Source organism: Pseudomonas sp. 3JA (assembly GCF_036961705.1).
In the GTDB taxonomy this organism is placed as follows: Bacteria; Pseudomonadota; Gammaproteobacteria; order Pseudomonadales; family Pseudomonadaceae; genus Aquipseudomonas; species Aquipseudomonas fluorescens_Q.
Window position 1 is genome coordinate 229,082 of record NZ_JBAMDJ010000002.1, and the last position, 57,671, is coordinate 286,752.

The 57,671-nt window shown below is 62.5% G+C and carries 49 protein-coding genes and 2 riboswitches (2 of these 51 running past the window's edge); of the genes, 20 read left to right on the forward strand and 29 right to left on the reverse strand.

The features are described from left to right. The 4 genes from V7773_RS02625 to V7773_RS02640 all read left to right on the forward strand — a co-directional run. On the forward strand, window positions 1-346 hold the 3' portion of the coding sequence (locus V7773_RS02625; protein WP_336072226.1) for a sigma-54 interaction domain-containing protein. 1,070 nt of this gene lie to the left of the window's left edge; 346 of the gene's 1,416 nt are visible here — the last part of the coding sequence; its start codon lies beyond the left edge, outside the window; it ends in the stop codon at window positions 344-346. A gap of 301 nt (window positions 347-647) precedes the next feature. Beyond that, window positions 648-2,039 carry a GntP family permease gene (locus tag V7773_RS02630; protein WP_336072228.1) on the forward strand — a complete coding sequence of 464 codons (1,392 nt, stop codon included), beginning with the start codon at window positions 648-650 and terminating at the stop codon, window positions 2,037-2,039. 7 nt (window positions 2,040-2,046) lie between these two features. Continuing rightward, entirely contained in the window at window positions 2,047-2,823 is a 777-nt protein-coding gene (locus tag V7773_RS02635) for a 3-hydroxybutyrate dehydrogenase (protein ID WP_336072230.1), read from the forward strand. Between the two features lie 190 nt (window positions 2,824-3,013). Then, a complete protein-coding gene (locus V7773_RS02640; RefSeq protein WP_336072232.1) occupies window positions 3,014-4,969 on the forward strand; it encodes an acetoacetate--CoA ligase in 1,956 nt (651 codons plus the stop codon). 43 nt (window positions 4,970-5,012) lie between these two features. Here the strand turns inward: V7773_RS02640 and V7773_RS02645 are convergent, their stop codons facing one another. Then, window positions 5,013-6,128 (reverse strand): PilT/PilU family type 4a pilus ATPase, encoded by a 1,116-nt coding sequence (locus V7773_RS02645; RefSeq protein ID WP_336072234.1) that lies wholly within the window; start codon window positions 6,126-6,128, stop codon window positions 5,013-5,015. 132 nt (window positions 6,129-6,260) lie between these two features. On the opposite strand from V7773_RS02645, the gene V7773_RS02650 reads away from it, so the two are divergent. Both V7773_RS02650 and V7773_RS02655 read left to right on the forward strand, forming a co-directional pair. Beyond that, complete coding sequence (locus V7773_RS02650; protein ID WP_336072235.1) at window positions 6,261-8,798, forward strand: hybrid sensor histidine kinase/response regulator; 2,538 nt, start codon at window positions 6,261-6,263, stop codon at window positions 8,796-8,798. 48 nt (window positions 8,799-8,846) lie between these two features. Beyond that, a complete protein-coding gene (locus tag V7773_RS02655) occupies window positions 8,847-9,122 on the forward strand; it encodes a peptidylprolyl isomerase (protein WP_003182808.1) in 276 nt (91 codons plus the stop codon). 148 nt (window positions 9,123-9,270) lie between these two features. Here V7773_RS02655 and V7773_RS02660 read toward each other — a convergent pair whose 3' ends face one another. The 15 genes from V7773_RS02660 to cobW form a co-directional block, all read right to left on the reverse strand. Continuing rightward, entirely contained in the window at window positions 9,271-10,188 is a 918-nt protein-coding gene (locus V7773_RS02660; protein WP_336072238.1) for a sugar kinase, read from the reverse strand. A gap of 142 nt (window positions 10,189-10,330) precedes the next feature. Beyond that, a complete protein-coding gene (locus V7773_RS02665; RefSeq protein ID WP_336072240.1) occupies window positions 10,331-11,548 on the reverse strand; it encodes an amino acid deaminase in 1,218 nt (405 codons plus the stop codon). 41 nt (window positions 11,549-11,589) lie between these two features. Beyond that, the gene (locus V7773_RS02670; RefSeq protein WP_063321989.1) at window positions 11,590-12,354 is read right to left on the reverse strand and encodes an IclR family transcriptional regulator; all 765 of its coding nucleotides are present in this window, start codon (window positions 12,352-12,354) and stop codon (window positions 11,590-11,592) included. A 165-nt stretch (window positions 12,355-12,519) separates the two neighbouring features. Beyond that, complete coding sequence (locus V7773_RS02675) at window positions 12,520-12,909, reverse strand: RidA family protein (RefSeq protein ID WP_092145622.1); 390 nt, start codon at window positions 12,907-12,909, stop codon at window positions 12,520-12,522. A 25-nt stretch (window positions 12,910-12,934) separates the two neighbouring features. Further along, window positions 12,935-13,726 carry an amino acid ABC transporter ATP-binding protein gene (locus tag V7773_RS02680; protein WP_063321991.1) on the reverse strand — a complete coding sequence of 264 codons (792 nt, stop codon included), beginning with the start codon at window positions 13,724-13,726 and terminating at the stop codon, window positions 12,935-12,937. After that, window positions 13,723-14,385, reverse strand: coding sequence for an amino acid ABC transporter permease (locus V7773_RS02685; RefSeq protein WP_028236639.1), 663 nt, complete (start codon window positions 14,383-14,385; stop codon window positions 13,723-13,725). Before V7773_RS02685 ends, V7773_RS02680 begins: the two co-directional genes overlap by 4 nt. A gap of 9 nt (window positions 14,386-14,394) precedes the next feature. Next, a complete protein-coding gene (locus tag V7773_RS02690; RefSeq protein WP_018608019.1) occupies window positions 14,395-15,057 on the reverse strand; it encodes an amino acid ABC transporter permease in 663 nt (220 codons plus the stop codon). A gap of 54 nt (window positions 15,058-15,111) precedes the next feature. Continuing rightward, complete coding sequence (locus V7773_RS02695) at window positions 15,112-15,960, reverse strand: transporter substrate-binding domain-containing protein (protein ID WP_092223999.1); 849 nt, start codon at window positions 15,958-15,960, stop codon at window positions 15,112-15,114. A 321-nt stretch (window positions 15,961-16,281) separates the two neighbouring features. Then, window positions 16,282-16,623, reverse strand: a complete 342-nt coding sequence (locus V7773_RS02700; RefSeq protein ID WP_336072248.1) for a hypothetical protein — start codon at window positions 16,621-16,623, stop codon at window positions 16,282-16,284. Window positions 16,624-16,688: 65 nt separating this feature from the next. Beyond that, complete coding sequence (locus V7773_RS02705; RefSeq protein ID WP_336072250.1) at window positions 16,689-16,937, reverse strand: type II toxin-antitoxin system Phd/YefM family antitoxin; 249 nt, start codon at window positions 16,935-16,937, stop codon at window positions 16,689-16,691. Window positions 16,938-17,003: 66 nt separating this feature from the next. Beyond that, window positions 17,004-18,650 carry a phospholipase D-like domain-containing protein gene (locus tag V7773_RS02710; protein WP_336072252.1) on the reverse strand — a complete coding sequence of 549 codons (1,647 nt, stop codon included), beginning with the start codon at window positions 18,648-18,650 and terminating at the stop codon, window positions 17,004-17,006. Between the two features lie 53 nt (window positions 18,651-18,703). Then, window positions 18,704-19,315, reverse strand: coding sequence for a vWA domain-containing protein (locus V7773_RS02715; protein WP_336072254.1), 612 nt, complete (start codon window positions 19,313-19,315; stop codon window positions 18,704-18,706). Between the two features lie 53 nt (window positions 19,316-19,368). After that, window positions 19,369-20,376, reverse strand: a complete 1,008-nt coding sequence (locus tag V7773_RS02720; protein ID WP_336072256.1) for an ATP-binding protein — start codon at window positions 20,374-20,376, stop codon at window positions 19,369-19,371. A gap of 174 nt (window positions 20,377-20,550) precedes the next feature. Beyond that, window positions 20,551-24,324 carry a cobaltochelatase subunit CobN gene (cobN, locus tag V7773_RS02725; protein ID WP_336072258.1) on the reverse strand — a complete coding sequence of 1,258 codons (3,774 nt, stop codon included), beginning with the start codon at window positions 24,322-24,324 and terminating at the stop codon, window positions 20,551-20,553. Window positions 24,325-24,327: 3 nt separating this feature from the next. Next, window positions 24,328-25,392 carry a cobalamin biosynthesis protein CobW gene (gene cobW / locus V7773_RS02730; RefSeq protein WP_092145606.1) on the reverse strand — a complete coding sequence of 355 codons (1,065 nt, stop codon included), beginning with the start codon at window positions 25,390-25,392 and terminating at the stop codon, window positions 24,328-24,330. A 98-nt stretch (window positions 25,393-25,490) separates the two neighbouring features. Further along, window positions 25,491-25,705: riboswitch (cobalamin riboswitch) on the reverse strand. 198 nt (window positions 25,706-25,903) lie between these two features. Beyond that, a riboswitch (cobalamin riboswitch) is annotated at window positions 25,904-26,126 on the forward strand. A 100-nt stretch (window positions 26,127-26,226) separates the two neighbouring features. On the opposite strand from cobW, the gene V7773_RS02735 reads away from it, so the two are divergent. The 4 genes from V7773_RS02735 (at window position 26,227) to cobM (ending at window position 28,347) form a co-directional block, all read left to right on the forward strand. Further along, the gene (locus V7773_RS02735; protein WP_014338677.1) at window positions 26,227-26,415 is read left to right on the forward strand and encodes a CbtB domain-containing protein; all 189 of its coding nucleotides are present in this window, start codon (window positions 26,227-26,229) and stop codon (window positions 26,413-26,415) included. Between the two features lie 11 nt (window positions 26,416-26,426). Next, a complete protein-coding gene (locus tag V7773_RS02740) occupies window positions 26,427-27,122 on the forward strand; it encodes a CbtA family protein (protein WP_063322000.1) in 696 nt (231 codons plus the stop codon). Then, window positions 27,119-27,523, forward strand: a complete 405-nt coding sequence (locus V7773_RS02745) for a cobalamin biosynthesis protein (protein WP_336072262.1) — start codon at window positions 27,119-27,121, stop codon at window positions 27,521-27,523. Before V7773_RS02740 ends, V7773_RS02745 begins: the two co-directional genes overlap by 4 nt. Before the next feature lie 77 nt (window positions 27,524-27,600). Continuing rightward, window positions 27,601-28,347 carry a precorrin-4 C(11)-methyltransferase gene (gene cobM / locus V7773_RS02750; protein WP_336072263.1) on the forward strand — a complete coding sequence of 249 codons (747 nt, stop codon included), beginning with the start codon at window positions 27,601-27,603 and terminating at the stop codon, window positions 28,345-28,347. 192 nt (window positions 28,348-28,539) lie between these two features. Here cobM and nfuA read toward each other — a convergent pair whose 3' ends face one another. Together nfuA and V7773_RS02760 are read right to left on the reverse strand one after the other, a co-directional pair. Continuing rightward, window positions 28,540-29,124 carry a Fe-S biogenesis protein NfuA gene (gene nfuA / locus V7773_RS02755; RefSeq protein WP_003182850.1) on the reverse strand — a complete coding sequence of 195 codons (585 nt, stop codon included), beginning with the start codon at window positions 29,122-29,124 and terminating at the stop codon, window positions 28,540-28,542. A 115-nt stretch (window positions 29,125-29,239) separates the two neighbouring features. Further along, window positions 29,240-31,531 carry a fatty acid cis/trans isomerase gene (locus V7773_RS02760; RefSeq protein ID WP_336072266.1) on the reverse strand — a complete coding sequence of 764 codons (2,292 nt, stop codon included), beginning with the start codon at window positions 31,529-31,531 and terminating at the stop codon, window positions 29,240-29,242. Window positions 31,532-31,687: 156 nt separating this feature from the next. On the opposite strand from V7773_RS02760, the gene metH reads away from it, so the two are divergent. After that, the gene (metH, locus tag V7773_RS02765; RefSeq protein ID WP_336072268.1) at window positions 31,688-35,398 is read left to right on the forward strand and encodes a methionine synthase; all 3,711 of its coding nucleotides are present in this window, start codon (window positions 31,688-31,690) and stop codon (window positions 35,396-35,398) included. Window positions 35,399-35,565: 167 nt separating this feature from the next. Here metH and V7773_RS02770 read toward each other — a convergent pair whose 3' ends face one another. Continuing rightward, window positions 35,566-37,038 (reverse strand): reprolysin-like metallopeptidase, encoded by a 1,473-nt coding sequence (locus tag V7773_RS02770; protein WP_336072270.1) that lies wholly within the window; start codon window positions 37,036-37,038, stop codon window positions 35,566-35,568. Window positions 37,039-37,268: 230 nt separating this feature from the next. Here V7773_RS02770 and V7773_RS02775 point away from each other — a divergent pair, with 230 nt between their 5' ends. Continuing rightward, window positions 37,269-37,487 carry a DUF2970 domain-containing protein gene (locus V7773_RS02775; protein ID WP_072347696.1) on the forward strand — a complete coding sequence of 73 codons (219 nt, stop codon included), beginning with the start codon at window positions 37,269-37,271 and terminating at the stop codon, window positions 37,485-37,487. A gap of 54 nt (window positions 37,488-37,541) precedes the next feature. Here V7773_RS02775 and V7773_RS02780 read toward each other — a convergent pair whose 3' ends face one another. Continuing rightward, window positions 37,542-38,669: an ABC transporter substrate-binding protein gene (locus tag V7773_RS02780; protein ID WP_336072274.1), complete on the reverse strand. Its 1,128-nt coding sequence runs from the start codon at window positions 38,667-38,669 to the stop codon at window positions 37,542-37,544. Between the two features lie 503 nt (window positions 38,670-39,172). Here V7773_RS02780 and V7773_RS02785 point away from each other — a divergent pair. Together V7773_RS02785 and V7773_RS02790 are read left to right on the forward strand one after the other, a co-directional pair. After that, window positions 39,173-40,831, forward strand: coding sequence for a nitrite/sulfite reductase (locus V7773_RS02785; protein WP_092145591.1), 1,659 nt, complete (start codon window positions 39,173-39,175; stop codon window positions 40,829-40,831). Continuing rightward, window positions 40,815-41,309, forward strand: a complete 495-nt coding sequence (locus V7773_RS02790) for a DUF934 domain-containing protein (RefSeq protein ID WP_063322008.1) — start codon at window positions 40,815-40,817, stop codon at window positions 41,307-41,309. Before V7773_RS02785 ends, V7773_RS02790 begins: the two co-directional genes overlap by 17 nt. Window positions 41,310-41,432: 123 nt before the next feature. Here the strand turns inward: V7773_RS02790 and sohB are convergent, their stop codons facing one another. After that, a complete protein-coding gene (sohB, locus tag V7773_RS02795; protein ID WP_063322009.1) occupies window positions 41,433-42,464 on the reverse strand; it encodes a protease SohB in 1,032 nt (343 codons plus the stop codon). A gap of 226 nt (window positions 42,465-42,690) precedes the next feature. Here sohB and V7773_RS02800 point away from each other — a divergent pair, with 226 nt between their 5' ends. The 4 genes from V7773_RS02800 (at window position 42,691) to V7773_RS02815 (ending at window position 46,629) form a co-directional block, all read left to right on the forward strand. After that, entirely contained in the window at window positions 42,691-43,401 is a 711-nt protein-coding gene (locus V7773_RS02800; RefSeq protein ID WP_063322010.1) for a histidine phosphatase family protein, read from the forward strand. Between the two features lie 51 nt (window positions 43,402-43,452). Then, entirely contained in the window at window positions 43,453-43,767 is a 315-nt protein-coding gene (locus V7773_RS02805; RefSeq protein ID WP_336072280.1) for an SCP2 sterol-binding domain-containing protein, read from the forward strand. A gap of 216 nt (window positions 43,768-43,983) precedes the next feature. Beyond that, window positions 43,984-45,702: a hydrogenase maturation protein gene (locus V7773_RS02810; protein ID WP_336072282.1), complete on the forward strand. Its 1,719-nt coding sequence runs from the start codon at window positions 43,984-43,986 to the stop codon at window positions 45,700-45,702. A 63-nt stretch (window positions 45,703-45,765) separates the two neighbouring features. Further along, a complete protein-coding gene (locus tag V7773_RS02815; RefSeq protein ID WP_003200177.1) occupies window positions 45,766-46,629 on the forward strand; it encodes a LysR family transcriptional regulator in 864 nt (287 codons plus the stop codon). 185 nt (window positions 46,630-46,814) lie between these two features. Here V7773_RS02815 and V7773_RS02820 read toward each other — a convergent pair whose 3' ends face one another. Next, window positions 46,815-47,048, reverse strand: coding sequence for a DUF465 domain-containing protein (locus V7773_RS02820; RefSeq protein ID WP_336072285.1), 234 nt, complete (start codon window positions 47,046-47,048; stop codon window positions 46,815-46,817). Between the two features lie 217 nt (window positions 47,049-47,265). Between V7773_RS02820 and V7773_RS02825 the strand changes: the two genes are divergently transcribed. Both V7773_RS02825 and V7773_RS02830 read left to right on the forward strand, forming a co-directional pair. Continuing rightward, the gene (locus tag V7773_RS02825; RefSeq protein ID WP_336072287.1) at window positions 47,266-47,787 is read left to right on the forward strand and encodes a DUF4142 domain-containing protein; all 522 of its coding nucleotides are present in this window, start codon (window positions 47,266-47,268) and stop codon (window positions 47,785-47,787) included. A 217-nt stretch (window positions 47,788-48,004) separates the two neighbouring features. After that, window positions 48,005-48,658: a Pr6Pr family membrane protein gene (locus tag V7773_RS02830; protein WP_336072290.1), complete on the forward strand. Its 654-nt coding sequence runs from the start codon at window positions 48,005-48,007 to the stop codon at window positions 48,656-48,658. A 59-nt stretch (window positions 48,659-48,717) separates the two neighbouring features. Here the strand turns inward: V7773_RS02830 and V7773_RS02835 are convergent, their stop codons facing one another. The 7 genes from V7773_RS02835 to V7773_RS02865 form a co-directional block, all read right to left on the reverse strand. After that, entirely contained in the window at window positions 48,718-48,999 is a 282-nt protein-coding gene (locus V7773_RS02835; protein WP_170862004.1) for a hypothetical protein, read from the reverse strand. Window positions 49,000-49,095: 96 nt separating this feature from the next. Beyond that, window positions 49,096-51,207, reverse strand: coding sequence for an ATP-binding protein (locus V7773_RS02840; RefSeq protein ID WP_336072292.1), 2,112 nt, complete (start codon window positions 51,205-51,207; stop codon window positions 49,096-49,098). Window positions 51,208-51,483: 276 nt separating this feature from the next. Beyond that, the gene (locus tag V7773_RS02845) at window positions 51,484-54,582 is read right to left on the reverse strand and encodes an error-prone DNA polymerase (protein WP_336072294.1); all 3,099 of its coding nucleotides are present in this window, start codon (window positions 54,580-54,582) and stop codon (window positions 51,484-51,486) included. Next, window positions 54,558-55,979, reverse strand: a complete 1,422-nt coding sequence (locus V7773_RS02850; protein ID WP_336072296.1) for a Y-family DNA polymerase — start codon at window positions 55,977-55,979, stop codon at window positions 54,558-54,560. The genes V7773_RS02845 and V7773_RS02850 overlap by 25 nt, the downstream gene beginning before the upstream one ends. Window positions 55,980-55,986: 7 nt before the next feature. Then, window positions 55,987-56,619, reverse strand: a complete 633-nt coding sequence (gene imuA, locus V7773_RS02855; protein WP_336072299.1) for a translesion DNA synthesis-associated protein ImuA — start codon at window positions 56,617-56,619, stop codon at window positions 55,987-55,989. Further along, window positions 56,619-57,236 carry a transcriptional repressor LexA gene (gene lexA, locus V7773_RS02860; RefSeq protein ID WP_013692700.1) on the reverse strand — a complete coding sequence of 206 codons (618 nt, stop codon included), beginning with the start codon at window positions 57,234-57,236 and terminating at the stop codon, window positions 56,619-56,621. The genes imuA and lexA overlap by 1 nt, the downstream gene beginning before the upstream one ends. Before the next feature lie 79 nt (window positions 57,237-57,315). Continuing rightward, window positions 57,316-57,671 carry the 3' end of an AraC family transcriptional regulator gene (locus V7773_RS02865; protein WP_336072302.1) on the reverse strand. The gene runs 688 nt beyond the window's last position, so 356 of the gene's 1,044 nt are visible here — the last part of the coding sequence; its start codon lies off the right edge, out of view; the stop codon is at window positions 57,316-57,318.

Sequence of the window (57,671 nt, forward strand, 5' to 3'; positions counted from 1 at the left end):
CGCCCTCGCCCTGCTACGCCAACACGCCTGGCCGGGCAACATCCGCGAACTGCGCAACGTGCTGGAACGCGCCGCGTTGCTCAGCGACGACCTGATGCTCACGGCGGCGGACATCCGCACGGCCATCGGCACGTTCATACCGGTAACCCGCCCGGCGAGTCCGAGCCTGGAACCGTTGCCGCAAGAAACTTTCAGCCAGGCCCGGGCACGCTTCGACCGACAGTTGATCGAAACCACCCTCGCGCAATGCGGGGGCAAGGTGGTGGAAGCGGCCGAGCGGTTGGGGTTGGGGAGGTCGACGTTGTACAAGAAGATGGTGGCTCTGGGGATTGCAGAGTCTCAATAGAGAGACTTCATTCTCAAAATATAGACTTGTGGTTTTGGAGCGCTTTGCACTCATCGCGAGCAAGCTCGCTCCCACAGGGATAGGAGTTCTTCTGAAGCACGCGGTCAACTGTGGGAGCGAGCTTGCTCGCGATGAGGCCTGCACACTCCACAAAATTCTCAAAACAGAGACATACCTCTCATTCGCGCCCTACAACCTCAATTAATTTCCTTATATTTCAGTCAGTTACATACCTGGCACAAAACTCGCTAACGCCCTCCTCACGGCTTCATCACAACAATAACAATCCAGGAGACACACCATGAGTGTGATCATTGCCTTGGCAGCCCTCGCGCTGCTGATGGTCGCCGCCTACCGTGGCTACAGCGTTATCCTCTTTGCCCCCATCGCCGCCCTCGGTGCCGTCCTGCTCACCGACCCGTCTGCCGTCGCCCCCGCATTCACCGGGGTGTTCATGGAGAAAATGGTCGGCTTCATCAAACTGTATTTCCCGGTGTTCCTGCTCGGCGCGGTGTTTGGCAAGCTGATCGAGCTGTCGGGGTTCTCCCGCTCCATCGTCGCCGCGGCGATTCGTCTGCTGGGGACGCGCCAGGCCATGCTGGTGATCGTGCTGGTCTGCGCCTTGCTCACCTATGGCGGCGTGTCGCTGTTCGTGGTGGTGTTCGCGGTCTACCCGTTCGCCGCCGAGATGTTCCGCCAGAGCAATATTCCCAAGCGCTTGATCCCGGCCACCATCGCCCTCGGCGCGTTCTCGTTCACCATGGACGCCCTGCCCGGCACGCCGCAGATCCAGAACATCATCCCCAGCACGTTCTTCAACACCACCGCCTGGGCCGCACCTTGGCTGGGTGTGATCGGTACGCTCTTCGTATTCAGCCTCGGCATGCTGTTCCTGCAGCGCCAGCGCAACAAGGCCCAGCGTGTGGGCGAAGGTTACGGCACCGAACTGCGCAACGAACCGGAAACCGCCGAAGACATCAAGCTGCCCAACCCCTGGATCGCCGTTTCGCCACTGCTGGCGGTGGGCATCATGAACCTGCTGTTCACCCAATGGATCCCACAGTGGTACGGCAAGACCCACAGCCTGGCGCTGCCGGGCATGGCGACGCCAGTGACCAGCGACATCGCCAAGCTCACCGCGATCTGGGCAGTGCAGGCGGCGTTGCTGGTGGGCATCATCATGGTCCTGCTGTTCGGCTTCCGGGCCATTCGCAGCAAGCTGGCCGAAGGCAGCAAGAGCGCCGTGGGCGGTGCATTGCTGGCGGCAATGAACACCGCTTCGGAATACGGTTTCGGCGCGGTCATCGCCTCCTTGCCAGGCTTCCTGGTACTGGCCGACTGGCTCAAGAGCATTCCCAACCCACTGGTCAACGAAGCGGTGACGGTCACGCTGCTGGCGGGCATCACCGGTTCCGCCTCGGGCGGCATGAGCATCGCTTTGGCGGCGATGTCGGAAAGTTTCATCAGCGCCGCCCACGCCGCCAACATTCCCCTGGAAGTGCTGCACCGGGTGGCCGCCATGGCCAGCGGCGGCATGGACACCCTGCCCCACAACGGCGCGGTGATTACTCTGCTGGCGGTGACCGGGCTGACCCACCGCGAAGCCTACAAAGACATTTTCTGCATTACGCTGATCAAGACCCTCGCGGTGTTCTTCGTGATCGGTGTGTTCTACGCCACTGGCATTGTGTGAGGTTCGTATGACAACCACTCTTTCGGGCAAGACCGCCCTGGTCACCGGCTCTACCAGCGGCATCGGCCTGGGCATCGCCCTGAGCCTGGCCAAGGCCGGCGCCCACCTGATCCTCAACGGCTTTGGCGATGCTTCGGCGGTGATCGCCGAGGTGAAACAGTTCGGCGGCAAGGTCGGTCATCATCCGGCCGATGTCAGCGACCCGGCGCAGATCGCCGACATGCTCGCCTACGCCGAGCGCGAGTTCGGCGGCGTTGACATTCTGGTGAACAACGCCGGGATCCAGCACGTGGCCGCCGTGGAAGATTTCCCCGTGGAGCGCTGGGACTCGATCATCGCCATCAACCTGTCCTCGGTGTTCCACGCCACCCGCCTGAGCCTGCCGGGCATGCGCGCCAAAGGCTGGGGGCGGATCATCAACGTCGCCTCGGTGCATGGCCAGGTCGGCTCGGTGGGCAAGGCGGCGTATGTCGCGGCCAAGCATGGGGTGATTGGCCTGACCAAGGTGGTTGGCCTGGAAACCGCCACCAGCAACGTGACCTGCAACGCCATCTGCCCGGGCTGGGTGCTGACGCCACTGGTGCAAAAGCAAATCGATGATCGCATTGCCGCCGGCGTCGATCCGCAACAGGCCCAGCATGACCTGTTGGCCGAGAAACAGCCGTCCCTGGAATTCGTCACCCCGCCGCAACTGGGGGAACTGGTGTTGTTCCTGTGCAGCGAAGCCGGCAGCCAGGTACGCGGCGCGGCGTGGAATATTGATGGTGGGTGGCTGGCTCAATAACCCCACAATCCTCTGGCAAACGCGGTTTTGTGGCGAGGGAGCTTGCTCCCGCTGGACTGCGCAGCAGGCCCATTAGGCGGCCGCTACGCAACCGAGCGGGAGCAAGCTCCCTCGCCACAGAAGCGGTTCTCGCCATAAATAACGCCTTGTGCTGCAATGTTTATAAGCCCGAAAAAACAAGAGGCACCCCATGTCCGACATCCTCTGGCAACCCAGCCCCGAACGCATCGCCCAGTCGCGCATGAACGCCTTTCGCCAGTTCGTCAACGCGCGACATCACCAGCAACTGCACGACTACCCGGCCCTGCATGCCTGGAGCATCGACCAGCGCGAAGCCTTCTGGCAGGCCATTGTCGATTTTTTCGAGATTCGCTTTCACCAAGCGCCCGACGCGGTACTGGTGGAGGGTGCGCAAATGCCCAGCGCCCAGTGGTTCCCTGGCGCCACCCTGAACTTCGCCGAGCACCTGCTACGCCGCCGCGATGATGCCGTCGCGGTGGTGGCGCTCGACGAAAACGGCAGCCAGGAACGACTGACCTGGGCCGAACTCGCCGCCCATGTCGCTGGCCTGCAAAAAAGCCTGCAAGCCGCTGGCGTCAGCCAGGGCGACCGGGTGGCCGCGTGCATGCCCAACACCTGGCAGACCCTGGTCGGCATGCTCGCCACCACCAGCCTGGGGGCCATCTGGTCGTGCTCGTCACCGGACTTCGGCACCCAAGGGGTCATCGACCGGTTCGGCCAGATCGAACCCAAGGTGCTGATCACCTGCGCCGGTTATCGCTACGCGGGCAAGGTCATCGACCAGCGAACCAAGGTCAACGAAATCCTTGAACGTTTGCCGTCATTGCAGCAATTGATCGTACTGCCTTATGCCCTGCCTGACGCCCGCGTCGAGGACTTCAAGACCCCGGCCGCTGTCGCGTTGTGGAACGAGTTTTATCAAAGCGGTGGCGAACCGGCGTTCGTCAGCGTGCCCTTCGACCACCCGCTGTACATCCTGTATTCCAGCGGCACGACCGGCGTGCCGAAATGCATCGTCCATGGCACCGGGGGCGTGCTGCTGCAACACGTCAAGGAACATGGCCTGCACGTCGACCTCGGGCCCGAGGATCGGCTGTTCTACTACACCACCTGCGGCTGGATGATGTGGAACTGGCTGGTGTCGGCCCTCGCCGTGGGCAGCACGGTGGTGCTCTACGATGGTTCGCCGTTCCACCCCGGTCCCGAGCGCTTGCTGGACCTGATCGACCAACAGCACATCAGCGTATTCGGCACCAGCCCCAAGTTCCTAGCCGCCTTGGAAAGCGAGGGCCTCAAGCCCCGCCAGACGCACCGTTTGGACAGCCTGCAAACCCTGCTCTCCACCGGTTCGGCACTGGCGCCCCATAGCTACGATTATGTGTACCGCGACATCAAGGCCGATGTCTGCCTGGCCTCGATGTCCGGCGGCACCGACATTGTGTCCTGCTTCGTCAACGGCAACCCGCTGTCACCGGTGCGCCGGGGCGAAATGCAGGGCAAGAGCCTGGGCATGGCCGTGCAGGTCTGGAACGAGGCCGGCAATCCGGTCATCGGTGAAAAAGGTGAGTTGGTGTGCACCCGGCATTTCCCGGCGATGCCCATTGGTTTGTGGAACGACCCTCGGCAGGAAAAGCTTCGCGCCTCCTACTTCGCCCAGTTTCCCGGCGTGTGGGCCCAAGGCGACTACGCCGAAGAACTGCCCCAGGGCGGTTTCCTGATCCATGGCCGCTCCGATGCCGTGCTCAACCCAGGCGGCGTGCGCATCGGCACGGCGGAAATCTATCGGCAGGTGGAAAAAGTCGAGCAAGTGCTGGACTGCGTCGCCATCGGCCAGCGATGGCAGGGCGATGTCAGGGTGGTGCTGTTCGTGCGCCTGCGCGATGGCGTGACGCTGGATGAAGCCTTGGCGCAACAGATCCGCCAGGTCATCCGGGCCAACACCACACCGCGTCATGTGCCGGCGAAGATCCTCGCGGTCAGTGATATTCCACGAACCATCAGCGGCAAGGTGGTGGAGTTGGCGGTGCGCAACGTGGTGCATGGCGAGGCGGTGAAGAACACCGATGCCCTGGCCAACCCCGAGGCGTTGGAGCAGTTTCGGGATCGGCCGGAGCTTGCCGACTGAGCGCAACAGGCAGTTTTGTGGCAAGGGGCGGTCCCCGACACGATCAGTCCATAAGCCCCCACTCACCCGCCGCCGGATCGACCGGTGGCACCGTGCCCGACTCGGTATGCAATTTCAACCGCAACCGCAGGTTGTTCGCCGAGTCGGCATTTTTCAGCGCTTCTTCCTCATCGATGGCGCCTTCGACCACCAGGTTGAACAGCGCGTGATCAAAGGTTTGCATCCCCAGCTCCTCTGACTTCTCCATGATGCCCTTGAGCTCGCCGAGCTCGTTGCGCCGGATCAGGTCGGCCACCGTCGGCGAACCCAGCATGACCTCCACCGCCGCCCGCCGCTGGCCGGTGCGGGTGCGCACCAGGCGTTGGGAAACGAACGCCTTGAGGTTGTTACCCAGGTCGTTCAACAACTGCGGCCGGCGCTCTTCCGGGAAGAAATTGATCACCCGATCCAGGGCCTGGTTGGCGTTATGGGCATGCAAGGTGGAAATCACCAGGTGCCCGGTGTCGGCGAAGGCCAAGGCATGCTCCATGGTTTCCCGATCACGGATTTCGCCGATCAGCACCACGTCCGGCGCCTGACGCAGCGTGTTTTTCAGGGCCGCATGAAAACTGCGGGTGTCGACACCGACTTCCCGTTGATTGATGATGGATTTCTTGTGCCGATGGATATACTCCACCGGGTCCTCGATGGTGATGATGTGGCCGCTGCTGTTGCGATTGCGGTAATCGATCAGCGCCGCCAGGGAGGTCGACTTGCCCGAGCCTGTCGCACCGACGAACAGCATCAACCCCTGTTTCTGCATGATGGTGTCTAAAAGCACTCGAGGCAGTTTCAGGTCTTCGAAGCGCGGGATGTCCAGCTTGACGTTGCGAATCACCATGGACACGTCATTGCGCTGCTTGAAGATATTGACCCGGAACCGCCCGACGCCGGCCAGGGAGATCGCCAGATTCATTTCCAACTCCCGATCGAACTCAAGGCGCTGTTCGGCGTCCATCAGAGACCCGGCGAGCCTGGCAATGTCGCCGACCTTGAACGCCTCGTTACCCAAGGGTTTGAGCACCCCCTCGAAACGCGCGCACGGCGGCGCCCCCGTGGACATGTAAAGGTCGGAACCATTCTGGCTCGCCAGGATTCGCAACAACGGATCGATTTCCATGGACTGAAACTTCCGCGAGACACCAATGAAACAAGCTGAGCCGAACATGAACCTCTTCAGACCCACCTGCACTTACGTTCCTCAAAGGATAGTAGACGCCGTGGTACAGACACGACAGCCAGGGGTCGCCTGATGCACGCGACACCCGCCGGCAGCGATATACAGCGCCTGATCAGCCAGGTGGACTGGGCCCTGACCCCGCTGGGCGCTGCCCAGAACTGGCCCCAGAGCCTGCGCACCGCCGTGGACATCATGCTCCATTCGCCCATGGCGATGGCCCTGCTGTGGGGACCGCAGCTGTCCCATCTCTACAACGACGCCTTCGGCCGACTGGCCGGTGACAAGCACCCCCGGGCATTCGGCCAACCGACCCATACAGCATGGCCCGAACTCAAGAGCTCGACCGAAGGGATTTATCACCGGGTGTTGCAAGGCCAGACACACTCCTGCCGCGACCAGCAATGGCGCGTACCCTTCGCCGGCCGTCTCTGTGATGTCTGGCTGGACCTGACCTACAGCCCGGTGCGTGACGAAAGCAACAGCGTCGCCGGCATCCTGGTCACCGCCATCGAGACCAGCGAACGCCGCCGCCTGGCCATGGAGTTCGAACGCCGCTCCGAGGCCAGCCTCAAGGCCCAGCACGAAAGCGAAGAACGCCTGCAATTGGCCCTGGCCGCCGCCGATGCGCTGGGCACCTGGGATTGGGACATCAGCGAAGACCGCTTTATTGCCGATGCACACTTCGCCCTGTTGCATGGCGTCGACCCCAGCCTGTCACGCCAGTTGCCTATCAGTGCCTACCTCGAAGGCGTGCACCCCGAGGACCGGGCGATGGTTGCCCGCAGCATCAAGCACTGCATCACCCATGGCACCGAATACGCCGAGGAGTACCGACTGCTGCAGCCCGACGATGAGTTGCGCTGGGTGTACGTGCGTGGGCGTTGCTACAAGGATCGCCACGGCCGACCCAAGCGTTTTCTTGGCGCGGCGCTGGACCTGACCGAACGCAAGCGCACCGAACAAGCCCTGCGCCAGAGCCAGACCGAGCTGCAGCTGATCATCAACGCCATGCCGATCCTCATCAGTTACGTGGACCGCGAAGAGCGTTTCCGTCTGAACAATAGCGCTTACCTGGACTGGTACGGCCTGACCCCGCAGGAGCTCTACGGCAAGACCATCCGTGAAGTGCTCGGCGAAGAGGCCTATGCCGCCCGCGCCCAGCAGATCGCCGATGCCCTGGCCGGCAAGCCGTGCAGCTTCACCGTGCAGATGGACCATCGCGACGGGCGCCCGCGCCATTCGCTGATCAACTACCTGCCTCGCCATGGCGCGGACGGTGCGGTGAACGGTTTCTACATCTTCGTGATCGACGAAACCGAGAGCCGAAAAACCGAGGAGGCCCTGCGCAACCTCAACGAAACACTGGAAGAACGCGTCATCGCCCGTACCCAGCAACTAGCCGAAGCCAATCACCGTCTGCAAAGCGAGATGTTCGAACGCGAGCGCGCCGAAGAAGCCTTGCGCCATGCGCAGAAAATGGAAGCCGTCGGCCAGCTCACGGGCGGCATTGCCCATGACTTCAACAACATGCTCACCGGCATCCTCGGCAGCCTCGACCTGATGCAACGCTACATCGCCGCCGGCCGCGCCGCCGAGATCGGGCGCTTCACCGAAGCGGCGGTTTCCTCGGCCAACCGCGCGGCGGCCCTGACCCATCGGCTGCTGGCTTTTTCCCGGCGCCAGTCCCTGGACCGCAAACCGCTGGACGCCAATGACCTGGTGCATTCGCTCGAAGACCTGCTGAGCCGTACCACCGGCGATCACATCGTGCTGCGGCTGCAACTGGCCAGCGAGCTGTGGCTGGTCAACACCGACGCCAGCCAGTTGGAAAACGCCCTGCTCAACCTGGTGATCAACGCCCGCGATGCCATGCCCGAGGGCGGCGAATTGATCATCGAAACCGCTAATGTCTATCTCGACGGTACGGACATCAACACCCTGGAGCCGGTCAAGGCCGGGGATTACGTGATGATCGCCGTCAGTGACAACGGCAGCGGCATGACCCCCGCAGTGCTGGCCAAGGCTTTCGATCCGTTCTTCACCACCAAGCCTATCGGCCAAGGCACCGGCCTGGGCTTGTCGATGATCTACGGCTTTGCCCAGCAGTCGGGTGGACACCTCAACCTGGACAGTGTGCCGGGCCAAGGTACGCGGGTGCAGCTGTACCTGCCGCGCTTGCACGCTTCGTCGGCCCAACCACCCGAGACGCCAGAGACGGTCGTCGTACCGCCGGCCATCGCCGGGGAGACCGTGTTGCTGGTGGAGGATGAACCCGCCGTGCGCATGCTGGTGCTCGACCTGTTGCAAGCCTTGGGCTACACCGCCCTGGAAGCACGGGACGCCATGACGGCCCTGCCCATGCTGGAATCGGACCAGCGCATCGACCTGCTGGTGACCGACGTCGGGCTACCGGGCATGAATGGCCGGCAACTGGCGGAAATCGCCCGCCAGCACCGCCCGGGGCTGAAAGTGCTGTTCATGACCGGTTACGCGCAGAAAGCCGCCGAACGCCAGGGGTTCCTCGAACAAGGCATGGACATGGTCGCCAAGCCGTTCACCCTGGATCTGCTGGCCAACAAGATCCGGACGATGATCAACCATGGCAACTGACTTGAGGCATAATCGCCGCCCCGTCGCACCGTTCAGGTCACCGCAGCAATGAAAGCCCAAGCCCGCCATATCCTGGTGAAAACCGCCGAAGAAGCCGAACAGCTCAAGCAACGCATCGCCAAGGGCGAAGCCTTCGATGTGCTGGCCAAGAAATACTCCACCTGCCCTTCGGGCAAACGCGGCGGCGATTTGGGTGAGGTAAGGCCGGGGCAGATGGTCGGCGTGATCGATGCGGTGATTTTCAAGAAACCGCTGCGGGTGGTGCACGGGCCGATCAAGAGCAAGTTCGGGTATCACCTCGTGCAGGTGTTCTACCGGGATTGAAACGATGGTGTGTTGCCAACACCGTCCCTGTGGTGAGGGAGCTTGCTCCCGCCCGGCTGCGCAGTAGCCGCCAATCGCTTATTGGGCCTGCTTCGCAGGCCAGCGGGAGCAAGCTCCCTCGCCACAGGGAAAGCCAACCTTTGTGCCGTCAGTCCTTGGGCATCAACGCCCCCGGCACCTGGATCACCCGGCTCGCCAACAGGTGCCCTGCCTCGGCCGCCTCCACCGGGCTGCCGCCCAGCAAACGACTCGCCAGGTACGCAGCACTGAAGGAGTCCCCCGCCGCCGTGGTGTCCACAACGCGCTCGACCCGCAAGGCAGGAACTTCATAGGACTGGCCGTCGCAACGAATCAAGCAGGCCTCGGCACCGCGCTTGAGTACCACCTCGGGGGTACCAAGCTGCGCATAGGCGGCGAACACCGCTTCGCTGTCGGCATGACCGAACAATGCCTGCTCGTCCTCTACGGTCAGCAGCGCCAGTTCCACATAGGGCAAGACGCTGCGATACGCCACCCGCGCCGCTTCGATCGAGGCCCAGAGCCGGGGCCGGAAGTTATTGTCGAACACCACCAGCGCCCCGCGCCGACGCGCTTCGACCAGGGTTTCGATGAGTTTGCCACGCCCCTGCTCGCCGAGCACCGCCAGGGTGACGCCGCTGAAATACAGCACCTCGTAATCCAGCAACGCGGCCAGGATCGGCCCGGCGGCCGGGGTGGTAAAACAATCGCGCACCGCCGCCTCGTTGCGCCAGTACAGGAATCGCCGCTCCCCCGCCGCGTCAGTCTGGATGCAATACAAACCCGGCAGGCGTCCAGGCAAGCGCTGGACCCGTTGCAGCCCGATGTTCTCGGCGGCCCAGTTTTCACACATGGCATCGCTGAAACTGTCATCGCCCAGGGCCGTGACGTAATCCACCGTGCCCCTGTCGCCCAAGGCGCGGGCCAGGTACACCGCGGTGTTCAGGGTATCGCCGCCGAAGCTTTGCAGCAGGCTGCCATCGGCGCGTTGTTGCAGTTCGATCATGCATTCGCCGATCAGGGCGATGCGGGGTTTGGGGTTGCTCATGGATGATCCTGATCATTCAGCGGTGTCTGGCAGGCCGCTATCGCGAGCAAGCCCCCCCACAGGGAGATCACAGATTCTGTATTCACAATAATCCAGTGTGGGAGCGGGCTTGCTCGCGATAGCCGCGACTCGATCTCAAGCCTTAGAAACAAGTCTCCATGCTCTCGATCACCCGCAATTGCTCATCCACCAGGCATCCCACCCGCCACTTGTCGAACGTCAGGCACGGGTGTGAAGTGCCAAACGAAATGATGTCGCCCACACGCAGCTCAACCCCTGCCGCCACATTCATGAACGCATGCTGGTCCATCACCGCCGTCACCTTGCAACCGCTGACATCGTCACCCGTCACCGAATCCGATCCGGGCGTGTAGCGCTTGAGCGGCACCGGTAATCCGGCGTCGTAGGCCACGTCGCGCTTGCCCAGAGCGATCACCGCGAAGCCCGGCTCCGGCAGCGATTGCACATGGGCCCAGACTTCCAGCGCCGGGCGCAGGCCTTCGTGCAAATCGCTGCGCCGCTCCAGCACGCAGCACTGGGCTTCTTTGTAGATGCCGTGGTCATGGGCCACGTAACTGCCGGGACGCAGCACGCTGAGGAAACGCCCATGGGCATTCTGGGCCTCGAAGGATTCGGCGATCAGGTCATACCAGGCCGACCCCGAGGCGGTGATGATCGGTTTGTCGATGGCGAACGCGCCGTTGTCCTGCAACTGCACCGCCAACCGCACCAGGGACGCTGCGAACGCACGAATGCCACTGATGGAGTGGTCACCGTGGATCACCCCTTCGTAGCCTTCGATGCCGGTCAACGCCAACGCCGGTTGACTGCCAATCGCCTCGGCCAGGGCCAACACCTCGGCTTCGGTCCGGCAGCCACAACGACCGCCGACCACGCCGTACTCGATCATCACGTTCAGCTTCATACCGCGCGAGGCGAAGAACGCCCCCAGGTCCGCGACGTTGTCCGGATGATCAACCATGCAATGGAATTCGAACGCCGGGTCAGCCAGCAAATCGGCAATCAGCGCCATGTTTGGCGTGCCCACCAATTGGTTGGCCATCAACACCCGGCGCACGCCATGGGCGTAAGCGGCTCGGGTCTGCACGGCGGTGGCGAGGGTCAGGCCCCAGGCACCGGCATCGAGCTGGCGTCGAAACAGCGCCGGGGTCATGCTGGTCTTGCCGTGGGGGGCCAGTTCGGCGCCGCTGTCGGTGACGAACGCTTGCATCCAGCGAATGTTGTGCTCCAGCGCCGCGCGGTGCAACACCAGTGCCGGCAGGCTGACGTCCTTGAGCAAATGAGCGCCGACGGTGGCCGCACCCTTCTCTACGCCAGCATTGGGAATGACAGAAGACATGTTGGTACTCCTCGCACGCGACCGCTCGCAGCCGCGGTTATCTATTCATTGATGCGCCGGGCCAGGTTGTTGGCGCTTTCGATCAGCACCCGGCGGTAGTCGGCGTAATTGTTCTTGGCGTCGGCCCGTGGGGCGACGATGCACAGGGTAGCGATGGCCACGCCGTCGGGGTTTTTGACCGGTGCGGCAAAGCAGTGGGTGAAGGTGTCGGCGACACTGTCGAAGGAGAAAAACCCATCGATGCCGGCCTGGCGGATTTCCTTGAGGAATTGCTCCAGGGGCAGGCGATCGCCGTCCGGCAAAATGAAATCGTCAGGGTCGATCAGGTCGACGATCTGCTGGTCACTCAAATGCGCCAGCAGCAGACGCCCGGACGCCGTCCACGGGATTGGCGCGTTTTCCCCGATGTCCGATGAAATGCGAAAATGCCGCTCGCCTTCCTTCATCAGCGCGACGGTGTATTTGCGCCCGTTGAGCAGGCACATCTGCGCCGTTTCCCGGGTCTGGCGCACGATCTCCTGCAAGGCCTGGTCAGCCTCGCGGCTCAGGTCGAAATGGCGCAGGTGTGCCTGCCCGAGAAAGTACAACTGGCGGCCCAGGTAGACATGGCCGTCCTTGCCCACCGGCTCGAGGATGCGGCGTTCCAGCAGCGACGCCACCAGTTCATAGACCGTGGACTTGGGGCTGCCAATGCCGCTGGCAATATCGTTCGGGCGCAGCGGCTGGCCGATTTCCTTGAGGAAATCGAGGATATCGAACGCCCTATCCAATCCCCGGGCCCGGCGTTTGATGGTGTCTTCGGTCATGTCTTCGGTTCCTGAAGTTTCACTCATAGTCGCATGTATCTTTATTGTGGCGAGGGAGCTTGCTCCCGCTGGCCTGCGCAGCAGGCCCAATTTCTTGCGACTGCTGCGCAGCCGAGCGGGAGCAAGCTCCTTCGCCACAAAAGCGAATTCGCCAGAATATCCTGTTCACCCTTTTTTCTTGTAGGCCACACAATCGATCTCGACCTTGCAATCGACCATCATGCTCGCCTGCACACAAGCCCGGGCCGGGGCGTGTTCCGGGCTGAAGTACTCGCTGAACACCTTGTTGAAACTCCAGAAATCCCGCGGGTCATCCAACCACACGCCGCAGCGCACCACGTCCTTGAGGTCGTAACCGGCCTCTTGGAGAATCGCGATCAGGTTCTTCATGGTCTGGTGGGTCTGCTCGACGATCCCGCCGACAATGATCTCGCCGTTCACCGCCGGCACCTGGCCGGACACGTGCAGCCAGCCATCGGCTTCCACGGCGCGGGCGAATGGCCGTGGCTGACCGCCGCCTGCGGAGCTGCCGGTGCCGTAGCGCGTAATGCTCATGGGTGTTTCTCCTTACTGAATAAAATTAAAAACGGGTGTTCTTGAGGAATTCCGCCAGGCGTGGCGACTGTGGCCGTTCGAACAATTCCTTCGGTGGCCCTTGCTCTTCGATGCGGCCCTGGTTCATGAACACGATCTTGTCGGAGACCTCGAAGGCAAAGCGCATTTCGTGGGTCACCAGCAGCATGGTCATGCCGTCTTCGGCCAGGCCCTTGATCACGTTCAGCACCTCGCCGACCAGTTCCGGGTCCAGGGCCGACGTGACTTCGTCGAACAGCATCAGGCTGGGGTTCATCGCAATCGCCCGGGCAATCGCCACGCGCTGCTGCTGGCCGCCAGACAACTGGCCGGGAAAGTGATCGCGCCGCTCCAACAAGCCCACCCGCTCCAGCCATTTCTCGGCCAGGGCCACCGCTTCATCCTTGGGCAGTTTTTTCACCTTGAGCAGGCCCAGGGTGACGTTCTGCAACGCGGTCAAATGCGGGAACAGGTTGAATTGCTGGAAGGCCATGCCGGTCATGGCGCGATGCCGGGCGATGACTTTTTCTGGATGGCGCACACGCTTGCCGTCGATGTCGTCGTAACCGATGGACTCGCCGTCGAGCATGATCTGCCCGCCCTGGAATTCCTCGAGCATGTTCACGCAGCGCAGCAGCGTGGTCTTGCCCGAACCGCTGGAACCGATCAGCGTGACCACGTTGCCGCGCTGCATGCTCAGGTCCACGCCCTTGAGCACTTCCAGCGGGCCGTATTGTTTGCGCAGGCCGCGAATGTCCAACAGCGGTTGGGTGTTGGAAGGAGTCGAAATATCAGTCATGGCAAGGCCACCCGCTTTTCAATGTGCCGTCCGAGCAATTCGATGGCGTAATTGATAATGAAAAAGAGAAACCCGGCGAACAGGTAAAACTCCAGGGTCATGAAGGTCCGGGCGATGATCTGCTGGGTGCTGAGCAGCAATTCGGCGACGCCGATCACCGACAGCAGGGTCGAGGCCTTGACGATCTCGGTGGAGGAATTGACCCAGGTCGGCAAGATTTGCCGCAAGGCCTGGGGCAACAGCACATAGCCCAGCGACTGGTAAAACGTCAGGCCGATGGCCTGGCTCGCCTCCATCTGCCCACGGGGCAATGCCTGCAAGGCCCCGCGCACGATCTCGGCCACGTGGGAGCCGCAAAACAACGTCAAGCCCAGCACGCCGGCCTGGAACGCGCCGATCTGCCAGCCCAGGGCCGGGGCCATGTAGAAGCAGGCCAGCACCAGCACGAACACAGGCGTGCCGCGGATCAGGTCGACGTAGAAGCGAAACGGCGCGCGCATCCAGGTCCGGCCATAGGTCAGCACCAGGCCGGCCACCAGACCGATCAGCGTGCCCAACACAATCGCCAACAGCGAACACTGCACACTGGTCAGGAAACCGGCCCACAGGGTGTCCCGGGCGACCCATAACTCATGCAACCAACTGGGTGATTCGTACATGGGAGACTCCTAACGGCGAATCGCCAGGCGCTGTTCGAAATACCGCAGCACCATGGCAATGAGGTAACAGGCCGCGACATACAGGGCCGTGGTCACCAGCCAGGTTTCGATCACCCGGTAGCTCTCCACGTTGATCTTGCGGGCGTAATAGGTCAGCTCCGGCACGGCAATCGCCGCCGCCAGGGAGGTGTCCTTGAACAGCGAAATGAAGTTGTTCGACAAGGCCGGCAACACGTTGCGCAGCATCACCGGCACGGTGACGTAGGCTTTCACCTGCCACTCGCCAAGGCCGATGGCCAGCCCCGCTTCACGCTGTCCCTTGTGAATGCTCAACAGTCCGCCGCGAAACACTTCGGTCAGGTAGGCCCCGGCGTACAGCGAGAGGGTGATGACGAACGACGGCAGCTTGTCCAGGCGGATGCCCAGGCTCGGCAAGGCGAAGTAGATCAACAGGATCAGCACCAGGATCGGCGTATTGCGGATCACCGTGACATACACCGACGCCAGCACCCGCAGGACCCGGTGCTTGCTCAGCAGCGCGAACGCCATGGCCAGGCCGATCACGCAACCGATGGCGATCGACACCAGCGCCAGGGAAAGCCCCAGGCCGAGCCCCGCCAGCAAGGTGTCGAAATCGCGCCAGACGGCGGCAAAGTTCAACTGATAATTCATGGTCGGCAGTACCTTCGACGAAGCGCCCGCAAGGGGCGCCCCGGGCTCACAGGGTCATTTGAATTCAACGGGGAAACCGATTGCCGGCGACGGCAGCTCGACGCCGAACCACTGCTTGAACGACGCCGCATAGGTGGGGAATTCCACGCCGGTCATGGCTTCATGCAAGGTAGTGTTGACGAAGTTCAGCCAGTCCTGATCGCCGCGCTTGACCGCGCAGGCGTAGGTCTGTGGGCTCCAGGCGTAGGCCGGGCTGCGATAACGGCCGGGGTTCTGCACCATCAGGTATTTGACCGAGGACTGGTCGGTGGCGGCGGCATCGGCGCGGCCGGAGTTCACTGCCTGGTACATCAGGTCGACGCTGTCGTACTGGTCGACCTTGGCCTTGGGCAGCGCCTGGTGCACCAACTCCTCGGCGTAGACGTTCTGCAGCACCGCCACGGTGACGTCATCGCCCGCTGCCTTGAGGTCTTCGATTTCCTTGTACTTGCTGTTGGCCGGCAGCAGCAGGCCCACGCCTTCGCGGTAGTACGGCAGGGTGAACGCCACTTGCTGGGCGCGGCTGGCGGTGACGGTGATGAACTGGCAGCTCATGTCGACCTTGTCGGTCAACAGGTTGGGGATGCGCGCATCGGAAGACTGCACCACGAACTCGACCTTCTCCGGGTCGTTGAACAGGCCCTTGGCGACCATCCGCGCGATATCGATATCAAAGCCCTGCAACTTGCCATCCGCTCCCTGGAAGTGCCACGGCGCATTGGTACTGCCCGTGCCCACGATCAATTTCCCCCGCTGCAGCACGCTGTCCAGCTTGCTGTCGGCCGCCTGGGCGACACCCAGTGCAGCCGTCGTGGCCGCGAAGAGAAAAACACACGCTTTGAACAAGGAAGGTCGGCGTTGCATGGCAAGCACTCCAGATTGAGTTTATTCCGTTATACCGGAACATGGTGTGTAACAACGGAATAGACAGCAGGAAGTGTGCCACAGGCTTGGAGCGGATGGGTGAGAAAAATGGAAAGACAGGGAAATCAGGGAGATGGGAAAAACAGACCTGCGGGCAGCAGCGTCCGCATGCGAAGAGTGTTGCTACCGTTGGCTACGAGGCACGGGTAACAAGGCCCCAAACCGGGTACCCGCGCACCGAAACGGAGCCACGCTGGAGTTGTAAATGGATACCCTGTGGGAGCGAGCTTGCTCCCACCATTGTTCGGCGGTGTACCTGGGCTATTTGCGCTTGTAGCTCTTGCTGCCGCCAGGTGTGAGGCAATAGACCCCGCCCCGGGGGCCGACACAGTAATTGCCACTGCCGCATTGGCAACCGTCGGCGGACTTGAGCAACGACTGCGGCCGGGCCTCGTTCCGAAGCCCCAGCACAGCGGAACAGGACTTCTTCGAAGCGCTGATCGAGCCGTCATTGCAGAGGAAGGTATCTCCGTCACACCCGGCGATCCCGCCCTTGCGCCCGGAACAAGGTTGATTGGCGGCAAGGGCCGAAGTGCCCAGGACCAACAACAGGATCGCGACACAGTTGCGAAGTAAAGCGGACGTTCCGTGACAGAGGTTCATGGCAGCTTCCAGGCTGATAGATGGCTCTATGCTAGCACTGGAAAGAATTCCACAAACGCTCCAACTCATAGGTCATCGAGAGAAACCTTGATCGTTGAATCGTTTTCACGCTCGCGGCAAAGAGCAGCCAACTCCATGTCCTCAAGCCGGTCCATCATGGCTTCATATTCCCTGGCAGGGACGCAATAGAACGCGGGCTCATTACGATTGAGGATCGCTACAGATAATCCTCCACCGGCAGCAACGGTGCCCATTGGGTTTTTCTTGAGTTCAGAAATGCTGGCGACTACTTGGGAAAGCACGATATGTGTCATGAAACGAGTCCTTGAGTACTCTTAATAGCGCTCAAAATAGCACTCTAAAACACCCCTTGCCACTGCTCAGCGCCCGCAAAACCTCACCCTCGACAACATCCGCAAATCCCCCTCGCGGTAATAGTCATCACTCCAGCTGTCATCCACCGCCAGTGGCTTGACCTGCTTGAGGGCGAGTTTTTTCGCGAAGTAGCGAAAGCGGTAATGCTCATAGAAACGCAGCAATTCCAATCCGTAGCGGTCGGCCAGGTCGGTGTCGCCCTGAATGATCAGGTAGTTCTCGTCGTTGCCACTGCTGGCGGCAGCGCTGAGGTTGTGGCTGCCGCTGATGATGGTCGGCGTGTCGCTGGTGAAGTCGGTGACGATGGCCTTGGTGTGGACCAGCAGGTTGCCCTTCTGGCCTTTCATGTTTTCCTTGAGCCAGCCTTCCAGGCCGGTGTTGAGCAGTGCGGTGGCGGCGAATTCGGCGGTGCGGTCGGCATGGAAGCCGGTGATGCGGCTCTTGGTGTTTTGCAGGCCGTAGCGCAGCACGTCGTCATTGGGTTGGCCGAGCACGGCGTCAAGAATCCGGTCGGGCAAGACGAATGCGGTGACGAACAACAGGTCCTTTCTGGCCGCGTTGATGATGTCGACGAAGCGGTCCAGGTCGCCCTCTCCCGTGCGTGGCGAAAAACCGATGAACAACTGTTCCTCCGGGACCATGGGATTGTTCTGATTGATCCACTCACGGGTGGTCCCGACGTCCTGCGGTACGGCCCAGATCTGCTCGAACACCTGGCGATAGCTGTCGCTCACCCGCGGATCGTCCAGCACATGAACCACATTGGCCTGGCGGTAGACGCCGTTGGCGGTGAAGTTGGTACTGCCGCACAACACCGCCTCCGGTTGTAACGCACCGCCGCCATCGACCTTGCTCAACACAATGAACTTGTCGTGGAAAATGTTATGGGTGACCCGCCCACGCTTGTTGGCCGCCGGCAATTTTTCCAGGTTGGCTTCGTTGCGCAGCGTGGTGTCGTCGCCTGGCTCGGCGTGGTAAAGCACGCGAACTTGTGCGCCGCGCGCGTGAGCGGCGTTGACCGCGTCGACGATCACCGGCAATTCGTATTCATAGATGGCGACATCCAGGGCCCAGTGGGCATCCAGCGCCCGGTCGATGAAGCCGGTCAAGCGCCCCAGCAAGCCGTTTTCCAACCAACGGCGCGGGGCATCGGGCCAGTCATCGATGGACAGGTTTTTGTTGGCGCTAATCAAAGCGTCCACTTCGGGAAACTTGCGCTGGAACGCCTGGCTGGCGGCCACGGCCCGATTGAAGATCACTCGCTGGTTGATTGGCTGACCGTCGTCGCTGGTGACCGTGACGGCCAGGGATTCCCCCAGCTGTGGCGCGTCGGGGCTGCCATAGGCCAGGTGCACACGGTAGTGGATCGTCACACCGGGGTTGACGGCGTAGTCGGCCCAGCGAAATTTCTGCAACGGCGCCTTGTCGCTGGGGGTGGCGTGGAACTGGGGAAAGGTGTGGGCCTTGTCGGGGAAGGTCAGGCTGTTGAACAGGAACAGCCAGGGCTTGTCGCCCTGCTGCTTCTCGATGGCAAAGCCCAGCAAGCCCTTGCGCCGGGGTTCGGCCAGGTCCATGGCGAGCAGCACGCCGTTGGTGCCGGCATAGGCCTTGACCCGAAAATCGTCCTGGGCGTTGGTGACGAGTACGCGCATGGTTCACTCCTGTGAGGGGCTGCCTGAGCATAGTGCAGCAATCAATGCTTATCTCAGCCAGGTGACTCTGCATCAATATGCCAATACTCAGCCTGCAACTGTCCCGCCAACTGCCGGGCCCGACCCAGGCGGATCGGGCCTCTCTCGATGTCGATCAACAGGCATGGGCAATCGAGAAGCGGCGGTGAAAGCCCCTCCTTGACTCGTCCGTCGGTCATCACCAACACCCGTTGCTGCTCCGCCGGGTAGCGCTTGCGGCGCGCCACCAGCCAGCGCCCGGCCTCGTTCAGCGCCGCCAGCAACGGCGTTCCGCCACCGGCACCCAACCCATCGAGCCAGGCGCGCAGGCCCGCCGAGGCCCTGAGCCCTTGCACCTGCCAATTGGGGAGCGTGCCGCTGGCCGTCAACAGCGCCAAGCGCGCGCGTTGTCGGTAGGCGTCGTCGAACAGCTGCGCCAGCAGGCCCTTGCCATCACTCAAGGCGCGATGCCGCCGGGTCGAGGCCGAGGCATCGACGATGACCAGCCACAGCTCATGGGGCGACCGATGACGACCGTGCCAGCGCAGGTCCTCACGCAGGCGCGGTCGGCCATTGAGCAACGTCCCCGGCCAGTTCACCGCACCGCTGGCCGCGGCTTTGCTGCGGCCCTGGCGTCCTTGCTCCAACTGTCCTGCACGGGGTCTGGCATTCGCCCCCGCCGTTGAACGAGGGCGAATGCCTAGGGCTTTTTTGGCCAGCTCGGCACGTCACGCCGGGCACCGGTCGGCAATGCCCGGGCCGGCAGATCACCCCACTGGCCCTGGCCTTCGTTGGGTTCAGCAGTTTTTTCCGCGCCGGTCGGCGCCTGGGACGGTGCCGGCGCCGAATGCCCGCGCCGCCGATGCCGCCGGTGCCGCAAGGCAAACTCGGCGACCGCATCGATGTCGCCATCCGCGATGGCATCCGCCCCACGCCACGCGGCATGGGCCCGGGCCGCCCGCAGCCAAACCAGGTCGGCGCGCAAGCCATCGACCCCGGCGGCAAAACAGCGCTCGGTGATCTGCGCCAGTGCGGCATCATCCAGCGCGATCCCGGCCAACCGGTTGCGCGCCTGCTGGCAGCGTTCACGCAACTGCTGTTGGGCGCTCTCCCACTGCGCGCAGAACGCCGCCGGATCACTGTCGAAATCCAACCGCCGGCGAATGATCTGCCCGCGCTCAGTCGGCGCGGTGTGACCGTCGAGGGCCACGTTCAAACCGAAACGGTCGAGCAACTGCGGGCGCAGCTCGCCTTCTTCCGGGTTCATGGTGCCGATCAGCACAAAGCGCGCCGGATGCCGATGGGAAATGCCGTCGCGCTCGATCAGGTTGGTGCCGCTGGCGGCCACGTCCAACAGCAGGTCCACCAGATGATCGGGCAGCAGGTTCACTTCATCGACGTACAGCACGCCACCGTCGGCCTTGGCCAACACGCCGGGAGAAAACTGCGCGCGACCCTCCCCCAGCGCTGCGTCCAGGTCCAGGGTGCCCACCAGCCGCTCTTCGGTAGCACCGAGGGGCAAGGTGACGAACTGACCGCTGGCCAGCAAGTCCGCCAGGCCCCGGGCCAAGGTGGACTTGGCCATGCCCCGCGGGCCTTCAATTAGCACGCCGCCGATTTTCGGATCGATCGCGGCCAGGCACAGGGCCAGTTTCAGGTCATCGGCGCCGACCACGGCGGAGAGCGGAAAATGGGGAGTGTGAGTCATGCTGAAGGTCTCATGAATGTGCGAGGTTCCCCTGTGGCGAGGGAGCTTGCTCCCGCTGGGGCGCGAAGCGGCCCCCAGAACCTGAGGTCCCAGTGCCCTTCCAGAACGACGACTGCTGCGCAGCCGAGCGGGAGCAAGCTCCCTCGCCACAAGTGCGCGCCTGTTGTCCTCATTTCAGCCATCCTCCTCAATGTCCAACAACAAATTCTCCAACGCCTCGCGGTACTCCCCCGGCGCCTGCCACATCCCCCGCTGCTGCGCTTCGAGCATTCGCTCGGTCATGTCCCGCAGGGCGTCGGGGTTGTGCTGGCGGACGAAATCCCGGGTGTCCGGGTCGAGCAGGTAGGCATCGGCCAGCAAGGCGTACTGGTGATCGTCGATCAACCGGGTGGTGGCGTCGAAGGCGAACAGGTTGTCCACCGTCGCCGCCAGTTCGAACGCGCCTTTATAGCCGTGACGCTTCACGCCATCGATCCACTTCGGATTCGCTGCGCGGGAACGGATGACACGGTTGAGCTCTTCCTTCAGGGTGCGGATCTTGGGCAAGTCTGGCTGGCTGTGATCGCCATGGTAACTGGCCGCCGCGACTCCACCGAGAGTCTCCACCGCCGCCAGCATGCCACCCTGGAACTGGTAGTAATCATTGGAATCGAGCAGGTCATGCTCGCGGTTGTCCTGGTTCTGCAACACCGCTTGCACCTGGCTCAGACGCCGAGAGAACGGCTCCCGGGCGGCGGTGCCTTCATCGCTGGCGCCGTAGGCGTAACCGCCCCAGTTCAGGTACACCTCGGCCAAATCCTCACGGCTCTGCCACAAGCGACCGTCGATCGCGCCCTGCACGCCCGCGCCATAGGCCCCAGGCTTGGCGCCGAAGATCCGCCAGCCGGCCTGGCGCGCCGCCGCTTCCGGCTCCAGGCCCGACGCCAACAAGGCTTCGCGTTCACCACGGACCTTGGCCGCCAGAGGGTTCATGTCGTCCGGTTCATCCAGCGCGGCGACGGCCTGCACCGCCGCATCGAATAAGCGGATCAGGTTGGCAAAAGCATCGCGGAAGAACCCGGAGACCCGCAGCGTGACATCGACCCGTGGTCGATCCAACAGACTCAACGGCAGGATCTCGAAATCATCGACCCGCTGGCTACCCGTGGCCCACACCGGACGCACGCCCATCAGCGCCATGGCCTGGGCAATATCATCGCCACCGGTGCGCATGGTGGCGGTGCCCCACACCGACAGGCCGAGCTGGCGCAGGTGATCGCCATGGTCCTGCAGGTGCCGTTCAAGGATCAGGTTCGCTGATTGGAAACCGATGCGCCACGCCGTGGTGGTCGGCAGGTTGCGCACGTCCACCGAGAAGAAATTGCGTCCGGTGGGCAGTACGTCCAGACGCCCGCGACTCGGCGCACCGCTGGGGCCGGCGGGCACGAAGCGCCCGTTCAAGGCATCGAGCAGGCCACGGATTTCCGCCGGACCGCAGGCGTCCAGGCGCGGGGCCACGACGGAGCGCAGGTTTTCGATGATGCTGGCCACCGTCTCCCAGCCCGGCGCATTGAGCTGCTCGACCCCACCGTCCAGTGCTTGCTCGATCAACTGCGCGGCGAACAATTCCAGGCGCTCGCGCGTATCGCCGGCGGTGCGCCAAGGCTCGGCGCTGACCCGGCGCAACGCCTCGGGACACTCGCCGGCCCAGGGCTCGGCCAAGGCACAATCCAGCGGATCGAAACCCAGCCCGAACGCCGTGGCCAGCGCCCGCAACAAACTCGACTGCGCGCCCTTGCCGTCGCCCCGGGGAATGCGCAGCAACGCCAGCAAGGTGTCGATGCGCAGCCGTCCGCTGGGCGACTCGCCAAAAATATGCAGGCCGTCGCGGATCTGCGACTCCTTCAAGTCGCACAGGTAAGTGTCCAGGCGTGGCAGCCAGATCGCGGCGTCGGCGTCACTGTCGAGGGCCGCGTCAAGTTGCAGCTCGCGGTCGATGTGCGTCTCGCGCACCAGGTTGAGGATGTCCCGTTGCAGCTCCCGGGCACGGCGCGGATCGAGCAATTGCGCCTCGTAGTATTCGTCGGCCAGCAGCTCGAGGTTGCGCAGCGGCCCGTAGGTTTCGGCCCGGGTCAGCGGCGGCATCAAATGGTCGATGATCACCGCTTGGGTGCGACGCTTGGCCTGGGCCCCCTCACCCGGGTCGTTGACGATGAACGGATAGATGTTCGGTAGCGGCCCCAGCAGCGCGTCCGGCCAGCAACTCTCCGAGAGCCCGACGCCCTTGCCCGGCAGCCATTCAAGGTTGCCGTGCTTGCCGACGTGGATCACCCCGTGGACGCCGTAGGTGTGGCGCAACCAGAAATAAAACGCCAGGTAACCGTGGGGCGGCACCAGGTCCGGGTCGTGGTACACCGCACTCGGATCGACCTGATAACCCCGGGCCGGCTGGATGCCGACGAACGTCAGGCCCAGGCGCAGGCCGGCGACCATCAGGCGACCGTCACGGAACATCGGATCGTTCTCGGGCGCGCCCCAGCGTTCCAGCACCGCTTGGCGATTGGCCTCGGGCAGCGCGTCGAACATGGCCTGATAGGCATCGAGGGCCAGGCTCTGGTGACATGGCCGCAGGTCGAGGCTGTCCAGGTCGTTGCTGACACCACCGAGCAACTGCTGGATCAACGCGGTACCGCTCCCAGGCAAATCAGGCGGCAGCGGATACCCCTCGGCCTGCATGGCCCGCAGGATATTCAACGCCGCTGCCGGGGTGTCCAGGCCGACGCCATTGCCGATGCGCCCATCCCGGGTCGGGTAGTTGGCGAGGATCAACGCCACACGTTTTTCTGCATTGGGCAAACGCGCCAATGTTGTCCAGCGCCGCGCCAGCTCGGCGACAAAATCCATGCGTTCGGGCACAGCCCGATAACAGACCACGTCGCTCTGGCTGCGCTCACTGCGCCAGGCCAGGTCCTTGAAACTGATCGGGCGACTGATGATCCGCCCGTCCAGCTCCGGCAAGGCAATGTGCATCGCCAGGTCTCGCGGGCCCAGGCCCTGCTCGCTGGCACGCCAGCCCGGTTCGTTGTCCTGGGCGCAGATCGCCTGGATCACCGCAATGTTGCGACGGAACGGTCGCAGGTGCGGCGCTTCCGGGCTGGATTGGGCGAAGCCGGTGGTATTGAGGATCACCCCGGCCTCCACCGCGTCCAGCCAGTCTTCGACCAGCGCCAGGCAACCGGGCTCCTTGAGGCTCGCCACGGCAATCGGCAACGGATTGAGCCCCGCCGCTTGCAGGCGCTGACAAAACACGTCGATGAACGCGGTGTTCGCCGCTTGCAAGTGGGAGCGATAAAACAGCACCGCCGCCACCGGTTGTCCGGCCTGCCAGTCGGCTTGCCAATCGTCGAGGCTGGCGCTGGTTTTCGCCGGGTGATAGATGGCCGTGCGTGGCAGCACTTGCGGTTCGGCCCACGGATAATCGCGGCCGAACCATTGACTGCCGAGGTTGTGAAACAGGTCCAGGGCATTGCCCAGCCCGCCCTGGCGCAAGAACTGCCAGAGCCGATCGCGGTCCTCGAAGGGCACGTTGCTCAGGTCGCTGAGTTCCGGGTCCGGACGATCATCCCCCGGCACCAGGATCAGCTTCACCCCGCGCCCGGCCAGTTCTATCAGGCGCTCGATGCCGTAGCGCCAATAGCCGATGCCGCCGTGCAGCGACAACAGGATGACCTTGGCGTGGCGCAACACGTCTTCGAAGTACAGGTCCACCGAGGCGTGGTTCTGCACCTGCATCGGGTTGGCGAGGCGAAACTGCGGATAATCGCCCGGCAACTGCTTTGCCGCTTCGGCCAGCAGCGCCAGGCTGGAATCGCCGCTGCACAGGATCACCAGCTCGGCGGGGGTTTGCCCCAGGTCGGCAATGTTGTCATCCGACACGAAACCGCCGGGCTGGGTCCTGAGCAGGTGCATGGCTTAGGCGCCGAGGGCGGCGCGCAACTGCGCTTCGAGCAGCGCGGCGTCGAGCGCCTGGCCGATCAGCACCAGGCGGGTGACCCGCGCTTCCTCAGCGCCCCATTGGCGGTCGAAATGCTTGTCGAAACGCGTCCCGACGCCCTGGATCAAAAGGCGCATCGGCTTGTTCGGAATCGCCGCGAAACCCTTGACCCGCAGTACGCCGTGCTGGACCACCAGTTGCGTCAGCGCGTCGAGCAACAGGCTTTCGTCGGCCTGGGGCAGCTCGATGGAGATAGAATCGAAGGCGTCATGATCGTGGTCGTCATCGTCGCCGTCATGGTGGTGATCGTGATGGCTGTGGCGGCCGTCGATGTGTTCTTCGGAACCGGCGCCCAGGCCAATCAGTACGTCCAGCGGCAGGCGACCGCTGCTGGCTTCGATGACCTTGACCGCCGGCGGTAGCTCTTCGGCGACTTCCAGGCGAACTTTGGCCAGGTCTTCGGGGCTGATCAGGTCAGCCTTGTTGAGGATCACCAGGTCGGCGCTGGCCAGCTGGTCGGCGAACAGTTCGTGCAGCGGCGATTCGTGGTCCAGGTTCGGATCGAGTTTGCGCATGGCATCGACCTGGTCGGGGAACGCGGCAAAGGTGCCCGCGGCCACGGCCGGACTGTCGACCACGGTGATCACTGCGTCGACGGTGCAGGCACTGCGGATTTCCGGCCATTGGAAGGCCTGGACCAGCGGCTTGGGCAGGGCCAGGCCGGAGGTTTCGATGAGGATATGGTCGAGGTCGCCACGCCGGGCCACCAGTTCGCGCATCACCGGGAAGAATTCTTCCTGCACCGTGCAGCACAGGCAGCCGTTGGCCAGTTCATAGACGCGGCCGTTGGCTTCTTCTTCGGTACAGCCGATGGAGCACTGCTTGAGGATCTCGCCGTCGATGCCCAGTTCGCCGAACTCGTTGACGATCACGGCGATGCGCCGGCCCTGGGCGTTGTCGAGCATGTGCCGCAACAAGGTGGTTTTACCCGAACCGAGGAAACCGGTGACGATGGTGACGGGGAGTTTGGCCAGTGTTTTCATCGGATGCCCTTTGGCAAGGTGGCGGGCAAACGGGACGACAACCGCTGGCACAGGCGCGCGCGGAAGATTTCGCCACCGGATCACCCCGCCCGGTTGTAGTGAGAATCTGTGTCGAGGCAGGTCTCCTGGCTGACGGCGGGCCAATCTTTCGACTGGCAATTGCTGCGCCTTCCCGTGCGCCCGTTTAATAAGGGCATGCACAGTGGCCTTGCAGAAACAGCACCGTTCACAGTTGCGGGGGCAGCCGCGGCTTGGACCGCGTTCCCTTCTTAGCTCCGGCACGTGCCGAAGAACCTCGAAGGCGCAAGGCTACGCAGGGTGTGGGGGCGGGTCAATCTCCGCAAGTAAGATGCAGGATGCTGTTGTGGCGAGGGAGCTTGCTCCCGTTGGGCAGCGCAGCGCCCTCCGGCTCTTTACGGTCGCTGCGCAACCGAGCGGGAGCAAGCTCCCTCGCCACAACAGCCCGCTCGTCGGCCCTTGTACATTGACGGCCCCGCCCCGCCCATGCTCTCCTGTGCGCCTAGTTACGGGTGCCCTTCACAGGGTGAAACGGGAAACCGGTGAATCGTGCGCTTTACTCCAAGGCCACGTCAGTCCGGTGCTGCCCCCGCAACGGTAAGCGAGCGAAGCGTCTGAACCACTGTGTCCCAGGACATGGGAAGGTGACGCTTGCAGGCCAGGCGCAAGCCCCGCCCCTCGCGAGCCCGGAGACCGGCCCATGACTCATGCACCAACAACCCGCGGTGGGCGGGCGCTGTTCGATTCCTGGCGAGCCTTCGCCTGGGGTTTCATTGCGCTCGAATCACCCACTGAACAAGAACAGAGGGAAGCGCCATGTCAACCATCAGCAGCACCGCCCGCACCGCCAGTAGCACCACCACCCTGAGCCAACGCCTGAGCGCCGCGATCCTGGCTTCGATCCTGGGCGCGGGGCTGGTCTATTTCGCCGGTTTCTCCCACATCGAAGCGGTGCACAACGCCGCCCACGATACCCGCCACAGCGCCGCTTTCCCGTGCCATTGAGACCTGACGACATGATCAAGCGTATCGCGCAGACCGCTGGTTTCAGCGGCTTGCTGGCCGCCCTGCTGCTGACCCTGCTGCAAAGTTTCTGGGTATCGCCGCTGATTCTCCAGGCGGAAACCTTCGAGAAGGCCCCGGCGACCGAGGTCCATGAACACGCCGACGGGGCGGCTCATACCCATGATGCCGAGGCCTGGGAGCCGGAAGACGGTTGGCAGCGCGTGCTGTCCACCACAGGCGGCAACCTGGTGGTCGCCGTGGGTTTTGCCCTGATGCTGGCGGGCCTGTACACCTTGCGCGCACCGACTCGCACGTCCCAAGGCCTGCTCTGGGGCTTGGCCGGTTATGCCACTTTCGTCTTGGCGCCGACGCTTGGCCTGCCGCCGGAACTGCCTGGTACCGCAGCGGCCGACCTGGCCCAACGGCAGATGTGGTGGATCGGCACCGCGGCGTCCACGGCGGTAGGCATCGCCCTGATCGCCTTCGGCAAGCATTGGCTGCTCAAGTTGCTGGGCGTGGCGACGTTGCTGGTGCCCCACGTCATCGGCGCACCCCAGCCCGAAGTCCACTCGATGCTGGCGCCCGAAGCGCTTGAAACGCAATTCAAGATCGCCTCGCAAGTGACCAACGTCGCGTTCTGGCTGGCCCTGGGCCTGATCAGCACATGGCTGTTTCGCCGTGACGGCCAAGCCCGCCACGACGCATGAGCAACGGGCCGATGCTGGTGGTCGGCCTTGGCTGCCAGCGTGGTTGCCCGGCCAGCACGCTGCGGGCCTTGCTCGACGAAACGCTGCTGGCCCACGGCATCGGACTTCATCGGGTACGGGCCCTGGCCAGTATCGACCTCAAGCGTGACGAACCCGGACTGCTGGAGCTGGCCGGGCAACTGGCCCTGCCGCTGACCTGCTTCAGTGTCGAACAGTTGGCCGGCTACGAGCAGCGGCTCGGTCACCGCTCCGAGATCGCCTTCCAGCGAACCGGTTGCTACGGCATCGCCGAAAGCGCCGCCCTGGCCTTGGCCGACCAGTTGGGCACAACGCCCGCGACGCTGCTGATTACTCGCCAAAAAGGGCCCAAGAGCACGTTGGCATTGGCGGTCGTCGCGTAAATCCCGATAATCGGCGCCCAGGATCATGAGCGATCTTCATATGGGCGACGCTCACCCACCTTCCACAGGAGCCGGTCATGACCGTTTACTTCATCGGCGCCGGCCCCGGCGACCCGGATCTCATTACCGTCAAAGGCCAGCGACTGATCCACAGCTGCGCGGTGATCATCTACGCCGGTTCCCTGGTGCCGACGGCCGTGCTTGAGGGGCATCGCGCCGAACAGGTGATCAACAGCGCCGAGCTGCACCTGGAGCAAATCATTGAGTTGATCAAAACCGCGCACCTCAAGGGCCAGGATGTGGCGCGGGTGCATTCCGGCGACCCGAGTCTGTACGGTGCCATCGGCGAGCAGATTCGTTGCCTGCGGGAACTGGGCATCCCTTTCGAAATCATCCCGGGCGTGACCGCGACCTCAGCCTGTGCTGCTTTGCTGGGTGCAGAACTGACCCTGCCTGACGTCTCCCAAAGCGTGATCCTGACGCGCTACGCGGACAAGACCGCGATGCCCGCCGGGGAGGAATTTGCCAGCCTGGCGCAGCACGGAGCGACCATGGCGATTCACCTGGGGGTCAATCATCTGGAAAAAATCGTCAGTGAACTGCTGCCCCACTACGGCGCGGATTGCGCGATCGCGGTGATTCACCGGGCAACATGGCCGGATCAGGATTGGGTGCTGGGTACACTGGCAGATATCGCCGAGAAGGTGCAGGCCAAGGGCTTTCGCCGTACGGCGCTGATCCTGGTGGGTCGTGTGCTGGGCAATGACGTGTTCAGCGAATCATCGCTGTACCGTGCCGGGCATGCGCATCTCTACCGGCCCTGACGCAACCGGCAAGAGCCACCCATCCCCTGTAGGAGCAAGCTTGCTCCCACAGAGGCTTCGAGAGGGTCATTCCTGTGGCGAGGGGATTCATCCCCGTTGGGCTGCGCAGCAGCCCCAGATCTTGTTTGCGGCAGGTCAGGTAGCTTGATGGGGCCTCCACGGCCCCAGCGGGGATAAATCCCCTCGCCACAATCAGTAGTAGGCGTTTTCTTTCTGCGTGTGATCGGTCACGTCGCGTACGCCCTTGAGCTCCGGAATGCGCTCGAGCAAGGTGCGCTCGATGCCTTCCTTCAACGTGACGTCAGCCTGGCCGCAGCCCTGGCAGCCGCCGCCGAACTGGAGCACGGCGATGCCGTCTTCCACCACGTCGATCAGCGAAACCTGGCCGCCGTGGCTGGCCAGCCCCGGGTTGATTTCAGTTTGCAGGTAGTAATTGATGCGCTCGTTGACCGGGCTGTCGGCGTTGACCATCGGCACCTTGGCGTTTGGCGCCTTGATGGTCAGTTGGCCACCCATGCGGTCAGTGGCGTAGTCGACCACCGCATCGTCCAGGAAGGCTTCGCTGAACGAGTCGATGTACGCGGTGAAGCTCTTGAGCCCCAGCGCGGTGTCTTCGGGTTTTTCTTCCCCCGGCTTGCAGTAGGCAATGCACGTCTCAGCGTATTGAGTGCCGGGCTGGGTGATAAAGATGCGGATCCCGATACCCGGGGTGTTCTGCTTGGACAGCAGGTCGGCCAGGTAATCGTGGGCGGCATCGGTAATGGTAATGGCGGTCATGGAAACTCCTCGCAGGCTTGCCGGCAGTTTACGCCAATCATCGCGCCGGACAAAGTCCCAGTATTTTTGTCAGGAAAGCGTCCGGCGGCACGGAGTTTGCCGCCGGAGCTGTCGATCAGAGGTTCTGGTAGCGATTCATGTCCAACACGCCGCTTTCCAGGGGCTCCGTCTCCTGGATGTACTGGCTCAGGTCGTGGAAGTAGTACCAGAACTGCGGGTGGCTGCGACGAATGCCCCAGCGCTCGACAATCCGCTCGAACGTCGGTGCATCCTGGGCGCCTTGCATGGCCTCGACGAATGCCGGCACTTGCCCGGCCGGAATATTGAACATGAAGTTCGGATAGCTGCTGAGCACGCCCGGGTAGACCGTGAGTGTGTCCAGCCCCGGCTGGTATCGCGCCTCCTCGCCCAGCAGGAACGCCACGTTGCTGTGGGCTCGGTTGCGCAGCAGGCTGTAGACTTCACGATGACCACTGGCGGTTTCGACGCGCAGCAGAGTCGCTTCCGGCAGTTGGTCGATCACCTTGAGCCCCGCCGCCGGGCGCGACACCAGCCGACTGAGGGCCTGTTCGGCGTTTTGCAGCGCCGGGTCGATGTTCGGGCGCGAGCAGTAGGCGCCGTCGCAGCGGTTGATCGGATCGGGGCGGGCATTCAGCTCGCCGTACCGGGCCAGCAGTTGCTGGGTGAAATCGCCCTTGGGGTCGCGCTCATCAAGCTTGAGAGCGGTCGGTTTGTCATCGTCGATGGCCTCGTAATCGAGCCACATCTTGAATTTGCCACCGGCCTGGTACCAGTCGTCAAGATAGCCTTCCCGGGAGTCGGCCGGCATCAGGCGCAGGAAGTTCTGCTCCGCACCGTTGCGGATCAGATCGAAATACAGCCGGGTCTGGGCCTGGTGGGACACGTTGCCGAATACATCGAAGTTCACCGCCAATTGGTAATAGGTGCGCTCCAGCAACGGGAAGTCGAACAGCCACATCGTCTGCGGCACCTCCCCGATCAACCCCTTGGTGACCGAAGCGCTGTCGAAATGCCGGAAAATGCTCAGCAATGCATTGTCATTCCCGGCCCACAGCGTCGACCAACTCGGCGCCGGCGCATCGGCATAGACGTCGCGGCGCAAGGCTTCGTACTCGTTGCGCTTGTCCCGGTAGTCGAGCCACAGGCTGAGAACGCTGCCCACATCGTCGTTCTGCCCCGGCATTGCCAGCAGCGGCGTGGCCTGGCCGCGGTAGTTCGGATCTGTAATGTACAGGTCATGTTCGGGGGCCTGGAACAGCGCCCAGAAATTGTCGCGGATCACGTCCGTGGCAATCTGGCCCCGGCACACCGGCCCGCGAATGAAGGTGCGCACAAAATACTCGGCGTTATCGAGCATGAACTGGTAGCGAGCCTGGGCCGGGATCGCTTCGAAGGTGGAAAATGGATTGGCCCGGCGCTCCGGACCGTAGCCCGGCAACGCGGTCACCTGCCATTTGCCGCTGTAGAACAGGCTCTTGATGCGCCCCATCTTCGCCGCGCTCAAGCCGTAGGTAATATGGGTCTTGTGCACGATCACCCCTTGCACCGGCCAGAGCCGGTAATAGACGCGGGTGCCAGGGTCATCATTCGGACGGCGGGTATTGATCAGGTCGATCGGCTGCCCGGTGGGCGTGCGCGAACGGACCCACTGGAAGAAATGCCCCGGCTCGCCGTCTTTGAAATAGATGTGCGCCAGGAACCAGTGCTCGAACAACCAGCGGCCCACCAGGCTTTCCCGGGCGCCAGGGGCGTTGAGCAGGTTTTCCCATTGCACCACCTGCAAGGCTTCGGCGGCACTCGGGGCCATGGCCTGCTGATCGATGGGGGCGCCTGCGGCCAGCCAACGTTGCAGGGTCTGGTATTGCTGGTCGGTCAGGCCGGTGACGGCCAGGGGCATGCCTTCCTTGGGATGGGCGCCGGCGTATTCGTTGAATTGATCCGGCATCGCGCAGCTGTTTTCGCGATTGAGGCCCAGCACGATCTCTTCCGGCAGCTTGGCGTTGGGCTGCAACGGCGTGCGGTGGCCCAACTCCAGCATGCGCGCCATCAGGGCAGCCTGGCTGCCTTGGGCATCGAGCACCGAATAGAAGCCCTTGCGCTGCCAGGCGCGCTGGCCGGAGGCGTCATAGAACAAGCGGGTCGGCTCGGCCGCCTGGCGCCGCTCGCCGTCGTACACCGACAGTTTGCTCGCTCCCCGTGCCGCGCCTTCGCCGCTGCCCAGGTTCAACTGGCAAGCGGAGTCGTAGCAGGCATGGCAGGCCACGCATTTTTCCGTGAAGATCGGCTGGATGTCGCGGGTGTAGGAGATCGCGGGAGTGCGGCTCCCGGCGGCTGCGGTAAAACACAACAGCAGCAACAGACTGCCGAATAAGACGCGGTACGGCATGTCTCGGGTCCCTAAGAGATAGTCCGGCGATTCTACCGGGCCAGCATCGCCTTGCAAACATGAGCGATATTCATGCAAAAGCCCATCATGATCAAATCCTGCACAGGTTTGCTATCATCCTGGCCTTCGTAATGGTCTTTTTTTCCAGGTAGTCCTATGTCCGATCGCAGCGCTCGCCTTTATCTTCTCCAGCAAGCCCTCAAGGAGCGCATCCTGATCCTCGACGGCGGCATGGGCACGATGATCCAGAGCTACAAGCTCGAAGAGCAGGACTACCGTGGCAAGCGTTTCGCCGACTGGCCGAGCGACGTCAAGGGCAACAACGACCTGCTGGTGCTGAGCCGCCCGGACGTGATCGGCGCCATCGAAAAAGCCTACCTGGATGCTGGCGCCGACATCCTGGAAACCAACACTTTCAACGCCACCCAGGTGTCCCAGGCCGACTACGGCATGCAAGGCCTGGCCTACGAGCTGAACCTGGAAGGCGCGCGCCTGGCCCGTAAAGTGGCTGACGCCAAGACCCTGGAAACCCCGGACAAGCCACGTTTCGTTGCCGGCGTACTCGGCCCGACCAGCCGCACCTGCTCGCTGTCGCCGGACGTGAACAACCCCGGCTACCGCAACGTGACCTTCGACGAACTGGTGGAAAACTACACCGAGGCCACCAAGGGCCTGATCGAAGGCGGTGCCGACCTGATCCTGATCGAAACCATTTTCGACACGCTCAATGCCAAGGCAGCGATTTTCGCCGTGCAGGGTGTTTATGAAGCGTTGGGCGTCGAACTGCCGATCATGATCTCCGGCACCATCACCGATGCGTCCGGTCGTACCCTGTCCGGCCAGACCACCGAAGCCTTCTGGAACTCCGTGGCCCACGCCAAGCCGATTTCCGTGGGCTTGAACTGCGCCCTCGGCGCTAGCGAACTGCGCCCGTACCTGGAAGAGCTGTCGAACAAGGCCAATACCCACGTCTCGGCGCACCCGAACGCCGGCCTGCCCAACGAATTCGGTGAATACGACGAATTGCCGGCCGAGACCGCCAAAGTCATCGAGGAATTCGCCCAGAGCGGCTTCCTGAACATCGTCGGCGGTTGCTGCGGCACCACCCCGGCGCACATCGAAGCCATCGCCAAGGCCGTGGCCGGCTATGCCCCGCGGCCGATTCCAGAGATTCCCCGGGCCTGCCGCCTGTCGGGGCTGGAACCGTTCACCATCGATCGCAGCTCGCTGTTCGTCAACGTCGGCGAGCGGACCAACATCACCGGTTCCGCCAAGTTCGCCCGGTTGATCCGCGAGGACAACTACACCGAAGCCCTGGAAGTGGCACTGCAGCAGGTCGAGGCCGGCGCCCAGGTGATCGACATCAACATGGACGAGGGCATGCTCGATTCGAAGAAGGCCATGGTGACCTTCCTCAATCTGATTGCCGGCGAACCGGACATCTCCCGCGTGCCGATCATGATCGACTCCTCCAAGTGGGAAGTGATCGAGGCCGGCCTCAAGTGCATCCAGGGCAAGGGCATCGTCAACTCCATCAGCATGAAGGAAGGTGTCGAGCAGTTCATCCATCACGCCAAGCTGTGCAAGCGCTACGGCGCCGCCGTGGTGGTGATGGCGTTCGACGAAGCCGGCCAGGCCGACACCGAGGCGCGCAAGAAGGAAATCTGCAAGCGCTCCTATGACATCCTGGTCAATGAAGTCGGCTTCCCGCCGGAAGACATCATTTTCGACCCGAACATCTTCGCCGTCGCCACCGGTATCGAAGAGCACAACAACTATGCCGTGGATTTCATCAACGCCTGCGCCTACATCCGCGACGAACTGCCCTACGCGCTGACCTCCGGCGGCGTGTCCAACGTGTCCTTCTCGTTCCGTGGCAACAACCCGGTGCGCGAGGCGATCCACTCGGTGTTCCTGCTCTATGCGATCCGCGCGGGCCTGACCATGGGCATCGTCAATGCCGGCCAACTGGAGATCTACGACCAGATCCCGGTGGAACTGCGCGACGCCGTGGAAGACGTGATCCTCAACCGTACCCCCGAAGGCACCGACGCCCTCCTCGCCATCGCCGACAAGTACAAGGGCGACGGCAGCGTCAAGGAAGCGGAAACCGAGGAATGGCGCGGCTGGGAAGTGAACAAGCGCCTGGAACATGCCCTGGTCAAGGGCATCACCACCCACATCGTTGAAGACACCGAAGAATCGCGACTGTCGTTCGCCCGGCCGATCGAGGTCATTGAAGGCCCGCTGATGGCCGGCATGAACATCGTCGGCGACCTGTTTGGCGCCGGTAAGATGTTCCTGCCTCAGGTGGTCAAGTCCGCCCGTGTGATGAAGCAGGCCGTGGCCCACCTGATTCCGTTCATCGAGGCGGAAAAAGGCGACAAGCCGGAAGCCAAGGGCAAGATCCTGATGGCCACGGTCAAGGGCGACGTCCACGACATTGGCAAGAACATCGTCGGCGTGGTGCTCGGTTGCAACGGCTATGACATCGTCGACCTGGGCGTGATGGTGCCGGCGGAAAAAATCCTGCAGGTGGCCAAGGAGCAGAAGTGCGACATCATCGGCCTGTCCGGGCTGATCACCCCGTCCCTGGATGAGATGGTGCATGTGGCGCGGGAGATGCAGCGCCAGGACTTCCATCTGCCGCTGATGATTGGCGGGGCCACCACCTCCAAGGCCCACACGGCGGTAAAGATCGAGCCCAAGTACAGCAACGACGCGGTGATCTACGTCACCGATGCCTCCCGTGCCGTGGGCGTGGCGACCCAGTTGCTGTCCAAGGAACTCAAGCCGGCTTTCGTCGAGAAAACCCGCCTGGACTACATGGACGTGCGCGAGCGCACATCCAACCGCAGCGCTCGGACCGAACGCCTGAGCTATGCAGCGGCCATCGCCAAGAAGCCACAGTTCGACTGGAGCAGCTACCAGCCGGTCAAGCCGACCTTCACCGGCGCGCGAGTCCTGGACGACATCGACCTGAACGTCCTGGCCGAATACATCGACTGGACGCCGTTCTTTATTTCCTGGGACCTGGCCGGCAAGTACCCACGCATCCTCACCGACGAAGTGGTCGGCGAAGCCGCCACCGCACTGTACGCCGATGCCCGGGCGATGCTGCGCAAGCTGATCGACGAGAAACTCATCAGCGCTCGCGCGGTGTTCGGCTTCTGGCCGGCCAACCAGGTGCATGACGACGACCTGGAAGTCTACGGTGACGACGGCAAGCCCTTGGCGCGCCTGCACCACCTGCGCCAACAGATCATCAAGACCGACGGCAAGCCCAACTTCTCCCTGGCCGACTTCGTCGCGCCGAAGGACAGCGGCGTGACCGACTACGTCGGCGGCTTCATCACCACCGCCGGCATCGGCGCCGAAGAAGTGGCCAAGGCCTATCAGGAGGCCGGCGACGACTACAACTCGATCATGGTCAAGGCCCTCGCCGACCGTCTGGCCGAGGCCTGCGCCGAATGGTTGCACCAGCAAGTGCGCAAAAATTATTGGGGCTACGCCCAGGACGAGAGCCTGGACAACGACGCCCTGATCAAGGAGCAATACACCGGCATCCGCCCTGCCCCCGGTTACCCGGCCTGCCCGGACCACACCGAGAAAGCCACCCTGTTCCGCCTGCTCGATCCCGAGGCCAGCGAACTGAAGGCCGGACGCAGCGGTGTGTTCCTCACCGAACACTACGCCATGTTCCCAGCAGCGGCGGTCAGCGGCTGGTACTTCGCCCATCCCCAGGCGCAGTACTTCGCCGTGGGCAAGATCGATAAGGATCAGGTCCAGAGCTATACCGCGCGTAAAGGCCAGGAGTTGAGTGTGACGGAGCGTTGGTTGTCGCCTAATTTGGGGTATGACAGCTGATATAAGATCTTGGCCCAAACAGACCGCAGCCTTCGTCAACTGCATGGATACATAATCCTGTCGTTGCCGAAGGCTGCGATTTTCAGGACTCAACTGTCGTCTTTCGAAAGCCCAGCAGCGCTTCCAACGCAAAACACCGCGATAAAATACTGACGCCACCGCTTTATTTACTTCTTCACCGAGACAATTATATTTATCGGTTCCTTCCAATCGGAATTAGCCCTTCGAGCCTCCAACTGCAACAATCCATTATAGTATCCCGCCGGAAGCGCTACGTTATCCCGAACATCGTATTGTATTTCAAGCCCAACCATGGGGCCGAGCGCTCCGAGAAAACGCTTACTGTTCATATGTTCCCGCCAACCATTTTCCTCTTGAACGCGAATCCCCCGTAACTTAACGACCACTTCATTACCTGCCGCACTGAACAACTTCACCCTCAGCATCGTGAACTTTTCATCTGTTCCTGGCGCCAGCTCTGTAGGACCCACATCGGCTGACAGAGCAACGATCCCACCCATATAAAGTCGCTCTATTCCAGGAATCCGGATGTAAGTAGACGCCTGATTATGGAGACCGCTGACGACCAGCATACGCAGACCTGGCAGTTCCGGCTTGTAACCCGTCAATCGCGCCGTACTCTCACGCCAGACGCGTGCCATGTCGGCCGTCCTTGCATTCCCTATCGGCAAGCCGTAAGTATCATTGACGGCAGGTGTCGAATAGTAGAGGGATCGACTACCGGTACACATATTGGTTTTGGTTTTGCCGTTATTGTAGCCATAGTTGTAGTCCGAACCGTTTGCCTCTTCGCAATGGTCCCCTCCGACGTTATGCCCTATCTCATGGGTAAAAGTGGTGGGTGCATACCAGGCGCTGACGCTTGAATATCCACGAAAATAGGCTCTTCCCTGCTCTTGGTTGGTACCCGTCGCAATGGCTGCGTTCACATCGGTTTTGTACCGGTCCCGATAGGGGCTGAGAAGATCTTGCCAATTGGTCAATCCCTCGTTACTGGTATTGTAAGGCACATCAAAAACGCTGACGGCACCGAGTCGCAATGAAACTTCCCCGACGCGCGAGTTTCGTAAGCTGAGATTGACCATTTCAACCTGTGCAAGCGCGTGAGCAATGGGATCGACCGCCAGCTGATTCAGCGCATTGGCAGAATAAGCGAAGAGCATATCAATATAAGAGTGCCCGTCACTGGCCGTCTCCGGGCGACCAATATCTTCCTGTGGTTTGACCATATCGTTTTCCAACAAGTCTTCAGCTGGCTCGGCAATGAATGTAAGGCGCCCCTGGGGGTCAACTTTTAACAAACCATGCTTATCGGGCTCGTTGACAATCCCAACGACCGCCCCCTCCGGAGACCGAACCACCACCAACGACCCCGTCTCACCATCACGGGCATACAAATTGCCACTTTCAATCGTATAGCCCTGCTCAACGTGTATCGCCGAACGTTCAAAGCGGGCATCGCCTATCGCATTGGCATAAACACTCGCCGACGTCGGTTGAGGTGTGTTCTCTTGGCTTTCGGTTGCCGCATTGCTTACCGGCAACCCCAAGAGGAAAACCAGCGTAGCCGTAGCGCAACGGTAAAAAACCGTGGCCGTGAACGAGCTTCGGACGTTCATGGCTGATATCTCCGCAAGTGACAGGAGTCATCAGCGTGATCCAATCCCACCGAAGCGGATACTGACAGAAGTACCAGTAGCGACACGGGTCAGGAAGGCTTAGGTTGACTGATTTTCTGTCTGCCAAGGCGTTGGGGGAAAAACGGGCGCCAGAGATCCATGGCTGAGGCCACCGCAGATCGAGATCTTTTGTCTATGCTTGTCCCACACACATGACAGACGAGGGATTTATGGACGATCCAACCGACAATAAGCCACCCACTCTGTTGCAAATGCTGCACAGCGTGGGGGCGGCGGCCTTTGGCGTGCAAAGCGGGAAAAACCGCGCCCGGGACTTTACCCATGGAAAGCCGAGTCACTTCGTGATCCTCGGCATCCTGTTTACGGTCATTTTCGGGTTGACGTTGTATGGGATCGTTAATTTGGTGTTGTACTTTGCGGGTGTGTGAACACTTAGTACCCACAGATCATTATGGACAGCTTGGCTGCAATCCGGACTGAGGCTAGCGACGCCCAAGCCCATCGAGCGAAAAGGCATAGCGCTCGCCATCCGGGCGAGACACCAGGCTGAAGCGCTTGAAATCCAGGCGATAGTCCTTGGCAGGATTCATGTTCAGCCACGCTCGAGCGCGGGCCGGATCGAGCGATTGCATCAGGTCGATCTGCTGGTTGTAGCCGCCATGACGCGCGAGGTCAGTGCCCCGGGCGTGATCATGGAGTAGCACCATGGCCCACCCTCCCAAGCTGAAGTGCCCGGTGAACAGCACGCTCAAGCGCCCGTCGATGCGGGCCTGGAGCGCCGCCCTGGAACTGTTCATGGCGCTGAACAACACATCCTTGCCCGGCTGGCGACCCGCCTCCTCGAACGCCTGCATGGCGCCCAGGGCCATCTCATCGTTGGCGGACCACACCAGCGCGGTCTGCGGATATCGCTTGGCCAGTTGGCTGGCCTGCTCGTAGGAGCGCTCGCGATTCCACTCGCCATAGACCAACTGGCGCAGGTGTACCTGTGGATGCTCGGCCAGCGCCCGGTACAGACCTTTCTCACGCAGTTGCGCCGAAGGCGTGGACTTCTTTCCGGAAAATGCCAACAGGTCGAGGGTTTGCCCAGGCGCCAGCGGCCCATACTGGCGCAACAGCTCGGTGAGCATCAGGTAGCCACTGCGCTCGTCGTCAGGCACCAGGCTGCCAAGCAGTGCGGGAGGCGGCGCGCCCTGCTGTACCAGCAGGCGGGTCTGGTCGCTGGTCAGCGTGTTGTTCACCAGGAACAGCTTGATCCCGCTGCCCTGGGCCAATTGCAGGATGCGCGGGGCAACATACTGTTCGTTCACCAGCACCAGGTAGTCCGGACGGTCAACCGACGTGATGACGTCTTGAGCCTGGCGGATCATGCGCTCGGGATCGCGCTCGGCGTACTCCACGCGCAGGCGCAACCCCAAGCCATTAGCCGCGGCCTGCATGAACTCGCTATAGCTGACCCAGAACGTCTCGGTCGAACGCCCCGGATTGAGGAACACCACCGAAGTCGCAGCCCTCACCTGGGCTGAAGGAGAAACAGCGCCGGCGGCGTGCACCGGTAACCAGAATGACAGGCATAACAACGCTACCAGCCTGCAGATAAACTTAAACATCCCGCCTGCCCTGAATAATACGCCACCCAGTATAACGACCCGGGTGGCGAACGGGCACATGAACGCGAGACCTTCATGTGGCTGGCAACGGCTCGAACCTATTGATGACTGACCCAGAACACTGCGGTGCCCACCACCAGGATAATCAGGAACAAAATGGCCCAGGCATCAACGGTACTGTCGCTTTTCCTTGCTTTGGTCGGATTGCTCATTGCATCGCCTCTTGTCGGTTTTGTAGGTGATTGCATAGGGACTCGACCACAGTTAAGACGATGATTGCCCGCACGACAAATGTGGGTTAGGCAATAATCAATCTCATTAGTCGATTTGGTTCTTTACATATACTCAAACATCACTTTTGCGCATAACTCAAAACAGGTATCTTGCACCGGCTCCTCTAGGAGTGCGCGGCCGTGCGCGCAGAATTGCCGAGGCAGAACCCGATTCCAGCGAGCCAACATGCAGCTGTTTCTGATCGGCCCAAGCCTGAGACCGAGACTTATATGTACGTATATGACGAGTACGATCAGCGGATCATCGAGGACCGCGTCAAGCAGTTCCGTGATCAGACCCGACGCTATCTGGCAGGCGAGCTGAGCGAAGAAGAATTCCGCCCTCTGCGCTTGCAGAATGGCCTGTATATCCAGCGCTTCGCCCCGATGCTGCGGGTGGCTGTGCCTTATGGCCAGCTGACTTCGCGCCAGGTGCGCAAACTGGCGCAAATCGCCCGCGACTACGACAAGGGCTACGCCCACATCAGTACCCGGCAGAACGTCCAGTACAACTGGCCAGCCCTGGAAGATGTGCCCGAGATCCTCGCCGAACTGGCCACCGTGCAGATGCACGCGATCCAGACCAGCGGCAACTGCCTGCGCAACGTCACCACCGACCAGTTCGCCGGTGTCGCAGCCGACGAGTTGATCGACCCGCGCCCGTGGTGCGAGATTGTCCGCCAGTGGACGACGTTCCACCCGGAATTCGCCTACCTGCCACGCAAGTTCAAGATCGCCATCAACGGCTCGACCTCTGACCGTGCGGCCATCGAAGTCCACGACATTGGCCTGGAGACGGTCTACAACGCGGCCGGCGAGTTGGGCTTCCGTGTACTGGTGGGCGGTGGCCTGGGGCGTACGCCGGTGGTCGGCGCGTTCATCAACGAGTTCCTGCCGTGGCAGGACCTGCTGAGCTACCTCGACGCCATCCTGCGGGTATACAACCGCTACGGCCGTCGCGACAACAAATACAAGGCGCGGATCAAGATCCTGGTCAAGGCCCTCACGCCTGAAGTGTTCGCCGAGAAGGTCGAAGCCGAGATGGCTCACCTGCGTGGCGGCCAGACCACCCTGACCGAAGCAGAAGTCCACCGTGTGGCCAAGCATTTCGTCGATCCAGACTACAAGGTCCTGAGCAACCAGAACGCCGAGCTGGCTGCCCTCGACAAGGAACACCCTGGCTTCGCTCGCTGGCGCACCCGCAATACCCTGGCCCACAAGAAGCCGGGTTATGTCGCGGTGACCCTGTCCCTGAAGCCAACCGGCGTCGCGCCGGGCGACATCACCGACAAGCAACTGGACGCCGTGGCCGACCTGGCCGAGCGCTACAGCTTCGGCCAACTGCGCACCTCCCATGAGCAGAACATCATCCTGGCGGACGTTGAACAGAGCCAGTTGTTCACCCTCTGGGGCGAGTTGCGCGAGCAAGGTTTCGCCACCCCGAACATCGGCCTGCTGACCGACATGATCTGCTGCCCGGGCGGCGACTTCTGCTCCCTGGCCAACGCCAAGTCGATCCCTATCGCCGAATCGATCCAGCGTCGCTTCGACGACCTGGACTACCTGTTCGACATCGGCGAGCTGGACCTGAACATTTCCGGCTGCATGAACGCCTGTGGTCACCACCACGTCGGCCACATCGGCATCCTGGGCGTGGACAAGAAAGGCGAAGAGTTCTACCAGGTCTCCCTGGGCGGCAGCGGTAGCCGCGACGCCAGCCTGGGCAAGATCCTCGGCCCGTCGTTTGCCCAGGACGACATGCCTGACGTGATCGAGAAGCTGATCGACGTGTACATCGAACAACGTACCGAAGACGAGCGTTTCATCGACACTTACCAACGTATTGGCATCGACCTCTTCAAGGAACGCGTCTATGCAGCGAATCATTAAGAACAACGAGGTCATCGACGAAACCTGGCACCTGCTGCCCAAGGACGCGACCCTCGATGGCATCTCCAACTGTGACGACCTGATCGTGCCCCTGGCCTTGTGGCGCGATCATGCCCACGCCCTCAAGGCCCGCGACGGCGGCCTGGGCGTGTGGCTGGACGCCGACGAGGAAGCCGAGGAAATCGGCGAGGACGCCAACCAGTTGCAGGTCATCGCCTTGAACTTCCCGGCCTTCACCGACGGGCGCAGCTACTCCAACGCTCGCCTGCTGCGCGACCGCTATGGTTTCAAGGGTGAGTTGCGGGCGATTGGCGACGTACTGCGCGACCAGTTGTTCTACATGCGCCGCTGCGGCTTCGACGCCTTTGCCTTGCGTGCCGACAAAGACCCCTTTGAGGCCCTCGAAAGCCTCAAGGACTTCTCGGTGACCTACCAGGCGGCCACTGACGAACCGCTGCCGCTGTTCCGTCGTCGCTGAGACAGCCCTATGAAAAAGCCCTGAGCCGGGTGTACCGGTTCAGGGCTTTTTCATTTGATGGCCCTACCACCGTGGCGGCCCAGCCCGCTCCCACAGGGGCAGTGCGAGGGCGGGCTACGCGGATTACCAGAACCGCTGCTGGGTCAGGCGGCTCCACCAACTGAGCAGCACACGATCCACCGAACCGCTGGCCGCCATGCCGATGCGTTCCTGCAGGCTTTTGCGTTCGGCGTAGTGCAGGTGGTACAGCTCGGCACCCTTGGCGCGTTCGGCCAAGTATTCATCGCTGGTTTTCAGCTCGTCCACCAAGCCCTTGCCCTGCGCCGCGACACCCAACCAGACCTCACCGGTCGCCACTTCATCGATGGCCAGTTGCGGGCGGTAGTTGGACACGAAGTTCTTGAACAGCTCATGGGTAATGTCCAGGTCTTCCTGGAATTTCTCCCGGCCCTTCTCGGTATTTTCGCCGAACACCGTCAACGTGCGTTTGTATTCCCCGGCCGTCAACACTTCGAAATCGATGTCGTGTTTCTTCAGCAGCCGGTTGACGTTGGGCAATTGCGCGACGACGCCGATGGAACCCAGGATCGCGAAGGGAGCGCTGATGATCTTCTCGCCGATGCACGCCATCATGTAGCCACCGCTGGCCGCGACCTTGTCGATACAGACCGTCAACGGCACGCCGGCCTGACGGATCCGCGCCAGTTGCGAGGAGGCCAGGCCGTAGCTGTGGACCATGCCGCCGCCACTTTCCAGGCGCAGCACGACTTCATCCTTCGGCGTCGCCAGGGTCAGCAGCGCAGTGATTTCATGACGCAGGCTCTCGGTGGCCGAGGCCTTGATGTCACCGTCGAAATCCAGCACGAACACCCGGGGCTTGGCCGCCGGCTTGTCCTTGTTTTTCTTCCCGGCTTTTTCAGCCTTGCCTTCGGCCTTGCGCAGCGCCTTGAGCTGATCCTTGTCCAGCAGCGTCTGTTCCAGGCGCTCACGTAGCCCCTTGTAGAAATCGTTGAGTTTGCTCACCTGCAACTGACCGGTCGACTTGCGCCGCCCCTTGCTGCGCAACGCAGCAAAACTGACCAGCACCACCAGGATGGCGATCACCAGCGTCACGGTCTTGGCCAGGAAACCGGCGTACTCGATGAAAAACTCCACAGCAACTCCTTAAATGCAATGTGCCACTGAACGCAGGCGCGTAACGGTCCCAGCATACCCATGCGGCTGCGTCGCGACCAGTCATGAAACCGGTGGTTACGTTAACGCGAGCGAGGCAGGACAAGGCTGCAACGGGCATTTCAAACAAGCGTATGTTTTTTCATTGACAGCTCACCGCCATCCCCATAACCTCGCCAAACCTTCAACGTACCGGGATGACGCGGACGTGGGCAGTATCTATCTGATTCGACATGGCCAGGCCTCCTTTGGTGCGGACGACTACGATGTCCTTTCACCCAATGGCGTGCGCCAGGCGCAAGTGCTCGGCGGCCACCTGGCGGAGCTCGGTGTCGTATTCGATCGCTGCCTCTCGGGTGACCTGCGTCGCCAACAGGATACCGCCATCGGCGCGCTGGGACAGATGTCCGCCGCCGGGTTACCGGTTCCCGGGCTGGAAACCGACACCGCGTTCAACGAGTTCGATGCCGACGCGGTCATTCGCGCCCTGCTGCCGGACATGCTTCCCCAGGAGCCCGAGGCGCTGCATATCCTGCGCAACGCTGCGCAGAACCGCGCCGAATTCCAGCGCATCTTCGCGCTGATCGTCGAACGCTGGCTCAGCGGCCAGTATGACCCGCCGGGCCTGGAAAGCTGGCTGGGTTTTGTCGAGCGGGTCCACGCGGGCCTGCAGCGCATCCTGGAGCAAGCCGACAACACCCACAAAATCGCCGTGTTCACCTCCGGCGGCACCATCACCGCCCTGCTCCACCTGATCACCCAGATACCGGCCCGACAGGCCTTCGAACTGAACTGGCAAATCGTCAACACCTCGCTCAACCACCTGAAATTCAGGGGCCGCGAGGTGGCCCTGGCTTCCTTCAACAGCCATGCCCACCTGCAACTGCTGAAGGCCCCGGACCTCATCACCTTTCGCTGAGTCCGGATTACTGTAGACCCTTGCTGTACCACCCAAATAAGGATCGAAACCATGACCTCCGTAGCTGACGCCGTACAAGCCATGAAAGCCAAGTTCAACCCAGCCGCCGCTGCCGGCCTGGATCTGGTATTCGGTTTCCGCATCGACGATACCAAGAATTTTTCGCTGGTCGTCAAGGACAACACCTGCGAACTGCAGGAAGGCGAAAACCCGGACGCCCAGGTGACCCTGGTGATGGACGGCGAAACCCTGCAAGGCATCGTCGACGGCAGCACCGACGGCATGCAAGCGTTCATGAGCGGCAAGCTGCGTACCGAAGGCGAGATGATGCTGGCCATGAAACTGTCCGAGCTGTTCCCTGGCTGAGACTGCGCTCGCGTTCTTCGCGGGCCTTTGATTGCAAACGAATCCCGCCCCCGTGGCGGGATTCGTGTTTCTGCCCTGCGCTGATTCTGCCTTGCACTCACAACCTTGATCCCTGTCAGTTGTCGCTCCTCCCCCAGCCGCTAATGTAGCGCTTCCATCAAGCCAGGGACGGCTCATCGGGAGCCGGCGCCTGCTCATCTCACGGAAGAGAGACTCATGCCCACACTGAAGATCATTTTGCTGTCGAGTGCCTTCAACGGCCTGACCCAACGCGCCTGGCTGGACCTGCGCGAGGCCGGCTATCGCCCTAGCGTCGTGCTGTTCACCGATCCGGCCTCGGTCTGCCGGCAAATCGAAGAAAGCGGCGCCCACCTGGTGATCTGCCCGTTTCTCAAGGACCGTGTGCCCGAGCAGTTATGGCGCAATCCGCGGCGCCCGGTGGTGATCATTCATCCCGGAATTGTCGGCGACCGCGGCGCCAGCGCCCTGGACTGGGCGATCACTCGGCAGCCCGAGCGCTGGGGCGTCACGGCATTGCAGGCGGTAGAGGAAATGGACGCCGGGCCAGTCTGGGCCACCTGCGAATTCGACCTGCCCCAAGGCCTGCGCAAATCCGAGCTGTATAACGGCCCGGTCAGCGACGCCGCCATTCGTTGCATCCGCGAGGTCGTGGAGAAGTACCTCGACGGTTTCATCCCGGTGCCACTGGACTATGGCCGTCATGACGTGGTCGGACGCCTGCAACCGAACATGACCCAGGCCCATCGCGCCTTCAGCTGGCACGACAGCAGCGGTTTCATCAAGCGCTGCATCGACGCGGCCGACGGTCAACCCGGCGTACTCGCGAGCCTGGCCGGCGAACAGTTTTACCTGTACGACGCCCATCCGGACGTTCGCCACGGCCTGCCCGGCGAACTGCTGGCCGTGCGTGACGATGCAGTGTTGGTGGCGACAGGGGATACAAGCCTGTGGATCGGCGCCCTGCGCCGCAAGCCGCAGCCCGGCGACCGGACCTTCAAGCGTCCGGCGCGCCATGTTTTGTCGAACCTCCTCGAAGGCGTCCCGGTGCTCGACGGTTCCCTGGCCCGCCAGCCGTTCAGCGATGAGTCTTATCAGCCCATTCGCTACCGGGAATGCGGCCATGTGGGAGAGCTGACGTTCGAGTTCTATAACGGGGCGATGAGCACTGAGCAATGCCAACGGCTGGTGGCGGCATTGCGCTGGGCCAAGTCCCGGGACACCCAGGTGCTGTTGATCCGCGGCGGGCGCGGCAGCTTTTCCAACGGCGTGCACCTGAACGTTATCCAGGCCGCCGCCGAACCCGGCCTGGAGGCCTGGGCCAACATACAGGCCATCGATGACGTTTGCCTTGAGTTGTTCAGCGCACGGCAACTGGTGGTCAGCGGTCTGACGGGTAACGCCGGGGCCGGCGGTGTGATGTTGGCTCTGGCGGCCGATATCGTGCTGGCGCGCCGTGACATCGTGCTCAACCCGCACTACGCGACCATGGGCCTGTACGGCTCTGAATACTGGACCTACAGCCTGCCCCGCGCGGTCGGGCCGGACATGGCCTGGAAACTCACCCGGGACTGCCTGCCGATCAGCGCCCTCCAGGCGTTGCGCTACGGCATGGTCCAGGAAATCGGACCACGCTGCCCCGACGAGTTCGGCCTGTGGCTGCTGCAACGAGCCAACAGTGCGCTGCTCGATCCGAACTATGAAAGTATCCGGGTTCGCAAGGCCGAGCGGAGCCTGTCAGCGATCCAGGCGTGCCGCGAGGGTGAGCTCGCGCAGATGCGACATGACATGGTGGACAATCGCCACGGCTTCGCCGACAAGTGCCGTGGTTTCGTCTTCAAGCACAAGGCCTGCCGCACGCCAGAACGCCTGGTCGCCCCTTGGGCGCGAACGGCACAGGTCCAAGCCGTCCAATAATGTCCGGTATCGGCGAGGCGCGGCAGCTCTTACAATGCCCGCTTCCCCCGTATCGGCCTGAACATGGACATCGATCTCGCCCGCACCTTCCTGGAAATCGTCCGCCACGGCAGCCTCGCTGCAGCGGCCGAAAAGCTGCACGTGACCCAGACGGCGATCACCGCCCGGGTCCAGAAGCTCGAAAGCCAGCTTGGTTGCGCACTGTTCGTGCGCAATCGTGCCGGCGCGCGATTGACCAGCGACGGCGAGGCGTTTGTGGTCTACGCCAACCAGCTCGTGCAGACCTGGGAAGCGGCCCGTCGGGACCTGCCACTGCCCGAGGGCTATCGCAACGTCTTGCACCTGGGGGGCGAGGTCAGCCTGTGCAATCCCTTGATGCTCGCCTGGGCCGGCGAGCTGCGCCAGAAAATTCCCGGCCATGCCCTGCGCATGGACATCCGCGACGGCGAGAAACTGCTCCAACAGCTGGAGCTGGGTTTGCTGGACGCGGCAGTGGTCTATCAGCCCGAATACTGGCCGCGCCTGCAGGTAGAACAGCTGTTGGAAGAGAAACTCATCCTGGTGCGCCTGGCCGCCCGTCCCGAGCCCTACGTGTACATCGACTGGAGTGCGGACTTCCGGCGCCAACACGACACCGCGCTACCGGACAAGGCCAAGGCCGCCGTGACCTTCAACCTCGGCCCCCTGGCCCTGCAGTACATCCTGGAAAACGGCGGCAGCGGCTACTTCCGCACCCGAGTCGTGCAGAGCTACCTGGACAGCGGCATCCTGGAACGGGTGCCCAAGGCACCGGAATTCAACTACCCCACCTACCTGGTCTACTCCCGCGATCGGGATTCAGCGGCGTTGCAGCAGGCATTCGAGGTATTGCGAGAGATCGTCAAGACCGGCAGCGACTGGTCGCAGCGCTGGGATCCACTGACCTGATAAATCCCCTTGCCACAAAAGTGTAAAACCTGCCAAAGCGTTTTTCCGGGTGCCCCGTGTCGAATGGTTTTGGGGCTGCTGCGCAGCCCAACGGGAGCAAGCTCCCTCGCCACGGGTTCATTGAGTTTCGCCCTACACGTTCAGGGCCCTTCAAAAAGGGCCCCTCAGGCAGGCCAGCCTCTCGGCTACTTCAATTTTTCTGCAATCTCATCTTTGAGCAGCAAGCGTTTCTTCTTGAGCGCCTCCAGGACATTGCTGGACAGCCCCGGCGATGATGGTTTTTCAGCGTCAACGACCTCGGCATCAAGTTGGGAATATTTCTGAAGTAACGAATCGAGCCTCGGATCCTCGCTGCGTTTTTGCTGGATGTGGTCTTTTGTGCAGTTCAGGTCCTGGCACAAATCGTGGGACACCGGCATGGAACACCTCCTTCAGTGGGTCGGTGGAAGACGCCTTTACAGCGCTCGTCGATGATCAGGATGGCCTCGTCGACGGGGTTCTGTCGACCGCCAATCCGACCAGCGGTGACCGTTCGTCGTAACGCAACGCGCTCCAATCAAACCTTTGTCTGGCCCCCGCTCTCCATTGATCAGAGACGAAAAGAATCGCTCTTTCAACCTGTGCGGAGACTTACCTATGGACAGATTCACCCTGCGTCAACTCGGCCTGGCAGTTGCCCTGAGTACCAGCACGGGCATGGCATGGGCCGCGACTTCCAACGACTTTGTCGATAACGCGGCGGCCGGTGGAATTGCAGAAATCGAGACCAGCAAACTGGCCTTGAAAAAAAGCCAATCGGCGGACATCAAGGCATTCGCCAACAAGATGATCACTGACCACACCAAGGCCAACGAAGAGCTGAAAGCCCTGGCGCAAAAACATGATATCGAGGTACCCGACGACACCACGTTGATGAAAAAAGCCAAGGCGAAGATTCTCGACGTGCGCGATGAGTCTTTTGATGCGGCCTATGCCAACAACCAGGTCAAGGCCCACGAAGAAACCATCGTCCTGTTCAAGAAAGAAGCCGAAACCGTTACCGACGATAAGAAGGCTGGCAATACCGAACTCAAGGCGTTCGCCCAGAAGATGCTGCCAGACCTGCAACATCACCTGGAAGAAGCCAAGAAACTGCAGGCTGCTCATCCGAGCAAGTAGTCCTGAGGCACAGAATAAGGGCCGTCTTCATGAAGATGGCCTTATTCAACCCAAGTCCGTCGGTGTTCATGGCTACCGCTGGTCAGCACTGTCATTTCTGACAGTAGAATATTGCAACCCACGCTCCTAGGGTCTTGCTCAAGACCATCCTGCTGATACAAGCATCCAACCTCTTGGGGCTTTGCAGTCGCAGGTGCCGCGAAGCAGGAGCCAAGTCATGAGCGATGAACCGGTGTTAACGCAAAGCGCTGGCGGTATCGCGGTGAAAATCGCCGCACTGCTGGGATGGTTCGCATTGATTCTCCAGCTCTACCTGATCCTGACTTCGCGCTGGCAGGGCGGCAAGAGCCTGTGGGGCGGAGTAGACATCTTCTTCAGTTATTTTACGGTGCTGACCAATATCCTGGTGGCAGTGGTGCTGACCTATGCGGCCACCTCAGGGGATTCGGCGCTGCGGCGATTCTTTCTCAAGCCCACGGTCCAGGGCGGTGTAGCCGCTGCCATCATACTCGTGGGGGTGGCGTACAACCTGCTGCTGCGCCATGTCTGGAACCCCCAGGGCTTGCAGTGGGTGGCCGATGAATTGCTGCATGACGTGATGCCGGTGCTGTTCGTGATCTATTGGTGGTTCTGCGTGCCCAAGGGCACTTTGCAATGGCAAGATGTCTGGCCGTGGCTGATCTATCCGCTGGTCTATTTCATCTACGCCTTGGTGCGTGGTTACTTTGTCGGCGCCTACCCCTATCCCTTTATCGAAGTGGACACGCTGGGTTACCCCCGGGTGTTCCTTAATGCGGTGATGGTACTGCTGGGATTCGTCGTGGTGTCTCTGGTGCTGATTGCCTTGGACCGCTGGAAAGGCAGGCACTGAGGCAGCCCAAGCGCCAAACGACTCATCAGCACCACTGTTCCGACATATCGGGTTAGCGGTTAACCACCGTCGGTGTCGATATCCGCATCCGTGCTTTCGCCGGACTTCGGCCGATCTGGATCCGGCTCGAAGCCAGGGCTGAAGGTATTGTCGTTGTCCCGATGAAGATTCTTCTGATCGACCTCCGGGGCCGCGCTCTGGGCCTGGTCAGTCCCGGCGGGGCTGACGGACTGGGTGTCCGATGAGTCCGCCGCAAGCTTGGGATCGATCGCCGGGTCATTGCGCGGGGACGGGGTTTGCGTCTGGCCTTGTTGCTGGGTGTTTGCGGGATCGTCGTTCATAGGCACCTCGTTCATGACAGGGCCGGATGGATGACCGGTCTTGAACATTCGAAGGTGACGCGACGGCTTCGGTTCCATTTGTTTGCAGCGCCGCGATCAGCCGCCCAGCACACGCCTCACCATCCGGGTCAGCGCGTCCGGGCCGTAGGGTTTGCTCAACAAATGGGTATCGGGGCTCAGTTGATGATTCCGGGAGATGATGTCCCGGGTGTGCCCCGAGGTGAACAGCACCGGGACCGGCGGTTTCTGCACCTTGGCCCAGGCGGCCAGGTCGGAACTCTTGATCAGGCCGGGCATGACGACGTCGGTGAAGATCAGGTCGACCGAGATGCCTTCCAGCAGCAGCTTCATCGCCTCATCACCGTTGGCAGCCGTGAGGGTCCGATAGCCGGACTGTTCCAGCAGTTCCACCGACGCGCTGCGCACCTCGTTGTTGTCCTCCACCACCAGGATCGTCTCTTGCCTGCCGGACTGAAACACGTCGTGTTGCTCGGCTTCGCCCGCTTCGGGCGCAAGGCTTCGAGGGAAATACATCCGTACTCGCGTGCCCTCGCCCAGGTCGCTGGAGATCTCGATATGGCCGCCACTCTGCTTGACGAACCCGAACACCATGCTCAATCCAAGCCCCGTGCCCTGGCCATCGGTCTTGGTGGTGAAAAAGGGTTCGAACACCTGCTTCAGGATCTCGGGCGGCATGCCGGCACCGCAGTCGATCACCGACAGCCGGACATAGTCGCCGGCCGAGATCCCCTTGCCGGCACAGAACGCTTGATCGAGCACGATGTTCTCCCCAATCAGGCGGATGGTGCCCTCGCCGCCCATGGCATCGCGAGCATTGATCGCCAGGTTCAACAAGGCGTTTTCCAATTGATTGCGATCGACATGGATGCACCAGGGCTCCTGGGGCAGGCTCACTTCAATCTGGATGGTTTCGCCCAAGGCCCGTTGCAACAGTTCACCCATGCCATCATAGATGCGTCGTGGGTTGTAGACCGCCGGTGACAATGGCTGGCGCCGGGCAAAAGCCAGCAGTTGCGATGACAACTTGGCCCCCCGCTCCACGGCTTCGATGGAGGCACTGACCCGCCGTTGCACGTTGACGTTGTCCCGTTCGTGGCGGGCCAGCAAGTGCAGGTTGCCGGCAATCACTTGCAGCAGGTTGTTGAAGTCATGGGCCACGCCGCCAGTGAGACCGCCAATGGCCTCGAGCTTTTGCGACTGACGCAACTGCTCTTCTGCCGCCAGCCGCGCCTGCACCTCGTCGGCGACCCGCTGTTCCAGGTCGCGGGTGAATTTGAGCAGCGAAGCTTCGGCTGTCTTGCGTTCATTGATGTCAATCAGCACACCTGGAAAACGCAAGGGCTTGCCCGTGGCATCGAATTCGCAGCGACCGCTGGCCAGCACCCAAAGGTAATCACCGCCCACGCGGCGCACCCGATATTCAGCGCTGTAGGGGATGCCCGTGCGCAAGGTCAGTTCAACCCGCTGGTTGACCTCTTCGAGGTCATCGGCGTGGATGCGCTGGCGGGCAATTTCGATGGGCAGTGCGTCCAGCGAACAGTCTGGCGGGTAGTTGAAGGTACGGGCGAAACGCTCATCGCCCGACAGTGTGTCGGCCTGGATGTCCCAGACGAACGACCCCAGCAATGGTCCGGCCGAGAGGGCCAACTGGATGCGCTCGTTGACGGCTCGGTAACTGCGTTCGGCCTCTTGCCGGGCGCGCTCGGTCAACACGAGCTCGGTGGTTTCCACCACAATCGCCAGCACGCCCGCCGGGGACTGGTCGTCATCGGGCACCGGGCTGTAATAGAGGTCCATCCACACATCTTCAGGCTTGCCATCGCGTAGCAGGACCAGCTCTTTGCTGCGGTAGGACAAGGTGCCGCCGGCCAGGCAGACGTCCAGCACATGCCGATTGAATTCGGCGACCTCCGGCCAACCCAACTCCACTGCACACCCCAGCAGGTAAGGATGGCGGCCACCGGCAAACTCGGCATAGGCATCGTTGTAGATCATGAAGCCCTGGCGGCCCCACAACATCACCATCGGCAGGGGCGAAGCCAGCAACAACTGGACGGCACTGCGCAGGCTGGCGGACCAGTGCTCGATGGCGCCCAACTCGGTCCGGCTCCAATCGAACGCCCGGATACGCCCGGCCATTTCACCGCCCCATCCAGGGCACCCGTGATTTTGGGATAGAAACTGCATGATCGATTCTGAACCTCAAAATGCCTGCAGGGAGTCGGCATCCACAAACCCCTTGGGATCAGAGCTTCGAGCGCTGGGTTGGCGTTTGGTTTCATGCTGGTCGATCCAGGCCCGATCCTGTGGCAAGGGAGCTTGCTCCCGCTCGGCGGCGCAGCCGTCGTAAACCGGCTGATGCGGTGTGCCTGATGGATTGCGTAAACCATTTTTTTGGGGGGCTGCTACGCAGCCCAGCGGGAGCAAGCTCCCTCGCCACCAAAACGGCGGTGTTGCTGAGGCTCAGCGAAAGTCACGGCTTTGCACCTGGATACCCGCCAATAACTCGGTCAGGTCGCTCAAGCGCCCGGCAATCAGGTGGCGGACCTCGCCGACGCTTTCCCAGCGCCCGTCGACCTTGAGCAGTTGCGAGCCCACCAAGGTCTTGCGCTGGCGTTCGGCCAAGTCGCGCCAGACCACCACGTTGAGGTTGCCGAATTCATCTTCCAGGGTGACAAAGGTCACCCCGCTGGCCGTGCCCGGGCGTTGGCGACCGGTAACCAGCCCGGCGACGCTGACGTTGCGGCCATGCTCCACCTCTTGCAGCTCCCGTGAGCTGCGGCAGCGCCGTGCGCGCAGTTCGGGGCGCAGCAGGGCCAATGGATGAGGGCCCAGTGTCGTGCCGAGCGTGGTGTAATCGGCAAACAGGTTTTCCCCCAGCGTAGGTTTTGGCAGGGCCACGGACGGTTCCTCCTGGCAGGGCAAACCGGCGAACAAGCCCAGTTGTTTCTGCACCCCGGCCACTTCCCAGCGGGCACGATGGCGATCACCGGCCAAACCCTGCAAAGCCCCCGCATCGGCCAATTGCGCCTGGGCCCGGGCATCGAGCTGCGCGCGCTCGCCCAAGTCAGCCACGTCGCTGAAGGGCCGATGCCGGCGGGCCGCTTCGATACGGCGGGCATCCTCTTCGCGAAAGCCCTTGATCATGCACAACCCCATGCGGATCGCCGGTTGTCGACCGTCCATGGGCTCGAGGCTGCAATCCCAATCGCTGGCGCCCACGTCCACCGGGCGGATCGACAGTTGATGCCGGCGGGCATCCTGGAGGATCTGGTCCGGGCTGTAGAACCCCATGGGCCAACTGTTGATCAGGGCACAGGCGAACGCCGCCGGTTCGTGGCATTTGAGCCAACTGCTGGCGTAGGTCAGCAAGGCGAAACTGGCGGCATGGGATTCCGGGAAGCCGTAATTGCCGAAGCCTTTGATCTGTTCGAAGATTTGCGCGGCGAACTCAGCGGTGTAGCCGTTTTTTTTCATCCCCTGCGCCAGGCGTTCCCGATGGGGCTCCAACCCACCGTGACGTTTCCAGGCCGCCATGGAGCGACGCAATTGGTCTGCCTCACCCGGGGTGTAATCGGCCGCGACGATGGCGATCTGCATGACCTGCTCCTGGAACAAGGGGACACCCAGGGTGCGGTTGAGCACTTGCTTCAACGCTTCAGAGGGATAAGTCACCGCCTCTTCTTTGTTTCTGCGGCGCAGGTACGGATGCACCATCCCACCCTGGATCGGCCCGGGGCGTACGATGGCCACTTCGATGACCAAATCGTAGAACGTCTTGGGCCTCAGCCGAGGCAACATCGACATCTGCGCCCGGGACTCGATCTGGAACACACCGATGGTGTCGGCGCGACTGATCATTTCGTAGGTCGCCCGATCATCCTTGGGCAGTGACGCCAGGGCGTAGCGCTGGCCCCGATAGCGCTCGATCAAGTCGAAACAGCGACGAATCGCACTGAGCATGCCCAGGGCCAGGATGTCCACCTTGAGTAACCCGACCGCGTCCAGGTCGTCCTTGTCCCACTGGATGATGGTGCGATCGGCCATGGCGGCGTTTTCCACCGGCACCAGGGTGTCCAGGGGTTGCTCGGAAATCACGAAGCCACCAGGGTGCTGGGATAAATGCCGGGGAAAACCGATCAATTGCTGGGTCAGGCTCAGAACCCGGCGCAACACCGGGCTGTCCGGGTCGAAGCCACCTTCACGCAAACGCTCCACTGGCGGCGCCTCGTCGCTCCAGCGGCCACAGCAATCGGCCAGGGCGTTGACCTGGTCCGGCGGCAAGCCCAGGGCCTTGGCCACATCGCGCACCGCCCCGGCGCCGTGGTAACTGCTGACCACCGCCGTCAATGCCGCACGATGACGACCGTAGCGCTGGAACACGTACTGCAGCACTTCCTCGCGACGGTCGTGTTCGAAGTCGACGTCGATGTCCGGCGGCTCGTTGCGCTCCCGGGACAGGAAGCGTTCGAACAACAGGCTGGTAAGGCTGGGATCGATTTCGGTGATGCCCAAGGCGTAGCACACCGCCGAGTTGGCCGCCGAACCACGCCCCTGGCAAAGAATATGACGGCTGCGGGCGAAGCTGACGATGTCCTGCACGGTGAGGAAATAGCTGTCATAACCCAGCTCGGCGATCAGGCTCAGCTCCTTGTCGATCTGTGCCCGCACTTTGTCTGTCACGCCATCCTTCCACCGCTCGCGCATGCCGCGCTCGGTCAGCTCCCGCAGCCAGGACGCCGGATCATGCCCCGCGGGCACCAGCTCACGGGGGTATTGGTAACGCAGTTGGCCGAGGTCGAAGGTGCAACGCCGGGCGATGTTCAGGGTTTCGTCGAGCAAGGCCCGCGGATAGAGATCGGTCAGATCCTTGCGGCTACGCAAGTGGCGCTCGCCGTTGGGGTGCAGGCGCTGGCCAGCCTCGGCCACCGTGACGTGGTGGCGGATGGCGGTCATGGTGTCCTGCAGGGCACGACGGCCACGCACGTGCATGTGCACATCACCACTGGCCACGATTGGAAGGTCCAAGCGTTCGGCCAGCGCCAGCGAGTCTGCCAATCGGCGGCGGTCGTCCTGTGCGCAATGCAACTGGACCGTCAGCCACAGGCGCCCGGCAAAGGTCGACTGGAGCCAACGGCCATGTTCCTCGGCATCTTTGCCCTCGGCTATCCATAACGCCAGCAGCCCCGAGAAGGGCTGGTCGAAGTCCTCTCGCACGATGCGATAGTGGCCTTTCTCGCTGCGCCGCCGGGCGCGGGTGATCAGCCGGCACAAGGCTTGATAGCCTTCCAGGTCTTCCACCAGCAACACCAGTTTCGGGCCATTCTCGACCTGTATCTCGCTGCCGACGATCAGTTGCAGCTCCAGCTCCTTGGCCGCCTGCCAGGCTCGGACGATTCCGGCCAAGGTGCATTCGTCGGTGATCGCCAGGGCCTGGTAGCCCTGCTGCTTGGCGCGACGGCACAACTCCAGGGCACTGGAGGCGCCGCGCTGGAAGCTGAAGTTCGACAGGCAATGCAGCTCGGCATACTCAACGTTCATGCGAACCAGCCCTGCAGCCACAGCGGCCCGCCCTCGCCCACCGTTCGATAGGCCCAGCCACGTTGTCCGCGGCGGGTTTCGATCAGGTAATAGTCACGGCGCACATCCGCGCCGTCCCACCAACCGGTCTCGATGCGCTCGGGGCCCATGAGGATGTGCGCCTGACCTTGCGCCAATGCCTGGGGCTCCTCCAGCAGCCAGCCGGGACGCTGCACGCCGTCACGCACCGGACAAGTCTGGGAGCGGGGTTGGGAGGTCATCTGCCAGGCGCACTCAGGCCGATGGTCGTCGCGAAACCCCAGGCCCTGCACAGCCTCATCCCCCAGCCGGGCCCGCAAGCGTTCGCGCAGTTGCTCCCAGGGCAATGATTGCTGGGGACGTTCGTCGAACAGTTCCAGGCGCTGGGGTACGAAGCTCGGCAGGTCCTCGGCACACAAGCGAAAACCCCGCACCGGGGCCTTGACCTGCACCTGTTCCAAGCGACCGCGGGCCAGTTCGAAGAGCATCGCCGGGGCCCGCTCGGCGCTGAGCAGGCCGACCTTGATCACTGTATCCGGCAACCCGGCATGCTCCAGGTGCAGGTCAAAGCGCTGCACGCCGCTGTCGCGCCCGCAGAGGAAGGCCGACAAGTCACCGGTCAGCCGGCGCAACGGGAACAACAGCGCTTGATGGGATTGCACGTCATAGTTGAGCTCGATGCGCACATCGAAACGGTCCGGCGGCAGGTAGAACGACAGCGCCAGGGTGCGATGGCCCATCAACGCGTCGAGGTGCTTGAGCACTTGGGCCTCGAAGCGCCGCGCCAGGGTCTGCCGGGGCAAGGCCTGGACCTGGCTCAAGCGGCGCAGGCCCATGCGCGACAGCGCCGTGGCGACGTCGGGTTCCAGGCCGATACGCTCCACAGGCATGTCTCCCAGGCACTGTTGCAAGGCCTCGGCGTCGGGCACCACCAGGGCGTCATAGGCATTGGCCAACACCCGTGCCGCCACCGGATTGGGCGCGGCGACGATGCGATGACGAAAGCCCAGCTCGGTCAGCTCGGCCCGCAAGCGCGCCTCGAACACCGGCCAGGGACCAAACAGGCCCAGGCTCGACTCGATCTCGAACAGCAGCGTACGCGGGTAATGCACGCTGACCTGGGCGCTGAAACGGTAGGCCCAGGCCGCCAGGAACTGTTGCCAGTGTTCGATTTGCGCCGCGTCGTATTCGGCGGTGGCAAAGCCTTTGCTCAAGGCCTGGGCGGCGGTCATGGTCTGGCCAGGACGCAAGCCCAAGGCTCGTGCCGGCGCATTCACCGCTTGCAGCACCCGACGCTGGGCCGGACCGGTCAGCAATGCCAGGGGCTGGTCGGGATCGGGGCGCTGACGCAGCGCAGCGTCCAGCGCCAATTGCGGGAAGAGAATACAGACCCAGCGCATCGCAACCTCAATGCCCGGTTTGTGTGGCGAGCGTGGCAAAGGCAATCGGCGCCGAACGAGCCAACCCGCCGCGGCACTTGAGCACGCGCAATTGCGCCGGCCGGGTATCGATGGCAATGCGCAGGGCCGCCGGCGACGGGTTGATGGCCTCCTGGATCGAGCGCCAGGCGAACGCCAGGGTCTGGCCGGTTTCTGCCGCCACTTGCAAACGGCGCAAGGCCCGGTCGTCCGCCTGGCGGGGCCAACACAGTACCGCGCCACAACTGCCAGAGCGCAAGCATTGTTCGGTGGCCCACAGGGCATCGCGCTCATCGGCGCGAATTACCGACAACCGACGCAGGTCGACGCCAGCGTTCTGCCAGGCCTGGGGATAGGGCACGAACGGTGGCGCCACCAGCACGATCCGCTCCCCCGCCGCCGACAGCCGCGCCAGGGTCGGCCACACCAGTTGCAACTCGCCCACGCCCGGCGCAGCGATGAGCAGTTCCGTCAAGGCCGCCTCCGGCCAGCCACCACTGGGCAACGCCGCGTCCAGTGCCGCATGGCCGGTGGGTTGCGGGCTGGCGGCTGGCGGCGCAGGCCGGCCCTTCCAGACCTGGCCACCGTTGAACAGCGTGTCCAGCGCAACGACAGCGCCCATCAGCCTTGCCTCACCAAGCCACAGAACACCCCTTCTATCGCCAGGTCCTGGTCGGCCTCGACGATGATCGGCTGGTAGGCCGGGTTGCGCGGCAACAAACGCACCCGCTCGCCAATGCGCTCGAAGCGCTTGATGGTGACTTCGCCATCCAGGCGCGCCACGACAATCTGGCCGTTGGCGGCCTGCGGCGTGCGCTGCACACCCACCAGGTCACCGTCGAGAATGCCGTCCTCGATCATCGAATCGCCCTGGACCCGCAGCAGGTAATCCGGCGCCTTGGTAAAAATCGCCGGGTCCAGCATCAGGCGACTGTGGACCTCGGCATCGGCGCCGATCGGCAGCCCGGCAGCCACTCGCCCCAGCACCGGCACGTCCAGCAGCTCGGGTCGTGGTGGCTGGTTCAGCAAGCGAATGCCCCGGGCCTGGTGCGGATTGACCTCGATGAAACCGGCTTCGGTCAGCGCCAGCACATGCTTGCGCGCCACACTGCGGGAGGCAAAACCGAACGCCTCGCTGATTTCAGCGAGGCTGGGAGGCTGGCCCTGATCGGCGATGCGTTCGCGGATGAAGGTCAGGATGGCGGTGCGGCGAGGAGTGAGAGTCGTCATGGAGTACATTTGTACTCTTTAAGGATTTTTCTGACAAGCGCCGCCAGTCAGTTCACAGCTCGGGGCCGAGGTGTTCGACGCCCAGTGGCTAGAGCCGGGCGTCGGCGCTCTCATTGCGAAATGCGCTCGGGCTCATGCCGGTCCAGCGCCGGAACGCCCGGCGGAAGCTGCGCACATCGCTGTAGCCGACTTCTTCGGTGATGCGCTCGATGGACAGCTCGGGATTGGCCAACAGGTTCAGGGTGCGGCTGCGACGCACCTGTTCGAGCAAGGTCTCGAAGGTCAGGTTGTGCTCGCTCAGGCGCCGACGCAGGGTGCGGCTGCTCATGTTGAGATCACCGGCGATTTTCTCGATGTGGCTGCCACGGGTCAGGTCTCGGGCAATGGCCCGTTCCACGGTCTGGATCAGGTCAATCTTCTGGTGAACTTCGGTGGCTTCCTGCT

Excerpts from the sequence above, each read along its gene's own strand:
- V7773_RS02645 (WP_336072234.1), bottom strand. The coding sequence starts at position 6,128 with ATGGAAATCGATCCGTTGTTGCGAATCCTGGCGAGCCAGAATGGTTCC.
- V7773_RS02835 (WP_170862004.1), bottom strand. The coding sequence starts at position 48,999 with ATGAACGACGATCCCGCAAACACCCAGCAACAAGGCCAGACGCAAACC.
- V7773_RS02825 (WP_336072287.1), top strand. The coding sequence starts at position 47,266 with ATGGACAGATTCACCCTGCGTCAACTCGGCCTGGCAGTTGCCCTGAGT.
- V7773_RS02760 (WP_336072266.1), bottom strand. The coding sequence starts at position 31,531 with ATGCCGTACCGCGTCTTATTCGGCAGTCTGTTGCTGCTGTTGTGTTTT.
- V7773_RS02840 (WP_336072292.1), bottom strand. The coding sequence starts at position 51,207 with ATGCAGTTTCTATCCCAAAATCACGGGTGCCCTGGATGGGGCGGTGAA.
- V7773_RS02695 (WP_092223999.1), bottom strand. The coding sequence starts at position 15,960 with ATGCAACGCCGACCTTCCTTGTTCAAAGCGTGTGTTTTTCTCTTCGCG.
- V7773_RS02690 (WP_018608019.1), bottom strand. The coding sequence starts at position 15,057 with ATGAATTATCAGTTGAACTTTGCCGCCGTCTGGCGCGATTTCGACACC.
- V7773_RS02650 (WP_336072235.1), top strand. The coding sequence starts at position 6,261 with ATGCACGCGACACCCGCCGGCAGCGATATACAGCGCCTGATCAGCCAG.
- metH (WP_336072268.1), top strand. The coding sequence starts at position 31,688 with ATGTCCGATCGCAGCGCTCGCCTTTATCTTCTCCAGCAAGCCCTCAAG.
- V7773_RS02685 (WP_028236639.1), bottom strand. The coding sequence starts at position 14,385 with ATGTACGAATCACCCAGTTGGTTGCATGAGTTATGGGTCGCCCGGGAC.
- V7773_RS02735 (WP_014338677.1), top strand. The coding sequence starts at position 26,227 with ATGTCAACCATCAGCAGCACCGCCCGCACCGCCAGTAGCACCACCACC.
- V7773_RS02665 (WP_336072240.1), bottom strand. The coding sequence starts at position 11,548 with ATGTCTTCTGTCATTCCCAATGCTGGCGTAGAGAAGGGTGCGGCCACC.
- V7773_RS02830 (WP_336072290.1), top strand. The coding sequence starts at position 48,005 with ATGAGCGATGAACCGGTGTTAACGCAAAGCGCTGGCGGTATCGCGGTG.
- V7773_RS02850 (WP_336072296.1), bottom strand. The coding sequence starts at position 55,979 with ATGCGCTGGGTCTGTATTCTCTTCCCGCAATTGGCGCTGGACGCTGCG.
- V7773_RS02770 (WP_336072270.1), bottom strand. The coding sequence starts at position 37,038 with ATGAACGTCCGAAGCTCGTTCACGGCCACGGTTTTTTACCGTTGCGCT.
- V7773_RS02740 (WP_063322000.1), top strand. The coding sequence starts at position 26,427 with ATGATCAAGCGTATCGCGCAGACCGCTGGTTTCAGCGGCTTGCTGGCC.
- V7773_RS02640 (WP_336072232.1), top strand. The coding sequence starts at position 3,014 with ATGTCCGACATCCTCTGGCAACCCAGCCCCGAACGCATCGCCCAGTCG.
- V7773_RS02670 (WP_063321989.1), bottom strand. The coding sequence starts at position 12,354 with ATGACCGAAGACACCATCAAACGCCGGGCCCGGGGATTGGATAGGGCG.
- V7773_RS02655 (WP_003182808.1), top strand. The coding sequence starts at position 8,847 with ATGAAAGCCCAAGCCCGCCATATCCTGGTGAAAACCGCCGAAGAAGCC.
- V7773_RS02820 (WP_336072285.1), bottom strand. The coding sequence starts at position 47,048 with ATGCCGGTGTCCCACGATTTGTGCCAGGACCTGAACTGCACAAAAGAC.
- V7773_RS02810 (WP_336072282.1), top strand. The coding sequence starts at position 43,984 with ATGCCCACACTGAAGATCATTTTGCTGTCGAGTGCCTTCAACGGCCTG.
- nfuA (WP_003182850.1), bottom strand. The coding sequence starts at position 29,124 with ATGACCGCCATTACCATTACCGATGCCGCCCACGATTACCTGGCCGAC.
- V7773_RS02775 (WP_072347696.1), top strand. The coding sequence starts at position 37,269 with ATGGACGATCCAACCGACAATAAGCCACCCACTCTGTTGCAAATGCTG.
- V7773_RS02780 (WP_336072274.1), bottom strand. The coding sequence starts at position 38,669 with ATGTTTAAGTTTATCTGCAGGCTGGTAGCGTTGTTATGCCTGTCATTC.
- lexA (WP_013692700.1), bottom strand. The coding sequence starts at position 57,236 with ATGTACTCCATGACGACTCTCACTCCTCGCCGCACCGCCATCCTGACC.
- V7773_RS02635 (WP_336072230.1), top strand. The coding sequence starts at position 2,047 with ATGACAACCACTCTTTCGGGCAAGACCGCCCTGGTCACCGGCTCTACC.
- V7773_RS02675 (WP_092145622.1), bottom strand. The coding sequence starts at position 12,909 with ATGAGCATTACGCGCTACGGCACCGGCAGCTCCGCAGGCGGCGGTCAG.
- V7773_RS02630 (WP_336072228.1), top strand. The coding sequence starts at position 648 with ATGAGTGTGATCATTGCCTTGGCAGCCCTCGCGCTGCTGATGGTCGCC.
- cobM (WP_336072263.1), top strand. The coding sequence starts at position 27,601 with ATGACCGTTTACTTCATCGGCGCCGGCCCCGGCGACCCGGATCTCATT.
- V7773_RS02660 (WP_336072238.1), bottom strand. The coding sequence starts at position 10,188 with ATGAGCAACCCCAAACCCCGCATCGCCCTGATCGGCGAATGCATGATC.
- V7773_RS02705 (WP_336072250.1), bottom strand. The coding sequence starts at position 16,937 with ATGACACATATCGTGCTTTCCCAAGTAGTCGCCAGCATTTCTGAACTC.
- V7773_RS02745 (WP_336072262.1), top strand. The coding sequence starts at position 27,119 with ATGAGCAACGGGCCGATGCTGGTGGTCGGCCTTGGCTGCCAGCGTGGT.
- imuA (WP_336072299.1), bottom strand. The coding sequence starts at position 56,619 with ATGGGCGCTGTCGTTGCGCTGGACACGCTGTTCAACGGTGGCCAGGTC.
- V7773_RS02790 (WP_063322008.1), top strand. The coding sequence starts at position 40,815 with ATGCAGCGAATCATTAAGAACAACGAGGTCATCGACGAAACCTGGCAC.
- V7773_RS02785 (WP_092145591.1), top strand. The coding sequence starts at position 39,173 with ATGTACGTATATGACGAGTACGATCAGCGGATCATCGAGGACCGCGTC.
- V7773_RS02815 (WP_003200177.1), top strand. The coding sequence starts at position 45,766 with ATGGACATCGATCTCGCCCGCACCTTCCTGGAAATCGTCCGCCACGGC.
- V7773_RS02710 (WP_336072252.1), bottom strand. The coding sequence starts at position 18,650 with ATGCGCGTACTCGTCACCAACGCCCAGGACGATTTTCGGGTCAAGGCC.
- V7773_RS02680 (WP_063321991.1), bottom strand. The coding sequence starts at position 13,726 with ATGACTGATATTTCGACTCCTTCCAACACCCAACCGCTGTTGGACATT.
- V7773_RS02805 (WP_336072280.1), top strand. The coding sequence starts at position 43,453 with ATGACCTCCGTAGCTGACGCCGTACAAGCCATGAAAGCCAAGTTCAAC.
- cobN (WP_336072258.1), bottom strand. The coding sequence starts at position 24,324 with ATGCACCTGCTCAGGACCCAGCCCGGCGGTTTCGTGTCGGATGACAAC.
- V7773_RS02700 (WP_336072248.1), bottom strand. The coding sequence starts at position 16,623 with ATGAACCTCTGTCACGGAACGTCCGCTTTACTTCGCAACTGTGTCGCG.
- V7773_RS02720 (WP_336072256.1), bottom strand. The coding sequence starts at position 20,376 with ATGACTCACACTCCCCATTTTCCGCTCTCCGCCGTGGTCGGCGCCGAT.
- cobW (WP_092145606.1), bottom strand. The coding sequence starts at position 25,392 with ATGAAAACACTGGCCAAACTCCCCGTCACCATCGTCACCGGTTTCCTC.